The 53,685-nt window shown below is 65.4% G+C and carries 56 protein-coding genes and 3 pseudogenes; 34 read left to right on the forward strand and 25 right to left on the reverse strand.

Translation table 11 applies throughout. The features are described from left to right. Positions 1–94: 94 nt before the first annotated feature. Positions 95–508: pseudogene (locus tag F3H32_RS13445) on the forward strand (TrbI/VirB10 family protein); the annotation flags it as partial. Between the two features lie 2 nt (positions 509–510). Beyond that, a pseudogene (locus tag F3H32_RS13450) lies at positions 511–648 on the forward strand (DUF2274 domain-containing protein); the annotation flags it as partial. A gap of 316 nt (positions 649–964) precedes the next feature. Here F3H32_RS13450 and F3H32_RS13455 read toward each other — a convergent pair. From F3H32_RS13455 to F3H32_RS13470, 4 genes are read right to left on the reverse strand one after another with little or no spacing between them, the layout of a single operon-like run. Beyond that, entirely contained in the window at positions 965–2,089 is a 1,125-nt protein-coding gene (locus F3H32_RS13455; RefSeq protein ID WP_094463107.1) for an ABC transporter permease, read from the reverse strand. 1 nt (position 2,090) lies between these two features. Further along, positions 2,091–4,820, reverse strand: a complete 2,730-nt coding sequence (gene rbbA / locus F3H32_RS13460) for a ribosome-associated ATPase/putative transporter RbbA (RefSeq protein WP_149766308.1) — start codon at positions 4,818–4,820, stop codon at positions 2,091–2,093. After that, positions 4,817–5,845, reverse strand: coding sequence for an HlyD family secretion protein (locus tag F3H32_RS13465; RefSeq protein WP_094463105.1), 1,029 nt, complete (start codon positions 5,843–5,845; stop codon positions 4,817–4,819). The genes rbbA and F3H32_RS13465 overlap by 4 nt, the downstream gene beginning before the upstream one ends. Beyond that, entirely contained in the window at positions 5,842–6,489 is a 648-nt protein-coding gene (locus tag F3H32_RS13470) for a TetR/AcrR family transcriptional regulator (RefSeq protein WP_149766309.1), read from the reverse strand. The genes F3H32_RS13465 and F3H32_RS13470 overlap by 4 nt, the downstream gene beginning before the upstream one ends. A 172-nt stretch (positions 6,490–6,661) precedes the next feature. Between F3H32_RS13470 and F3H32_RS13475 the strand changes: the two genes are divergently transcribed. Next, positions 6,662–7,069 carry a hypothetical protein gene (locus F3H32_RS13475; protein WP_149766310.1) on the forward strand — a complete coding sequence of 136 codons (408 nt, stop codon included), beginning with the start codon at positions 6,662–6,664 and terminating at the stop codon, positions 7,067–7,069. 281 nt (positions 7,070–7,350) lie between these two features. Beyond that, a complete protein-coding gene (locus tag F3H32_RS17745; RefSeq protein WP_181820410.1) occupies positions 7,351–7,506 on the forward strand; it encodes a hypothetical protein in 156 nt (51 codons plus the stop codon). Positions 7,507–7,687: 181 nt separating this feature from the next. On the opposite strand, the gene F3H32_RS13480 is transcribed toward F3H32_RS17745, so the two are convergent. The 5 genes from F3H32_RS13480 to F3H32_RS13500 form a co-directional block, all read right to left on the reverse strand. Then, the gene (locus tag F3H32_RS13480; protein ID WP_149766311.1) at positions 7,688–8,047 is read right to left on the reverse strand and encodes a hypothetical protein; all 360 of its coding nucleotides are present in this window, start codon (positions 8,045–8,047) and stop codon (positions 7,688–7,690) included. Positions 8,048–8,130: 83 nt separating this feature from the next. Continuing rightward, a complete protein-coding gene (locus tag F3H32_RS13485; RefSeq protein WP_149766312.1) occupies positions 8,131–9,906 on the reverse strand; it encodes a PHA/PHB synthase family protein in 1,776 nt (591 codons plus the stop codon). 96 nt (positions 9,907–10,002) lie between these two features. Beyond that, positions 10,003–10,995, reverse strand: coding sequence for an alpha/beta hydrolase (locus F3H32_RS13490; protein ID WP_223191454.1), 993 nt, complete (start codon positions 10,993–10,995; stop codon positions 10,003–10,005). Positions 10,996–11,297: 302 nt separating this feature from the next. Beyond that, positions 11,298–12,656 carry an ATP-binding protein gene (locus F3H32_RS13495; protein WP_149766314.1) on the reverse strand — a complete coding sequence of 453 codons (1,359 nt, stop codon included), beginning with the start codon at positions 12,654–12,656 and terminating at the stop codon, positions 11,298–11,300. Continuing rightward, positions 12,653–13,312: a response regulator transcription factor gene (locus tag F3H32_RS13500; protein WP_149766342.1), complete on the reverse strand. Its 660-nt coding sequence runs from the start codon at positions 13,310–13,312 to the stop codon at positions 12,653–12,655. Before F3H32_RS13500 ends, F3H32_RS13495 begins: the two co-directional genes overlap by 4 nt. A 141-nt stretch (positions 13,313–13,453) precedes the next feature. On the opposite strand from F3H32_RS13500, the gene F3H32_RS13505 reads away from it, so the two are divergent. The 8 genes from F3H32_RS13505 (at position 13,454) to F3H32_RS13540 (ending at position 19,680) form a co-directional block, all read left to right on the forward strand. After that, positions 13,454–13,768 carry a PepSY domain-containing protein gene (locus F3H32_RS13505; RefSeq protein WP_036760167.1) on the forward strand — a complete coding sequence of 105 codons (315 nt, stop codon included), beginning with the start codon at positions 13,454–13,456 and terminating at the stop codon, positions 13,766–13,768. Then, positions 13,761–14,393, forward strand: a complete 633-nt coding sequence (locus F3H32_RS13510; protein ID WP_036760146.1) for a cytochrome b/b6 domain-containing protein — start codon at positions 13,761–13,763, stop codon at positions 14,391–14,393. The genes F3H32_RS13505 and F3H32_RS13510 overlap by 8 nt, the downstream gene beginning before the upstream one ends. A gap of 189 nt (positions 14,394–14,582) precedes the next feature. Then, a complete protein-coding gene (locus F3H32_RS13515) occupies positions 14,583–14,885 on the forward strand; it encodes a PepSY domain-containing protein (protein ID WP_036760147.1) in 303 nt (100 codons plus the stop codon). Positions 14,886–14,996: 111 nt separating this feature from the next. Continuing rightward, on the forward strand, positions 14,997–15,377 hold the full coding sequence (locus tag F3H32_RS13520) for a PepSY domain-containing protein (RefSeq protein ID WP_036760168.1): 381 nt from the start codon (positions 14,997–14,999) through the stop codon (positions 15,375–15,377). A gap of 26 nt (positions 15,378–15,403) precedes the next feature. After that, the gene (locus F3H32_RS13525) at positions 15,404–15,874 is read left to right on the forward strand and encodes a DUF2271 domain-containing protein (RefSeq protein WP_036760148.1); all 471 of its coding nucleotides are present in this window, start codon (positions 15,404–15,406) and stop codon (positions 15,872–15,874) included. A 9-nt stretch (positions 15,875–15,883) separates the two neighbouring features. Next, positions 15,884–18,091, forward strand: coding sequence for a PepSY domain-containing protein (locus F3H32_RS13530; RefSeq protein ID WP_149766315.1), 2,208 nt, complete (start codon positions 15,884–15,886; stop codon positions 18,089–18,091). Continuing rightward, positions 18,072–19,064 (forward strand): FAD:protein FMN transferase, encoded by a 993-nt coding sequence (locus F3H32_RS13535; RefSeq protein WP_036760150.1) that lies wholly within the window; start codon positions 18,072–18,074, stop codon positions 19,062–19,064. Before F3H32_RS13530 ends, F3H32_RS13535 begins: the two co-directional genes overlap by 20 nt. Before the next feature lie 142 nt (positions 19,065–19,206). Beyond that, complete coding sequence (locus F3H32_RS13540; protein WP_149766316.1) at positions 19,207–19,680, forward strand: hypothetical protein; 474 nt, start codon at positions 19,207–19,209, stop codon at positions 19,678–19,680. Between the two features lie 33 nt (positions 19,681–19,713). Here the strand turns inward: F3H32_RS13540 and F3H32_RS13545 are convergent, their stop codons facing one another. Next, positions 19,714–20,619 (reverse strand): LysR family transcriptional regulator, encoded by a 906-nt coding sequence (locus tag F3H32_RS13545; protein ID WP_036760152.1) that lies wholly within the window; start codon positions 20,617–20,619, stop codon positions 19,714–19,716. A gap of 108 nt (positions 20,620–20,727) precedes the next feature. Between F3H32_RS13545 and F3H32_RS13550 the strand changes: the two genes are divergently transcribed. The 3 genes from F3H32_RS13550 to F3H32_RS13560 all read left to right on the forward strand — a co-directional run bounded on the left by F3H32_RS13550 (position 20,728) and on the right by F3H32_RS13560 (position 23,649). Continuing rightward, positions 20,728–20,946, forward strand: a complete 219-nt coding sequence (locus F3H32_RS13550) for a heavy-metal-associated domain-containing protein (protein WP_028714023.1) — start codon at positions 20,728–20,730, stop codon at positions 20,944–20,946. Positions 20,947–21,010: 64 nt separating this feature from the next. Then, positions 21,011–22,930 (forward strand): heavy metal translocating P-type ATPase, encoded by a 1,920-nt coding sequence (locus F3H32_RS13555; RefSeq protein ID WP_036760153.1) that lies wholly within the window; start codon positions 21,011–21,013, stop codon positions 22,928–22,930. A 68-nt stretch (positions 22,931–22,998) separates the two neighbouring features. Next, on the forward strand, positions 22,999–23,649 hold the full coding sequence (locus F3H32_RS13560; protein ID WP_223191455.1) for a DUF924 family protein: 651 nt from the start codon (positions 22,999–23,001) through the stop codon (positions 23,647–23,649). 15 nt (positions 23,650–23,664) lie between these two features. On the opposite strand, the gene F3H32_RS13565 is transcribed toward F3H32_RS13560, so the two are convergent. From F3H32_RS13565 to F3H32_RS13610, 10 genes are all read right to left on the reverse strand, one after another. Further along, positions 23,665–25,605: a heavy metal translocating P-type ATPase gene (locus F3H32_RS13565; protein ID WP_036760170.1), complete on the reverse strand. Its 1,941-nt coding sequence runs from the start codon at positions 25,603–25,605 to the stop codon at positions 23,665–23,667. A gap of 61 nt (positions 25,606–25,666) precedes the next feature. After that, complete coding sequence (locus F3H32_RS13570) at positions 25,667–26,047, reverse strand: hypothetical protein (protein ID WP_149766318.1); 381 nt, start codon at positions 26,045–26,047, stop codon at positions 25,667–25,669. Positions 26,048–26,143: 96 nt separating this feature from the next. Then, positions 26,144–26,626, reverse strand: coding sequence for a cytochrome b (locus tag F3H32_RS13575; protein ID WP_149766319.1), 483 nt, complete (start codon positions 26,624–26,626; stop codon positions 26,144–26,146). A 76-nt stretch (positions 26,627–26,702) separates the two neighbouring features. Beyond that, positions 26,703–27,395, reverse strand: coding sequence for an ABC transporter ATP-binding protein (locus tag F3H32_RS13580; RefSeq protein ID WP_147427916.1), 693 nt, complete (start codon positions 27,393–27,395; stop codon positions 26,703–26,705). A 1-nt stretch (position 27,396) separates the two neighbouring features. After that, positions 27,397–28,530 (reverse strand): ABC transporter permease, encoded by a 1,134-nt coding sequence (locus F3H32_RS13585; protein WP_147427917.1) that lies wholly within the window; start codon positions 28,528–28,530, stop codon positions 27,397–27,399. Next, a complete protein-coding gene (locus F3H32_RS13590; protein WP_149766320.1) occupies positions 28,527–29,672 on the reverse strand; it encodes an efflux RND transporter periplasmic adaptor subunit in 1,146 nt (381 codons plus the stop codon). The genes F3H32_RS13585 and F3H32_RS13590 overlap by 4 nt, the downstream gene beginning before the upstream one ends. Before the next feature lie 3 nt (positions 29,673–29,675). Continuing rightward, entirely contained in the window at positions 29,676–30,236 is a 561-nt protein-coding gene (locus tag F3H32_RS13595) for a TetR/AcrR family transcriptional regulator (RefSeq protein WP_223191456.1), read from the reverse strand. Between the two features lie 233 nt (positions 30,237–30,469). Further along, entirely contained in the window at positions 30,470–30,634 is a 165-nt protein-coding gene (locus F3H32_RS13600; RefSeq protein WP_316702590.1) for a biotin carboxylase N-terminal domain-containing protein, read from the reverse strand. A 4-nt stretch (positions 30,635–30,638) separates the two neighbouring features. Beyond that, positions 30,639–30,854 carry a biotin/lipoyl-binding carrier protein gene (locus tag F3H32_RS13605; RefSeq protein WP_149766343.1) on the reverse strand — a complete coding sequence of 72 codons (216 nt, stop codon included), beginning with the start codon at positions 30,852–30,854 and terminating at the stop codon, positions 30,639–30,641. A 123-nt stretch (positions 30,855–30,977) separates the two neighbouring features. Next, entirely contained in the window at positions 30,978–31,190 is a 213-nt protein-coding gene (locus F3H32_RS13610; RefSeq protein WP_149766321.1) for a hypothetical protein, read from the reverse strand. Positions 31,191–31,348: 158 nt separating this feature from the next. On the opposite strand from F3H32_RS13610, the gene F3H32_RS13615 reads away from it, so the two are divergent. The 3 genes from F3H32_RS13615 (at position 31,349) to F3H32_RS13625 (ending at position 34,088) form a co-directional block, all read left to right on the forward strand. Beyond that, positions 31,349–32,224, forward strand: a complete 876-nt coding sequence (locus F3H32_RS13615; RefSeq protein ID WP_149766322.1) for a TrmB family transcriptional regulator — start codon at positions 31,349–31,351, stop codon at positions 32,222–32,224. 130 nt (positions 32,225–32,354) lie between these two features. Further along, the gene (locus F3H32_RS13620; protein WP_149766323.1) at positions 32,355–33,218 is read left to right on the forward strand and encodes an HpcH/HpaI aldolase/citrate lyase family protein; all 864 of its coding nucleotides are present in this window, start codon (positions 32,355–32,357) and stop codon (positions 33,216–33,218) included. A 36-nt stretch (positions 33,219–33,254) separates the two neighbouring features. After that, positions 33,255–34,088, forward strand: a complete 834-nt coding sequence (locus tag F3H32_RS13625; protein WP_149766324.1) for an FAS1-like dehydratase domain-containing protein — start codon at positions 33,255–33,257, stop codon at positions 34,086–34,088. A 736-nt stretch (positions 34,089–34,824) separates the two neighbouring features. Here F3H32_RS13625 and F3H32_RS13630 read toward each other — a convergent pair. Continuing rightward, positions 34,825–35,019 (reverse strand): hypothetical protein, encoded by a 195-nt coding sequence (locus F3H32_RS13630; RefSeq protein ID WP_149766325.1) that lies wholly within the window; start codon positions 35,017–35,019, stop codon positions 34,825–34,827. A gap of 116 nt (positions 35,020–35,135) precedes the next feature. On the opposite strand from F3H32_RS13630, the gene F3H32_RS13635 reads away from it, so the two are divergent. The 12 genes and pseudogenes from F3H32_RS13635 (at position 35,136) to F3H32_RS13690 (ending at position 48,531) form a co-directional block, all read left to right on the forward strand. Beyond that, positions 35,136–36,002 carry a branched-chain amino acid ABC transporter permease gene (locus F3H32_RS13635; RefSeq protein ID WP_149766326.1) on the forward strand — a complete coding sequence of 289 codons (867 nt, stop codon included), beginning with the start codon at positions 35,136–35,138 and terminating at the stop codon, positions 36,000–36,002. After that, positions 35,999–37,000 carry a branched-chain amino acid ABC transporter permease gene (locus F3H32_RS13640; RefSeq protein ID WP_149766327.1) on the forward strand — a complete coding sequence of 334 codons (1,002 nt, stop codon included), beginning with the start codon at positions 35,999–36,001 and terminating at the stop codon, positions 36,998–37,000. The genes F3H32_RS13635 and F3H32_RS13640 overlap by 4 nt, the downstream gene beginning before the upstream one ends. After that, positions 36,997–37,749, forward strand: a complete 753-nt coding sequence (locus F3H32_RS13645; RefSeq protein WP_115754993.1) for an ABC transporter ATP-binding protein — start codon at positions 36,997–36,999, stop codon at positions 37,747–37,749. The genes F3H32_RS13640 and F3H32_RS13645 overlap by 4 nt, the downstream gene beginning before the upstream one ends. After that, positions 37,746–38,453 (forward strand): ABC transporter ATP-binding protein, encoded by a 708-nt coding sequence (locus F3H32_RS13650; protein WP_149766328.1) that lies wholly within the window; start codon positions 37,746–37,748, stop codon positions 38,451–38,453. The genes F3H32_RS13645 and F3H32_RS13650 overlap by 4 nt, the downstream gene beginning before the upstream one ends. Before the next feature lie 84 nt (positions 38,454–38,537). Continuing rightward, complete coding sequence (locus F3H32_RS13655; protein ID WP_149766329.1) at positions 38,538–40,655, forward strand: acetate--CoA ligase family protein; 2,118 nt, start codon at positions 38,538–38,540, stop codon at positions 40,653–40,655. After that, positions 40,652–41,416 (forward strand): GntR family transcriptional regulator, encoded by a 765-nt coding sequence (locus F3H32_RS13660; protein WP_149766330.1) that lies wholly within the window; start codon positions 40,652–40,654, stop codon positions 41,414–41,416. Before F3H32_RS13655 ends, F3H32_RS13660 begins: the two co-directional genes overlap by 4 nt. A 101-nt stretch (positions 41,417–41,517) precedes the next feature. Beyond that, on the forward strand, positions 41,518–42,720 hold the full coding sequence (locus F3H32_RS13665) for an ABC transporter substrate-binding protein (RefSeq protein WP_149766331.1): 1,203 nt from the start codon (positions 41,518–41,520) through the stop codon (positions 42,718–42,720). 38 nt (positions 42,721–42,758) lie between these two features. Further along, entirely contained in the window at positions 42,759–43,961 is a 1,203-nt protein-coding gene (locus tag F3H32_RS13670; protein ID WP_149766332.1) for an MFS transporter, read from the forward strand. Between the two features lie 24 nt (positions 43,962–43,985). Beyond that, positions 43,986–44,804, forward strand: coding sequence for an enoyl-CoA hydratase/isomerase family protein (locus tag F3H32_RS13675; RefSeq protein ID WP_149766333.1), 819 nt, complete (start codon positions 43,986–43,988; stop codon positions 44,802–44,804). Between the two features lie 22 nt (positions 44,805–44,826). After that, the gene (gene acuI / locus F3H32_RS13680) at positions 44,827–45,813 is read left to right on the forward strand and encodes an acrylyl-CoA reductase (NADPH) (RefSeq protein ID WP_149766334.1); all 987 of its coding nucleotides are present in this window, start codon (positions 44,827–44,829) and stop codon (positions 45,811–45,813) included. Between the two features lie 132 nt (positions 45,814–45,945). Then, a pseudogene (locus F3H32_RS13685) lies at positions 45,946–47,169 on the forward strand (NADH:flavin oxidoreductase/NADH oxidase). A gap of 216 nt (positions 47,170–47,385) precedes the next feature. Next, entirely contained in the window at positions 47,386–48,531 is a 1,146-nt protein-coding gene (locus tag F3H32_RS13690) for a CaiB/BaiF CoA transferase family protein (RefSeq protein ID WP_149766335.1), read from the forward strand. A gap of 132 nt (positions 48,532–48,663) precedes the next feature. Here F3H32_RS13690 and F3H32_RS13695 read toward each other — a convergent pair whose 3' ends face one another. The 4 genes from F3H32_RS13695 to F3H32_RS13710 all read right to left on the reverse strand — a co-directional run bounded on the left by F3H32_RS13695 (position 48,664) and on the right by F3H32_RS13710 (position 51,097). Next, complete coding sequence (locus F3H32_RS13695; RefSeq protein ID WP_149766336.1) at positions 48,664–49,353, reverse strand: hypothetical protein; 690 nt, start codon at positions 49,351–49,353, stop codon at positions 48,664–48,666. A gap of 208 nt (positions 49,354–49,561) precedes the next feature. Then, positions 49,562–50,002, reverse strand: a complete 441-nt coding sequence (locus F3H32_RS13700) for a CBS domain-containing protein (RefSeq protein ID WP_149766337.1) — start codon at positions 50,000–50,002, stop codon at positions 49,562–49,564. A 188-nt stretch (positions 50,003–50,190) separates the two neighbouring features. Then, positions 50,191–50,637, reverse strand: a complete 447-nt coding sequence (locus F3H32_RS13705) for a DUF6522 family protein (protein ID WP_149766338.1) — start codon at positions 50,635–50,637, stop codon at positions 50,191–50,193. Positions 50,638–50,659: 22 nt separating this feature from the next. Beyond that, the gene (locus F3H32_RS13710; RefSeq protein WP_115754980.1) at positions 50,660–51,097 is read right to left on the reverse strand and encodes an RrF2 family transcriptional regulator; all 438 of its coding nucleotides are present in this window, start codon (positions 51,095–51,097) and stop codon (positions 50,660–50,662) included. Positions 51,098–51,239: 142 nt separating this feature from the next. On the opposite strand from F3H32_RS13710, the gene F3H32_RS17750 reads away from it, so the two are divergent. From F3H32_RS17750 to F3H32_RS13730, 4 genes are all read left to right on the forward strand, one after another. Continuing rightward, a complete protein-coding gene (locus F3H32_RS17750; protein WP_188128668.1) occupies positions 51,240–51,383 on the forward strand; it encodes a hypothetical protein in 144 nt (47 codons plus the stop codon). A gap of 70 nt (positions 51,384–51,453) precedes the next feature. Then, a complete protein-coding gene (locus F3H32_RS13720; protein ID WP_149766339.1) occupies positions 51,454–51,684 on the forward strand; it encodes a hexameric tyrosine-coordinated heme protein in 231 nt (76 codons plus the stop codon). Between the two features lie 19 nt (positions 51,685–51,703). Beyond that, positions 51,704–52,042 carry a carboxymuconolactone decarboxylase family protein gene (locus tag F3H32_RS13725; RefSeq protein ID WP_149766340.1) on the forward strand — a complete coding sequence of 113 codons (339 nt, stop codon included), beginning with the start codon at positions 51,704–51,706 and terminating at the stop codon, positions 52,040–52,042. A 162-nt stretch (positions 52,043–52,204) separates the two neighbouring features. After that, the coding region (locus F3H32_RS13730) for a cytochrome c oxidase subunit I (RefSeq protein WP_149766341.1) at positions 52,205–53,685 on the forward strand (1,481 nt) is incomplete at its 3' end.

Below are 53,685 nucleotides of genomic sequence, written 5' to 3' on the forward strand. Positions count from 1 at the left end.
GGAGGCTACACCGCATCGGGCCAGCTACCCGTGCTGACCAAGCGGGGTCATTATTGGGCGCCGAAAGGGGGTCAAAGTTGCGTGCCGATTGACAACGCGGATCATCGGCCAGTATGATGACGGCGTGACCTTCGGCCAGCGCAGGGTGCTCTTGGTGTGGAATCGCCTGATTCTGCCGGGCGGCGGTTCCATTGTCCTTGAGCGCCTGCCGGGCGCGGACGCCAGCGGCTACGCCGGCCTTGAGGATGGTGTCGATTATCATTGGTGGGATCTGATGAAGGCCGCAGGGCTGTCCACGCTGCTCGCGGTCGGCACGGAGCTGGCGACGAGCGACGAGAACCGGCTTATCCGCGCCATCCGCGACGGCGCGCAGGATACCGTCAATCAGGCGGGCCAGCAGATCGTCCAGCGCCAGTTGCAGGTTGCCCCGACGCTCACGATCCGGCCGGGCTTCCCGGTCAGGATCATCGTCACCCGCGACCTCGTATTTAAGCCGACAGGAGGTTGACCATGACCAAGTTGAAACTCGGCCCGCTCCCCGACGACAAGCCCGTCAAGATCACCGTGGAACTGCCCGCACCGCTTCACCGCGATCTTGTTGCCTATGCCGAGGTGCTGGCCCGCGAAACGAGCCAGCCCGCCGCCGAAGCTCGATGACATCACGTTGCCTGACCACGTCTTCCGTCATGCTGGCACCCTGCCATGCCTAGGAACGTCGAGGCCGGCGCTGCGGCTACCATAAACGGCCAAACCAGTCATCAAAACGCCGTCCGGAACTCAAGGCCGAAGATGCCGTCCCTCATAAGCCATGGCGGCAAAGATTGCGTCATTGCGCTGATATCGGACATAAGCCCCGAGCGTGGTTCCAAAAGGTCGTCCTCGAAGTCGCTTACATGGCGGGCCACCCCAGACACCTTCATGCCGAACGCACCGGCCGCGAACATGGGCATAAAAAACCTCAAGCTCACCCCGTCACGTTCATTGAGCGGCGAAACAGCACCAGACTGGCCGCGAAGAAGGCGGCGCCGAGACTGATCATCAGCGCAAGCTGCATCCAGACCGCCGCCAATCCGGCACCACGGAAGGCAACCGCCTTAGCGAAGGCGAGGAAGTGGCGCGAAGGCAGCAGCATGGTCAGGCGCCGCACGGCGTCGGGCTGGCTCTCGATGGCGCTGAAGCCGCCTGACAGCATGATGATGGGGATGATGGTCATCACGATCAGGAGCGCAAACTGCGCCATGGAACGCGCCAGCGTGCCAAGCAGCATTCCGATCGCCGCCGCTGCCCACAGATAGACCGCCGCCCCCATGACCAGAAGTGGCATCGACCCCGCCACCGGCACGCCGAGGATGCCCTGCACCACCACCAGCAGCGAGCCGACAAAGGCCACCAATACGATAAGCATAACCGCCAGCACCTTGGACAGTGCCACCTCGACCGGCGAGAGCGGCATCACCATCAGATGCTCGATGGTGCCGTGCTCACGCTCGCGTAGCATTGCGGCGCCGGTCAGAACGATGGTCAGCAACGACAGCTGATTGAGCAGCGATGAAAGCGTCTTGAACCAGACCGGATTGCCGTTTGGGTTGAAGGCGCGGCGCAGTTCAAGATCCAGATCAGGTACGGGCGCGTCGGATCGGCCGGTCAGAAAGACGCGCGATTCGTCAGCTACGATATTGCGAAGGTAATCGCTGCCAAGCTGCGCCTGCGAGACGGCGGTTGCGTCCGCCAGCAACTGCGCCACCGGCGCGCGGCCAGCGATGGCGTCAGAACCGAAATCGGGCGGGAAATTCAGCGTGAACATCACGTCGCCCCGGTCCATCGCCGCCGCCGCCTGATTGGCGGTCATGTAGAGGGGGGGCTGGAACCAGGGCGGCATCAGGGCACTGGCAATCTGGCGGCTGAGTGGCGAGTTATCCTCGTCAACAATGGCAATGGAGGCATTGTGCACGGTGTCGCCCGCGCCACGCGCCTCCATCATCACAGCGAAAAAGAACGACCACAGGATCAGCCCCACCATGACCGGATCGCCGAGAGTGCTCTTGATCTCTTTGCCGATTAGCCAGAAGATGTTGAGGATGGCGCGCATCTTACCGCTCCTGTTTGCGCAGCAACAGGATGGCGATGGCGGTGAACGCTGGTCCGAACAGCGCCAGTCGCCACAGCGCATCGCCCAGGTCGGCAAGGCCCATACCCTTGGTGAAGCTGCCGACACTGACCATCATGTACCATGTGGTCGGCCATAGGTAACCAATGGTCTGTGCCGGCCCTTCAAGCGAAGAGACTGGCACCATCATGCCGGAGAACTGCATCGTTGGCATGACCGACAGAACTGCGGCAGCGAAGGCTGCCGTCACCTGTGTGGCCGCGATCATCGAGATCATCAGTCCCCAGCCGGTCGCCGCCAGCGCATAGACCAGCGTGGCCAGGACCAGCACCATTGGACTGCCTTTCAGCGGCACCCCCAGCACCACCACCACGAGCACAGTCAGAATGGCAAAGTTCATCAGCGTGATACCGACATAGACCAGTTGCTTGCCGATCAGGAACTCGGCCCTCCCGGTCGGCGTGACATAGAAATTGGTGATGGTGCCGATTTCCTTTTCCCGTGCCACGCTGACCGCCATCAGGATCGCCGGAAACAGCAAGAGCAGCATCGGTGGGATGGTCGGGCCGATGGCCGGCAAGCTCTCCATCGCCGAATTGTAGCGAAAGCGCGGCTCCATCTGCACGGCTGGCGTCACCAAGGCCGGGCCTGTCGGCAAGGTCGCTGCTGCCATCTGGTTGGCGCCGGTCACATAGCTTTCCACGGTGCCCGCGCGACTGGTGTCGGTGCCGTCGATGGTGGCGGCAATGCTGGTCCCATGGCCTGCGCGCAGGTCGGCACCGAAATCCGGTGGAATCTCGACCGCCAGTGTCAGCTCGCCGCTGGCAAGGCGCTCGCGCAGCGCGTCCACGTCGTGCAGATCGGCATGGCGGATGAACCAGCCCGAATCCTCGAAGGCTGACAGCCAGGCGCGACTTTCCGGGCTGCGGTCATGGTCCAGCACCGCGAAGGGGATGTTGCGCACGTCCTGCGAGATGCCGAAGGACATGATCAACAGCAGCACCGCCGAGCCGAGGAAGGCAAAGACCAGCCGCACCGGGTCGCGTCGCACCTGCATTGCCTCGCGCGCGGTATAGGCCAGCATCCGGCTGAGGCTGAAGCCGGTGGCATCGACAGGCGGGGCCGGCTCGCTTGCCAGCCCCTCGGCCACCGGCGCCTCGGGCGGGATGGCAGCGGAAATATAGTGGATGAAGGCCTGTTCCAGATCGGCTGTGCCGCTTTGTGCGACGATGCCCTGCGGCGTGTCAGTGATGAGGACACGGCCGGCATGCATCAGCGACATGCGGTCACAACGCAGCGCCTCATCCATGAAATGGGTCGAAATGAAAATCGTCACCCGATCCTTGCGCGACAGCTCCATCAGCAATTGCCAGAAATCATCGCGGGCCTGCGGATCCACGCCCGAGGTCGGCTCGTCCAGGATCAGGATTTCCGGCGAATGGATGACGGCAACCGCCAGCGACAGCCGTTGCCGCAAGCCCAGCGGCAAGCCGCCCGCAGGCTGGTCAAGGTAATCCGTCAGACCGAAGCGGGCGACCAGATCATCAATGCGGGTGCGCGCCAGTTCGCGGGGCAGATGGAACAGTCGCGCGTGCAGGACCAGGTTCTCGTGCACGCTGAGTTCGCCATAAAGCGAAAACGCCTGTGTCATGAAACCGACGCGGGCGCGGGCATCCATGCCCTGCTCGGCGATGGGGCGGCCGAAGATCCAGGCCTCGCCCTCGCTGGGTGGCAAGAGGCCGGTCAGCATCTTCATGGTCGTGGTCTTGCCGCAGCCGTTCGAGCCGAGAAAGCCGAAAATCTCGCCGCGTGGAATGTCGAAGCTGACGTTGTCGACAGCGGTGAAATCGCCGAAACGTCGGGTCAGGCCCCGCGCCTTGATAGCGATGTCTCCATCCGGTGAGGGAGAGGGTGTCGCGGGCGAGATCACCGGCGTATCTGCTGCGCCGTCATCCGGCCCGCCCGTGCGCCGCAGCAGGCTGACATAGGCATCCCCAACCGATACGGTGCCGGTCCGCCCCATCAGCGCCTGTGGCGAGCCTTCTGCCAGAACATGACCGTCGTTCATCGCCACCAGGTGATCGAAAAGCGCCGCTTCCTCCATATAGGCGGTCGAGACCAGCACGCTCATTTGCGGACGGTCCCTGCGAATGGCTTCGATCAGATCCCAGAACTGGCGGCGCGACAGCGGATCGACGCCGGTTGTCGGCTCGTCCAGCAACAGGAAGTCCGGGTCATGGATCAGCGCCGCGCAAAGCCCTGTCTTCTGCTTCATCCCCCCTGAGAGTTTGCCGGCGGGTCGCTCGAGAAAAGGAAACAGCCCGGTCGCCCGCGTCAGGCGCGCGATCCTTGCCGACCGATCGGCCCGGCCGAGGCCGAACAGCTTGCCGAAGAACTCCAGATTCTCGCGCACCGAAAGATCGTGGTAGAGGTTCTTGCCCAAGCCCTGCGGCATGAAGGCCAATCGGTTGCCGACCGCGTTGCGGTGGCGCGCGCTGCCCATGGCGCCACCAAGGCAGGTGATGCCGCCCTCCTGAAGGCGCTTGGCGCCAGCAACGAGCCCCATCAGCGTCGATTTGCCGACCCCGTCGGGGCCGATCAGCCCGACCATCCGCCCGGCGGGCAGGTCAAGCGAGACATCCGCAAGCGCCAGCACCTTGCCATAGCGATGCGTAACACCCTCCAGCCGGGCGACGGGTTCGGGCGTTGTCATGGCGTGTCTGCGCCGGCTGTCGCGGGCAGGTCGATCAACGGTGGCGTCAGGCCGACGGGCCAGCTTGGCAGGTGGCCATCCGGATCGGCCAACCGCACCCAGACCACGCCGCGCACGCCGGTCTTGACCTGATCTGCGCGCGCCTCGACCAGTTCAGGCGGCACCCGCACCCGGATACGAAACATCAGGTTTTCGCGCTCGGTCAGGGTCTCGACCTGTTTGGGGGTGAACTGGGCCTGCGGCGAGACGAACATCACCTGCGCCGGCATCGCGCGATCAGGCATGATGTCGGCCACGATCCGCGCCTCGTCACCGATTACCACCCTTGGTGCGTCAGCAGCGGGCAGGAAAAATTCCATATAGACATCTTCGAGACTGGCCAGCGTCAGGATATTGCCGCCGGCGCCGATGATCTCGCCCGGCTGGGCCAGCCGGTAAAGCACCCGTCCCGCTCCCTCAGCATGCAGCGTGGCATCTGCGATCCTGGCCGCGATCTCGTCGCGGGCTGCGGCCTCGGCATCGACACTGCGTTCCCGTGAACGAAGCGTTGCATGGGCCGCCGCAAGTCCGGCTTCGGCGACACTGACCTCGGTGCGCTTGATGTCCAGATTGGCTTGCGAGGTAATATCGCGGCTGGCCAACCGCTCGGTGCGGGTCGCCTCGCTCTCTGCCAGCGCCAGCCGCGCCTCGGCCTCGTCCACTTGAGCTGAGGCTACCCCGACGGCGGCATGGGCGCTCTCCACGGCTGCCTCGGCGCGGGCCAGTTGTGCGCGCAGTTCTGCCGTATCCATCACCACCAGCACGTCGCCTTTGCTGACCCGGTCTCCCTCGCGCACGCGGATTTCCGCGATGCGCCCCGCCAGTCGCGGCGAAATGTCGATCAGATCGGCCTCGATGCGGCCGTTGCCGCGCGAAAATCCATCCGGTGGCAGGTCGGAGGGTTTCAACAGCACCGTCCAAGCGCCAAAGCCCATCAGCCCGGCCAGCGCAATGGCGAGGATGATCATGGAAACACGGCGGGTCATGATGTGACCTCGTTGCAGTCGTCGGCGTTACCGGTCGGTGGGTTGGCGCTACCCAGGACGCCCGTGCGATAGATTACGAAAACTCGCAACGCATCGGCGCGCATCCGGGTCACGTCGCCATGCAACAAAAGCTGCACGACAAGACCCTGGATCATGCCCAAATAAAGCGTGGCTGCGGCCTCGATATCCAGCTCCCGGCTCAGCGCGCCTTCTGCCACGCCCGCCGACAGGATGCGGTGCAGCCGCGTGGCGTAGTTTTCAAGCAGCACGCGCGCCATCCGCTTCGCCGCCGTATCACTGTTGCGCTGAAGCTGACCGAAGATCATCCGCGGCACACCGGGATGTTCGGCGATGAAGTCGACATGGCCCAGAAACATTGCCTCGAGGGCGGCCATGGGTTCGGCCTGCGCGCCCGCCAGCCGATCGATGCGCGCCAGCAGCCGGTCGGCCACCCACTCCATCGTCCCCAGCCAGAGCGCTTCCTTGTTCGGGAAGTGCTTGAACAGCGCCCCCTGCGTCATGCGCATATGTGCGGCAACCTCGGTGGTGGTGATGGTTTCCGGATTGGCGTGCGCTGCCAGTTCCACGACCGCCTCGACCGCCTCGGCGCGGCGCTGCTCGGCGGGCAGATATTTTGCACGCATGATATGCCCTCGGATAAGCGTGTTTGATGAAAAGTATGTGTTCACTTCCTATGAGTTTGTAGATGACTCGTCAATGGGAAAATCTGGTGAAATAACCATTCGCCATCCAGGATTCGCATGATAAATGAATAGAAGTAATTGATCGCTTGATTCTTGAATGTGGAGATGCGCGATGCCGGCGAGAGTCAAATTCGAGGGTGGGGATCAATCGGAGACCTCACAATGTTACGTCACACCAAATGCCCTCATCCTCATCGCCGCTTTAAGCCTGACGGTTGTGGCACACCCCGCGCAGGCCGAGGTCATGAGTGCCGCCGAGATTGCGGAGCAGATCGTCGATAAGGATCTGGTCGCGCGGCGCATGGGGGCCAGGGTCCATTTGCGCTATGATGTCAGCGGCACAGTCACGATCCGCGCCCCATTCTTTTCCGGAACGGGTAGTTGGGAGCGCGATGGCGATCGGCTGTGCATGACCGTGAGGGGCGGGCCAAATCCCGGAACCTCATGCCATAGCTTTGAGAACCTCGGTGGTGGGCGGTTTCGCAACTCTGACGGCATGGTGTTGCAGTTGAACAACTGAACCCACGTTTCGGACGACAGGAAGAACCAACGGCCAGCAGGATATAAAGTATGATACGCAACTGGATATTCGGCGGTCTCGCCATCGTCTTCGGGTTAGCTACTGTTGCAGAAGGCGGCAGCGTTCTGCTTGGTAGCAGATCTGCAACCGCAGCAACCGGCAATTTTGTACCGCTCGTGCTGTAGGTTAATTTCTTGTCTGGTTTTTTCTATGATCTAGCCGGGACGGGCATAGTTATGGCCCGGCCTAGTGGGTTGTTTCTTGCTCGTGGACTGGCTGTAGTGCTGCTGGTGCTGTTTGGCTATTTCATTTTCTACGTCCTGCTGGGCGGTGCATGGGAGACGCGAACACTGGGCGCAATGATCCTGCGCCTGAGTTTCTGGGCCGCCGTCGCCTTGCTGGTCAAACCGCGGTCGAAAGCTGCTCGAACAGCCTGACCCTGCGGAAATCGACATCGACAACATGCTGGATGGAGCGTCTCAGCCTGCTGATCAAGCTGCACTTCATGAGCGGCGCTCTGTCATTGATTTGCAATCCTCATGGCCTGCATCATGGACCACCTGAGATGCGCATAGGACCGAGTCATACCCCCGGCCGTCGGACTGCCAACATTACAACTCAGGAACCCGGCAACGCGCGTTGCACGACCGCAGCTTGCCATTCCTGGATCGCCTTTTGCAGGCCTTGAGCATAGGCAGTCTGCGCCGCAACCAGTGGTGCCCCCATGGCCAGGACCCCGCTCATGCTGGCTCCAGCCAACTGCATGAAAATATCTGTCGGCAAGCTGAAGGAAGTTTCGGGTTCGCATTGCTGCGAGACTCGGCCGACCTCTGCCCTGGTCTTTGCGATGACATCCTCGTGATAGCGGCATGCGGCCTCAAGCCCGCGATGGCGGAAATCTTGTGACAGGTTCAGAATACGAAGCATCAGCTCTAAATTTGCCTTATTCAGGTTAAGAGGGTGCATATCGATCTCCATTGCAGACTCCTTACGGTGGGATAGGGGCTTTGCCTGTTGCCTGACGCCCGCTTTGATCTGTCGCTTTTCCTGAACCACTGCGATCATCTCTCCAGCACGTAGGTGCCGGGAGCATCCCCCAGCGGCGCAAGGCCAGCTTTTGTGGCCCCCATCGACGGCGGGGCGACCTGCTCCTCGGACGAGCGCGTGGCAAGCCAATCGCCCCAAGCCGGCCACCATGAGCCTTGTTGCACCGGGATTTCCTCGCGCCACTTGTCGGGATCGGTAAAGCGCTGGCCATGTTTGCGCGTCGCGATCTGGAAGCTGCGATTGGCGCGCCCCGGCTCGCTGACTACACCGGCATTGTGGCCGCCGCTGGTCAGGGCAAAGGTGACGTCGGCGCCACCGATCAGTCGATGGACCTTGTAAACGGTTTTCCACGGCGCCACGTGGTCGCGCACCGTGCCTACGGCAAAGACCGGCAGGTGGATGTCGCTCGGGACCGCCGGAATGCCGTCGACCAAATAGCGCCCGTCGGCAAAGTCGTTATCCAGATAGAGCTTGCGCAGATATTCGCTGTGCATCCGCGCCGGCATGCGTGTGGTATCGCTGTTCCAGGCCATCAGGTCAAACAGTTCTCGCCGTTCGCCCAGCAGATACTCCTTCGTTCGTCGTGACCAGATCAAATCCTGTGAATTGAGCAACTGGAACGCGCCCGCCATCTGCCAGCCGTCCAGATAGCCTTTATCGGCCATGATCGATTCAAGAAAAGCAAGCTGGCTTTCGCCGATGAACAGTGACAATTCGCCCGGCTCGCGGAAGTCGATTTCAGCCGCCAAGAGGGACATGCTGCGCAGCCGCTCATCTCCGTCACGCGCCATGGCGGCCGCGGCAATAGCCAGCAGCGTGCCGCCAAGGCAATAGCCGACCGCGTTCACCTGGCGCTCAGGCACGATGGCGCCCACCACATCCAGTGCCGCCATCACCCCAAGTTGGCGATAATCCTCCATCCCCAGATCGCGATCATCCGATCCGGGATTTCGCCACGAGACCATGAAAACGGTATGCCCCTGATCGACCAGCCAACGCACCATCGAATTATGTGGTGACAGGTCGAGGATATAGTATTTCATGATCCACGATGGCACGATCAGCACCGGCGCGGCGTATACCCTGGGGGTGGCGGGCGCATATTGGATTAGTTCGATCAGATGGTTTCGGAAGACGACCTTGCCCGGCGTCACCCCCACATTCTTGCCGACAATGAAATCCTCGCTGCCCGCGGGTGGCGCGTCGGCAAGGATCCGTCCCAGATCCTCCAACCAGTTCATCGAGCCCCGCCACAGATTGGCGCCACCGGTCTCGGCGGTCTTTTGCAGCACCTCGGGGTTGGTCCAGAAAAAATTGACCGGCGACAACATGTCCAACCATTGCCGGGCGGCAAAGGACACCATGTCCTCATGCTGGCCCGAGACGCCCCGCACCCCGGACGTGACGGATTGCCACCATTCCTGTTGCAGCAGGAAGCCCTGATGGATGACGTTGAAGGGCCATTTTTGCCAGGCGTCGCCTTCGAAACGGCGGTCCTGTTCCAAGGGCTCAACGCAGTTGGGACAGTTGGGGTTGGCGGCCGAACGCAAGACATAGTTTAGAAACCGCCGGTGCCCGTCGAAGGCTTCTTCAAGCAATTTTCGCCGCTTGCCCGGCGAGATTGCCAGATGAAGCGCCCAGTCATGCCAGGCGAGTTGCGCGGCGGCGGGCGACAGCCCGCGGGTGGCGCGAGCAAGTGTCATATGCGCCAGCTGATCGAGCGGGTCGGTACCATGTGACTCACTATCGCCTGCTCTTGCGGTGGCGACTGCCTCAGGCGAATCAGTCATGATCGCACTCCACCTTTATAGAAGTAAACTATTACTTGCTTTTTGAAGTAAGGGCAACCACCTCGCAAAGCCGGTCTGTTCAGGTGATCGTAGACATCAGTTTTCCGGGATCCCTCCGGCGATCAGGATGAAGGGACTCGCCGCAGCCGCCCCGGTCCGCTCCATAACAAATGCGCCAGCATCCGATATCGCCTGACCTGGTCGTTGACGCATGCCTGGATAGAGCGCGGCAAGCATTGCATATCGGCTGTGTCCCTGAGCATCCGGAGGTCGGATATCGCCAACATCAATGAGGGCGACGCCAGACGATACGGTGGCAGCGGTAACCCGTGGATCCCCTACATTCAACGCCCCAACCCGCGGTTTTCCGGCGTTCAGCCTTGCCGAGATCTGTAACGCTCGATCGTCGGGGGCGACGAGTACAGTCAAGGGTGGATCCAGTGGTCCTATTACGCTGAGTTGCGCCCGAAATACGTCGACATCAATATCCGGTGCGGCCAGAACGACCTGTAGCCGGCGAAGAATGGGATCATCCCCAGTCAATCGCAACTGGCGAAGTGCCTCCATTACCAACCACCCGCCCATTGAGTGACCCAACACGGTGATCTGGCCGATCCGTCTGTCTCGAGCTAGCGTTGCCAGCAGTCCTGTCAGGTGATCACGCGAGTAGGTTGCGGCCTCACGATCGGCGGCATATCCCATCATGGCCGCATTTGATGGCCAAGAGAACAGAATAGCCGCACCCTCTCCGCCGCTGTCATGGGTAATCTGCGCCAGGCGAAACAGGCCCTCCTGAAAACTGGTGTTGTAGCCATGCACGAAAACCCTCACGTCTGCACGTTCCGGTCCAGATGCAACGTCATCGATGAGGGCCGACAGCGGCATGTCCTGTCTGGCGGCGACGGTCATGGCGACCAGTGGATCCGGATGCCGCCCCGGCCATTCGATGTTGCCGGCCTTGTGCGTGGGCGGGATCGAGATGGAAAAGCGTGCCGCCGAGAAGGTCGTGGCTCGCGCATCACTGAAACCAGATGCAGGATCGTCGGGGGATTCCTGTCGCAACCGGTTGGTTGCTGCATACAGGGTCACGACATCTGCTCCCGGCAGACTTGGACCCGGCACAAGGACACTCTCACCTGGTCGAGATGCGCACCCAGCGCCCAGCCAAGGTGTCACGAGAAGGACCAGCAGGAGGATCCGAACACGCATAATGTATCACGGCACCTTTCGTGAGGTCAAAAATCATATCGACACATAATAGAAGTAATCACTCACTAGTATCAACCCTCCAGGCAACCTCATTCTCAACTCACCAAGGCACCTCAGTCATGTTAGGCAAGCATCCAGCCGGGCCGCGAACGGCCGGCCAAAGGTCGGTCCGATGGTTGCGACTATCGGGCGCTGGCAGCTTCGCTCAGCGTCCGTGAAGCTATCGGCAGAACCACGATCGCCTCAAAGCCGGATGAGCTTCCCGGCCTCGGCGATTGCAAGGTGAGCTTTGACGAAATCCGGTCCGCAATGCCAGCGACGATGGCAAGGCCAAGCCCGCTGCCTTCCGTTTTGGCTGCCCCCCTCTCGAAACGACGGGTCAGCCGGCCAAGCGCCTCGGCGGGCACGACGGGGCCGTCATTGGCGACGCGGAACGTGCCGTCCTCACTGAGGCTGACCTCGATCGGTTTGTCGGATGCGCCGTGCCGCAGGGCGTTCTCAATGAGGTTGCGGCCGATGATGCCAAACGCATCGGGGTCGAGGTCGGACATTACCGGGTGCTCCGGCAGGGCGAGCGCGATCCGGTTCGGTGCTGTCCTCTCGATATCGTCCACGACCAGACGGGCAGTGATGCGAAGATCGGATAGGTGATCGAGCCGTAACCGCCCGCCTTCTGCTCGGGCCAGTTGCAGAAGCCGTTCCGCGATCCGGGCCAGCCGCTTCAGAGAAGCCTCGACCTCGGCGGCCCTGTGGCCGGCACCGGTATCTTTCGTTTCTACCTGTATCCGCTGGGCCTGCGCGATTGCGCCTGCCAGCGGTGTTCGCAATTCATGCGCTGCGTTGGCGGCGAAGGTGCGTTCGGCCTCGAATGTGGATTTGAGTTGCGCCAGAAGCACATTGATCGCCGCCCCCACCGGGGCGGCCTCGACGGGAAGATCGTCGCAGGCGACGGGGGCGAGGTCGCGCGGCGAACGCGCGGCCAGCCGGTCGCGGTAGCGGCGCAACGGGGCCAGACCCGAGCGGACAGTCAATACGATCGCCAACAGTGCGGCAGGGATGAATACCAGCAACGGCAACCCCAGGCCCGCCCAGACATCGCGTGCCGCCGCCGCGCGATGGGCAAGCGGCTCGGCGACCGTGAGGCGGATCGTGCCTTGCAGGGCGTCCTCGCCATACAGGCGATGGGTTGCGGTCGTGCGAAAGCCCGGCCCGTCCCATTCAGGGAAGATGGCGGGATCGGCCTCATGCGATTGCAGAAGAATTCGCCCTTCGTCATCGCGCACGATATAGGTGAGGAATTCGTCGTGGTCGCGCAGGTCGGCAAGGTGTTGTGTCACACCTTCCTCCTCACGTCCGACGATCTCGACAGCGGCCAGCGGCAGCAGGCGCTGCGCCGCCTCCTGTAGCGACGAGTCGAAGATCCTGTCCATCTCGTGCCGCAGCATGACCGCCGTGACGGCGGCGGCCGCGATCCACAGAAGCGTCAGAAGGATACCCAGCGACACCCCCAACCGCATCTGAAGGCTGCGTGGCATCGTCATGGCGAACCTAGCCGGTAGCCCAACCCGCGCTCGGTCTCGATCACCTCGGCGCCCAGCTTCTTGCGCAGCCGGCTGACATGGACCTCGATGGTGTTGCTTTCCACCTCCGTATCGAAGGCATAAAGCTTTTCCTCAAGCTGTGCCTTGGACAGAAGATGCCCCGGGCGGGTGAGGAACGCCTCGAACAGTGCCCATTCACGTGCGGTGAGCTGCACCGGCCGGCCGTCGCGGCGGATGCTGCGCGAGGCAAGGTCGACGGCAAGCGTGCCGTGGACGATGATCGGGTTGGGATTGCCGCTATAGCGCCGCGCGACCGAGCCGATGCGCGCGGAAAGCTCGGCCAGATCGAAGGGCTTCACCAGATAATCGTCGGCGCCGGCGTTCAAGCCTTCGATCCGGTCCGAAATCTGGTCCAGCGCTGTCAGGATGATCACCGGCGTCACGTCGCCGCTGGTGCGCAGCGACCGAAGGAAGGTGATGCCGCGTCCGTCGGGCAGCATGAGGTCCAGCAATACAAGATCATAGCCGGTGCCGGCCATCGCATCGCCGGCCGCGTCCAGGCGCGTGACCCAATCCACCGACTGGCCACCCGCAGCGATCTGGTCCCGCACGGCGGCACCCAGAACGGTATCATCCTCGATCAGCAGGATCCGCATGATCTTCCTACTCATTTGCCTCTGGCCATTATGGCGACCCGGGCTGACGCAAAGCTGATGGCGGGACGCCCCGGGCTTCAGCATCCCGTCAGGTTCGCGGCGCAGAATGTCATCCAGTGGCCGTTATACGGAGTGTGGTCCATGAAGAGATCGCTGACAATTCTGACCTTTCTCGTGGTCCTTCCGTCCGGGGCTGCACTTGCCGGCGACGACTGTGCCGTGCCGCTGGCAGACTGGCAGCCAAGAAGCGCGGTGGTGCGGCTCGCGGAAGAAAACGGATGGGTGGTGCGGCGCATAAAAATCGACGACGGCTGCTACGAGATAAAAGGCACAGACCGGGAAGGACGCCGCATCGAGGTGACGGTCGATCCCGGCACGCTTCAGGTGATCGAGATCGAATACAAGGACGGAGATGATCGGCGCTCCCGTGAGGGCAGAGAGCACAAACATGACTGAGATGATGAAGGGTGACGCCATTCAGGACGTCGCCGATACTACGCGCACGGTGCTGGTCTGGGATCCGTTGGTGCGCAGCTCTCACTGGGGTCTGGTTGCCGCCTTTGCAGTGGCATGGCTTGCGGCGGACGAGGTGCAGCCGCTTCACGAGGCGGCCGGTTACGCGGTGGCGGCGTTGCTTGCCCTCCGCCTGATCTGGGGTTTCGTTGGCAGCCGCCATGCCCGTTTCACGCAATTCGTGCGTGGCCCCGCCGCGACGCTGGCCTATCTCGGGGACATGCTGCACGGGCGCGAGCGACGCCATCTCGGGCACAACCCGGCTGGCGCCGCGATGATCGTGGCACTCATGGTCACGCTTTCCGGCACCGCGCTGAGCGGCTGGCTGCTCGAACAATCGATCGAGGAAGCCCGGGCCGTGACGGTTGCGGGCGAGCACGGAAACCGGGAAGTCAGAGGGGACAAGACCTTGAAGGAGGTGCATGAAATGCTGGCCAACATGGCTTTGGTTCTCGTGGCCTTGCATGTTGGGGGTGTGGCCGTCACCTCATGGCGCCATCGGGAGAACCTGCCCCGTGCCATGGTCACGGGCCGAAAGCGCCCTCCCGGCACAAATGACGTGACCTGATCGTTACGCATTCCCGCTGCTGTTCGGGCCCCGCCTGTTTGGCGGGGCCTGTTTGTTTTGTGTAATCGCTGCGGTTCGTCGCGGCAGGCTGACGAGAAGCTGACGCAGGTTTTCCGCGGCGATCAGGATCACGTCAGCCGCCCCCTCCAGATTGGTTTCATCAGGCAACCAAGGCTGAGGAGCATAGCCATGAAAACCATCCTGACCGCCACCGCATTGGCGCTCGCGATCCCCGCCGGGGCCGCGTTCGCTGGTGAGAAATGCAACGTGCCGACCGAGAACATGCAATCGTGGGACGCTCTCATTCAAGTGACCGACGAGTTCGGTTGGACCATCTCGAAAATGGAACTCGACGACGGCTGCTACGAACTGAACGTCATCGACCAGGGCGGCAACAGCCTGAAGATGACCGTCGATCCCGGAACGCTCGAGGTGATCGACGGCAAGGTCAAACGCTGGAGCGACGGCACCAAGCCCGAGAAGCGCAACTGATGGCCGCAAGGGTCCACCTCATCATTGAGGTGGACCTCTTTCCACACGGGCGTTCGCCTCGGCCATAGCCGGGAAAGTGCCCCCGAGATGATCGTAAAGGACATTCGAACCATGAAAACTCTATTGATCGCCGTAGCCGCTCTCGCGGTATTGCCTGCGGCGGGGGCGATGGCAGGTGACGACTGCCATGTGGGGCACGGGGCCTGGCAACCACGCGAAGCGGTAATGCAGGCGGCAACCGGCCTCGGTTGGCATGTTGAGAAGATCGAGGCGGACGACGGCTGCTGGGAGGTCAAGGGACGCGATGCCCAGGGCCGTCGCATCAAGGCCAAACTGGATCCCGCGACGTTGCAGGTCGTCAAATTGCGCCACAGGGATGGCCAGCAGATCCCCGAGCGGGATCGCGGCAATGCACCCACCGTCGCTCCGTCGGCACCCCCCTCCAATCCGCTGTTCCAGAACGGCACCCCGCCCGTTGTGCGGGTGAACTGATATATCAGGCAGAAGAGAGCAGAGTCGTGAAATCCATCCTTGCAGCACTCGCGCTGACTTCGACCTTGGTGGCGCCCAGCCTTGCCATGGCCCGGCCGGTTACCCTCACCACCACCCTGAACACGTACGGTGGCGATGGTGCCTATCTCGTCCTCTACGTCACGGATGCGCAGGGGGCGTATGCCGGAACCCTGTGGATGGCCGGCGGCAAGTCGAAGTATTACGAACATCTCAGCGACTGGTATCGCGCCACCGGCGGCGACCTGGCGCAGGTCGACGGCATCACCGGCGCCAGTGTCGGCGCAGGCCGGTCACTCGAAATCACCCTCGACCTTGCCGATGCGCTGTTCGATGCGGGCTATACGCTGCATGTCGACGCCGCCGTCGAGGACATGCGCGACAGCCCGAAGGACATCGCCGTGCCGCTGACGACGGCAGGAGCGGGAAAGCCTGCGCCCGGCCGCAGGTATGTCGCCAGCCTCCGCTACGACATGTGAGGCAACGCCATGATCCGCACGCTGCATCGCTGGCCGGGTCTGCTGGCCCTCATTCTCGTCATGGCCCTTGCGTTGAGCGGCGCGGCGCTCTCGGTCTTTCCCGCGGCCGAGCGGCTTTCCACGCCGCAGGCCGAGGCCGGGCTGACCGTCGCCGATCTCGCAGGACGTATCCTGGCTGCCTATCCGGGGGTGGAGCAGATCCGGCGCGCGCCGTCGGGCCGGATCACCGCGTTCTGGTTCGACGACGGCACGCCCGGCGCGGCGGTAATCGACCCGGCGACCGGCAAGGGCATCGCCAGCGCCGATCCCGATCCGGTCAAACGCTGGTTGACCAACCTTCACCGTTCGCTGTTCCTGGGCGATGCCGGTCGTATCGCCATGGCCATTGGCGCCGTGGCGATGCTGATCCTGTCGGTCTCCGGCGCGATGCTGGTCGCGCGGCGCATGGGCGGCTGGCGGCGCTGGTTCGCCCCTTTGCGCGGGCCGGCGTCGAGCCGCATCCATACCGGGATCGCCCGCGTGGCGGTCGCGGGGCTGGTTTTGTCCTCAGCGACTGCACTGTGGATGGCCGCCTCGACCTTCGATCTTCTGCCGGATGGAGCCGCACCGCCGACCTTTCCGACTGAGGTCAGCGGAAGCACTGGGGTCTCGCTTGCTGCGATGGAGCCGCTCTCCGTGATTGCTGTCACGGAGTTGCGCGAGCTGAGCTTTCCCTATCCTGGCGACGCCACGGACGCCTTCACTCTGAAGACGGATCGCGGCACCGGCTATCTCGATCAGGGGACGGGTGAGCTTCTGGCCTGGGCCGAGCTGACGATGTGGGAACAGATATCTGAAACCATCTACATGCTGCATACCGGGCAGGGGGCCGCATCTCTCGGCCTCGTGCTGGGTGTGCTGGCGCTCGGCGTGCCGGCAATGGGGGTGAGTGGTCTTGTGCTCTGGTTCGCGGGGCGGCGGTCAAGACCGCGTCTCCATGGCAATCATCCTGCAAACGGCGCTGCGACCATCTTGCTGGTGGGCTCGGACGGCGGCAGCACCTGGGGTTTCGCTGCGACGCTCCAACATGCGCTGACCACGGCGGGCCAGCATGTTCATGTCGCGCCAATGTCCGGTTTCGAGCCGGCGCGCTATCCGCAGGCCGAACGGTTCGTCATTCTCGCCGCCACCTGGGGCGAGGGACAGGCTCCCGCCACGGCGAAGGGGTTCATTGAACGCCTCGCGGCGCTGGAATCTGTCCCTGAGGCCCCGCTTGCCGTGCTTGGTTTCGGCGATCGCAGCTTTCCCGCGTTCTGCGCGTTCGCCGATGAAGTCGGGAGTCGGGCTGCTGCCAAAGGCTGGGCGCAATTGATGCCCTTCGACACGGTCGATCGCCAGTCGCCGCAGGATTTCGCCCGCTGGGGCCGCGCCCTGGGGGCGGCGCTGGGGATCGAGCTTACGCTCGAACATGTGCCAACCCCGCCCGTGACGGGGCGGCTCACCCTGATCTCGCGCCGTGATTACGGGGCGGAGGTGCAGGCGCCGACCACGATCCTGCGCTTTGCCCTACCCGAGGCGACGTTTTTGCAACGGCTGACAGGTCGGGGGTTTGGCCGGTTTCAGGCCGGTGATCTCCTCGGCGTTCTGCCCGAGGGTGCGGATCTGCCGCGCTTCTACTCGCTGGCCTCCGGACGGCGCGACGGGTTCGTCGAGATCGTGGTGCGCAAGCATCCCGGCGGCCTCTGCTCGGGTCAGCTTCTGGCGCTGAAGCCGGGCCAGGCGATCCGCGCCTTCGTCCGGCACAATCCGGCTTTCCATGCCGCAGCAGGACGCTCGCCGCTGATCCTGATCGGCGCCGGCACTGGCATCGGCCCGCTTGCGGGCTTCATCCGGGGCAACAGCCGCAAGCGGCCCATCCATCTGGCCTTCGGGATGCGCCACCCCGACAGCGATTTCCTGTATCGCGACGATCTGGCCGGCTGGCAGGTCGATGGCCGTCTGGCGCGATTGACCACCGCGAACTCGCGCGGGGCAAAGCCGCGCCATGTCCAGGACGCGCTGCGGGCCGAGAGCGCTGAACTGATCCGGCTGGTACACGAAGGCGCGCGCATCATGGTCTGCGGCGGGCGCGACATGGCCTCGGGCGTGGCCGAGGCGCTGACCGACATCCTCGCGCCGACGGGTCTTACCCCGCTCGCGCTGAAAGCGGAGGGGCGCTATGCCGAAGATATCTACTGACCCGGGCCGCCACGCGCTGAACGGCCCGACCATGGGCACTCGCTGGTCGGCGCGTTTCCACGCCGATGCCGGGCTGGACCCCGCCCCGGTGCAGGCTGCCCTGCAAGCGACCGTGGCGGAGGTTGATGCCGCAATGTCGACATGGCAACCCGACAGCGACCTGATGCGCCTGAACCGGGCGCCCACTGGCGCCTGGGTGGCCGTTCCTGCCGGCTTGGCCGAGGTGCTGAACCTCGGGCTGCGGATCTGTGCGGCATCGGGCGGTGCGTTCGATATCGGCATGGGCGATGCGGTGCGCGCCTGGGGTTTTGGCCCCGAGGAAGCCAGCGCTGAAGCCATCCGCTGGGCCATGGTAACCACGCGCCCGCCCGCGCATGAGGTGCTGGAGATCGACCGCGCGGCCGGGTTGGTCAGGAAACATGCACCCATCACGCTCGACCTGAACGGCATCGCCAAGGGCTACGGCGTCGACAGGTTGGCCGAAATGTTACGGGGCTTCGGCATCACCGGGTTCCTTGTTGGCATCGACGGCGAGATGCGAGCCTCCGGGCTGCGGCCCGACGGCATGCCCTGGACCGTCGCCGTCGAGGCGCCCGATCCCGAACGCCGCGCGCCCCATTCGGTCCTGATGCTGCAAGATGCTGCCGTCGCCACCTCGGGCGATTACCGGCATCATGTCACCGTTCAGGGCCAGCGCCTGTCGCATACGATGGACCCGGCGACGGGCGGCCCGCTGCGGTCGTCGCCGGCCTCGGTCACGGTCGTCACGGGCAGCTGTGCCGAGGCTGATGCCTGGGCAACCGCGCTGATGGTGCTGGGTCCGCAGGCTGGCGGCGAACTCGCCGCACACCTTTCCCTCGATGCGCTGTTTCTGATGCGCGAGGCAGACGGCATCCGGCCCCATGCCGTCGGGGCGCTGTTCGACAGCCCGATGGTATCGGCGGCAGGCCGAGAGGGCCTGGTTCGTGCCTGAGGTCTGTCCATTCGTGCAATAGGTCTTTGCAGGTTTCGTCAATTCTCGTGCGAAAACGGACAGCCTATGTCTATCCCAAGCCCGGCGGCGTCTGTCGATGCCCGCCGCGGCCAGAACCACTTGGCAGATACAGGAGATCACTATGCGGACTGTAAAATCTTTCACCACCGTCGCTGTCGCTCTCGCCCTCGCGCTGGGGTCAGCTGGCATTGCCGCCGCGCAATCCCAGGGACATGACAGCCATGGCGCGGGGGCTATCGAGATCACGCTGAACGATGGCGCCAAATGGCAGGGCGATCAGAACATGATCACCGGCATGACCGCGATTCACGGAACCATGGCCGCGAACCTGGATGCGATCCACAACGGCACCCTGCCTGCCGATGCCGCGAATGGGGTCGCTGCCGATGTCCAGAAGCAGGTTGATTTCATGGTCGAGAACTGTGTGCTGGAACCCGAGGTAGACGAGCAGTTCCATATCGTCCTTGGTGAGGTGATGACCGGCATCTCGGCATTGGAGGCCGGCGAGGTCGAGACTGGCGCGGTGACGATCGTTCAGGCGTTGAACGCCTATGGCGAGCATTTCGAGCATCCGGGCTGGCAGATGATCGACTGACGCCATGGGCGCAGGCATGGGCCGGCGCGGGCGTCACGCCTGCGCCGGCCTTGTCTTGCACGGGCAGCGCCCCTCCAGCAGGTCGGCATCGGCCGTCAGGGCCGTCGCCATGAAGTCCAGAAACAGGCGGATGCGCGCGGTCTGGCGCAGATCCTCGTGAATCAGCAACCACAGGTCCAGCATGAAGTCCTCGGGCAGCGCGGCGGCGCGGATCAGGCTGGGGTCGCAATCAGCGATCACGCAAGGCAAGGCAGCGAGTCCGATCCCCGCCTTCGCACCGGCATGGGCGGCGATGATCGAGTTTGTCCGGTAAACCTGTCGCGCATCCGGCCACCAGCGGGCCAGATTGCGGCTGAGCGGGCCATGCGCAGAGCCGTATCCGATCCAGTCACCCTCGGCAGGATCGCCCAGCGGCCGGTCCGCCGCGGTATAGGCGGCAAAGGCCAACCGCCCGACCCGCCGCCCGATCAGCGTCTCCTGTCCCGGATTGCCGATGCGCAGGGCCACGTCCGCCTCGCGCCGGGTCAGGTCCAGCACCCTATCCGCCACCACCACCTCGATCTCGATCTCGGGCCATTCGGCGCGGAAGGCGGCGACATGGCGGGGCAGCACACCCACCGCCAGCAGGTCGGTCGTGGTGATGCGGATCGTCCCAGTGGGCCGCTGGTCCTGTCCGGTAACCTTCAGCGCCAGCGCGGTGATTTCTTCCTCGATGCGGATGACGGAATCGCGCATCTCCTCGCCAGCCTGGGTCAGAGCATAGCCGCCGGGCAGCCGGTCGAACAGCCGCACCCGCAACCGCGCCTCGAACGCGCCGATGCGGCGAAAGACGGTGGAATGGGTAACGCCAAGGCTGCGCGCCGCTCCTGAAAGCGACCCCGCCCGCGCCACGGCCAAAAACAACCGCAGATCGTCCCAATCCTGCGCCTGTGCATTCATGCAATGATCCCTTGTCGAAATTGCCACTCCTGATCCTGAAAGAACAGCATATCTTGAGGTCACAAGCAATGACCGCCCCACCGGACGGCGACATGAAAGGAACCAGCCATGACCAAGACCATCCTGCGCAGCGACGAATTTTCCTGCCCCTCCTGCGTCACCAAGATCGAAAAGGCGCTGGCGGCAACTCCCGGCGTGACCGCCGCCAAGGTGCATTTCAACACCGGCCGCATCGAGGTCGAGCATGACCCCGCATCCGCCCCGGTCGAGGCCCTTGTCTCGGTGGTGAAATCCACCGGCTACGAGGCCCGCCCCGCCGCATTCTGACCGATCCCTTCCAGTCCGGCCGTGCCTGCCCGCGCGGCCGGGCCTTCACATCATGAGGCCCCGCATGTTGACCCCTATCCTGACAATCCTTCGCCAGCCGGCCAGCCGCAGGAAGTGGCTGACCATCATCAGCGGCAGCCTGATCGTGCTGGGCCTGATCGCCCTTTACGGGTTCGGCCTGCGCGGGCTCTGGGCGGCATCCATGCTGGCGGCGGCCTTTGTCGCCGGCTCTGACATCGCCTGGCGGGCGTTCCACGCGCTGCGCATTCGCCATTTCTCGATTGAACTGCTGGTGACCGTTGCGGCTATCGGCGCGCTGTTCATCGGCGAATATTGGGAATCCGCCGCCGTTACGTTCCTGTTCAGCTTCGGCGCCTGGCTTGAGGCGCGGACGCTCCGCCAGACCCGTGGCGCGCTGGCCGATCTGCTGAAGGCCGCGCCCGAGATCGCCACCGTGATCCGCGACGGCCAGCCGGTCGAGATCGCCGCCAGTGCTGTCCAGCCGAATGAGGTCGTGCTGGTGCGCGCCGGAAACCGCATCCCCGTCGATGGCGAGGTGATCGACGGCAACGCCGCCGTGTCCGAGGCCGCCATCACCGGCGAGCCGATCCCGGCCGAGAAAGCCCCCGGCTCCCACGTCCATGCCGGCACCATCGCGGAAAATGGAGTGCTGCGCATCCGCGCCACCGGCATCGGCGCCGATACCACGCTGGCCCGGATCATCCGCCGCGTCGAAGAGGCGCAGGAGGAACGCGCCCCCAGCCAGCGCATGATCGAGCGTTTCGCGCAATGGTATACGCCCGGCATCATGGTGCTGGCGCTGGGTGCCTGGGCGGTGACGCAGGACATTCGCCTCGCGCTGACGCTGCTGGTCGTGGCCTGCCCCGGCGCGCTGGTGATCTCGACGCCGGTCTCCATCGTCGCCGGTATCGGGCGGGCGGCGCGGTCGGGGATCCTGATCAAGGGCGGGCAGCATCTGGAAAGCGCGGGCCGCATCGACATGCTGGCGCTGGACAAGACCGGGACGCTCACCGAGGGCCGCCCGAGTCTGGTCGAGGTGCTGCCGCTGGCGGGTATGGACCGCGCCGAGTTGCTGCACTGGACCGCCATCGCCGAATCCGGCTCGGATCACCCCTTGGGTCGGCCCGTCGTGGCCGCTGGTCGTGCCGAGGGTGACATTCCCGCGCCGGAAGCGGTCGAGGAAGTGGCCGGCATGGGCCTTGTGGTGAACCACGCGGGCCGGCAGGTCGCGGCCGGCAACCGGCGGCTGTTCGACAGGCTGGGCATCGCGTTCGACCCCGAGGCCGAGACCGCGCTGTCCGGGGTTTTGGGGCGCGGGCGCACGCCGATCATCGTGGCGCTGGACGGGCGCATCGCGGGCATCTTTGGCCTGTCCGACCAGCCCCGCCCCTCGGCCAAGGGCGCAATTGCCCGGCTGCGCGACATCGGGGTCGGGCGCATCGCCATGCTGACCGGCGACCAGCCGCAGGCCGCCCACGCCATCGCTGCGGAAATCGGCATCGACGAGGTTCATGCCGGGCTGCTGCCCGAGGACAAGCTTGACCTGATCCGCCGCTTTCAGGCCGAGGGCCGCCATGTCGCCATGATCGGCGACGGCATTAACGACGCCCCAGCGCTGGCTGCCGCTGATACCTCGATCGCCATGGGGGCCGCGGGCTCGGACGTGGCGATCGAGACCGCCGACATTGCGCTGATGGCCGACGATCTGGAGAAACTGCCCGAGGCGATGGCGATTTCCCGCGCGACGCTGAGCAATATGCGCCAGAACCTCGTCATTGCGCTGCTGACCGTGGCCGGGCTGCTGTTTGGCGTGTTCAGCGGCGATGTGCATATGGCCGAGGGCATGCTGATCCACCAGCTTTCGGTGCTGGTGGTGATCGCCAACGCCATGCGCCTGCTGCGCGTCCCGCGCGGTCCCGGCGGACGCCGGCCTGCGCAGGCAGCGGTGCCCGCGACCGCCTAGGCGCTTGTGCCTCATCGACAATTCCGCTCCCGTGTCCATGGCGCGGGGGCGTTTTCATGGGGGATGACATGACCGATAGCAATGATGCCAGACAGATCGGCGAGGTTCTGGATTTCTGGTTCCCCGAGGGCCGCGCGCTGGATATCGACCCTGACCGCCATGCCGAGCTGTGGCGCTGGCGGATGCATGGCGGCGCGGACGGTGCGATTGCGGCGCGCTTTGGCCCGCTGACCGAACGCGGCGCGGCGAGGGCGCTGGATCATTGGGCCGGGACGCCCAGGGGCCGGCTGGCGCTGATCGTGGTGCTGGACCAGTTCCCGCGCTCGCTGTGGCGGGGCAGCAAGCGGGCCTGGGCGCAAGACCCGGCGGCCCTGGCGCAGGCGCTGGAAGGGTTGGAAAAAGGAGACTGGGCGGCACTTGGCCTGCCGTGGTTCCAGATCGCCTTCACCCAGCCTTTGGGCCATGCCGAGGGGCCGGACCATCTGGCCCGCATCGACCGGCTGATCGCCCTGCGCCGCGACATCGCCGCCCGTGCGCCGACGCCGTTGCGGCCGCTCTATGCCTCGCTCGTCGATCAAGCGGGGCAGGTGCGCCGCATCATCGCCAGCTTTGGCCGCCACCCGCACCGCAACGCCATCCTTGGTCGCAGATCGACGCCCGAGGAGGAAGCATATCTGGAAAAGGGCGCGTTTCCGCATCTGCGCGCCTTTCGGGGGTGAGCGCATCCCCACGGGTCAGGTGGGCTGCGCGACACCCGTCAGCGCCTGTCCGGCAACAGACGCCTTCAGCCGGCGGATCGGGTCCGACAGCAACCGCAGCCCGTTCAGCACCACCAGCACGGTGCCGCCTTCATGACCAATCACCACCAGCGGCAACGGCAGATCGAAGAACAGCCCGCCGATGACCAGAACCACCATGGCGCCGATGGCGAAGGTCAGGTTCTGCCGGATCACCCTTGACGTTCGGCGCGACAGGCGGTGCGCGTCCGCAAGCCGCTCCATATCCTCGGACAGCAGCGCCACATCGGCGGCCTGAAGCGCCACCTCGGACCCGGCCGCGCCCATGGCGATGCCGACATCGGCGCGGGCCAGCGCCGCGGCGTCGTTCACGCCATCGCCGACAAAGGCGATGCGGCCGGTTGCGGCCAGTTCGCCGACTTCACGCACCTTGTCCTGCGGCAGCATCCCGGCATGGATCTCGTCCGGTTCCAGCCCAAGGCTAGCGCCGATGCGCAGCGCCACCGGCCTGCGATCCCCGGTCATCATGACGATGCGGCGGACACCACTGTCGCGCAGGGCCGCGATCGCCCCGGCGGAACTGGCCCGTGCCTCATCCGCCACGCTGACGGCGCCCAGCACGGTGGCGCCGCGACCCAGATAGACGACCGTATTGGTGCCATCCGCCAGCGGCTGCAACGCGGGGTGATCCGTTGCGGCCTTCATGTCCTCGGCAAGATAGGCATTGCCCGCCCAAATCGGGCCAAGTGCATCGGACCCTTCGATGCCGATGCCTGGCCGGGCGTTCACATCGGCCACCTGCGCCGGATCAAGCCCGCGGCTGGCGACCTCACGGCGGATCGCGGCCGCGATATGATGCTCGGAATGCGCCTCCAGCCCCGCCAGCAGCGACAGGAACCCGGCCTCGTCGCCATCCAGCGCGACGATTTCCGTCACCTCGGCGCGGCCGGTGGTCAGGGTGCCGGTCTTGTCGAAGGCGAAGATATCGACCTCGGCCAGCGTCTCCAGCGCGCCGCCGCCCTTAAACAGAACACCGCCCCGCGCCGCCGCCGAAAGGGCCGACAGGATCGCGGCGGGGACGGAAATGACGATGGCGCAGGGGCTGGCGGCGACCAGCAGCGTGGCGGCGCGGTAAAGCGCCAGTTCCCAGTCGCCGCCCAGCCACCAGAACGTGGCAAAGGCGATCACCGCACCCGCCAGCACCGCGACCGTGTAGCGCTGGCCGAACCATTCGCTGAACCGTTCGGAGGGCGCGCGGGCGGCCTGTGCCTCGGTCACCAGACGGATCATGCGGGCGATGGTGCTGTCGCTGACGCTGCGCGTGACCTCGACCTCCAGCACGCCGTCGAGGTTGATCGTGGCCTCGAACACCTGCGCACCGGCCTCTTTCGACACGGGCATGGATTCGCCGGTGATATTGGCCTCGTCGATGCCGCCGCGCCCGGTGACGACCACGCCATCACTGGGCACCCGGGCGCCGGGGCGCAGCACCACTACATCGCCGACGGTCAGCACCTCGGCGGGAACTTCCTCGACATCGCCGCCCGCGGTCTTGCGCAAGGCGGTCTCGGGGCGCAGCGCCATCAAGGCCTCGATGGCGCGGCGGGCCCGGCCAAGCGCGCGTTCCTCCAGCGTGGTCGAGATGCTGAACAGCGTCAGCAGCACCGCACCCTCGAACGGGGCGCCGACGATTGCGGCGGCGATTGCCGCGACGATCATCAACAGGTCGATGTCAAGCACGCGCGCGCGCCACAGCTCCGACAGCGCGCGCCAGCCGGTCGGCAGGCCGCCAGCCAGATAGACCAGCACCAGTCCCGGCAGCTCCAGAGCGTCGAAAGCTCCGCTTGGTAGCCACCTGCCGGCCGCCGCCATTGCCATGCCGAGCACGGTAACGAGCGAAAGGGTCAGTGACAGGTCAATAGTTGGAAATCGCTTCATGTCAGGTTCCTGGCTGGCGAGGTCGCGGCTGGCAGCCGCCATCGCTGGCTGGGTGAGTGGATCAATCGGATGGCTTATGGCACCGAAATGCAAAGGCCGCGACGGCTATCCAGATGGCGCTGCGCAGGATCATCGCGCCCATGGTGCGTGCCTCCCATGCGCCGCCGGCACCGACATGCCACAGGAAGGCGGCGAAGACGGCCACCGTGGCCGTGGCGATGGCCAGCGACAGCAGCGGCGCCCACCCTGCGCCGCGCAACAGGCCGATCCCGGCCAGGACATAGGCAAATCCCGCGACGAAGTTGAACCACAGCACGAATGGCACCACTGCGCCCATATCGACGCCGCCGAACAGCGCCCTGCCGCCCGAAACGATGGTCAGCAGGCCGAAGATCACCGCGACGGCGGCGGCAACGGTCTGGCTGCGCGGTCTTCTCGTCATGTCTGCCTCCGGAGTTCGGGGTTTGGGGAGCGGCCGGGCGGGCGTGGCCCGGCCTGCCATGGGTTGCGGGTTGCGGCGCGCGGAACGGACCCCGCCTCAGGTCCGGCCAAACATGCGCCGCAGCACATCGGTCTTGAGCCAGAAATGATGGTAAAGTGCGGCGAGGATATGCAGGAGGACCAGCGGAACCAGCGCCAGCCGCGCGATGGAATGGGCTTCGCCGATCGCCTCGACGCCGGAAATCCACGCCGCCATTCCCGAAAGCGCCATCAGGATCAGCAGGAGGTTGAGAGCCGCATGCATGCCCGTGGCCAGAACTTTCAGGGCCGGGTGCTCGCCTTCCGGCAGGCCGGGGACGCCGCGCCGACGGCGCAGCACCAGCCGCCACAGAACGAGAACGAGGATCAGCGCGCCGGCAATGGCATGGGGATTGATTGTCGGCTGGTTCGGGAGCGTGCCCTCCATCCGCCCGTCCCATACCTTGACGATGCCGTCATGCATGAGGATCTGGAAAAAAACGAGGGCAGCAATCGTCCAGTGCAGGGCGATCTGGGTTCTGGAATAGGATGTCGGCTGCATCTTGGTTATACCTTTTCAAGGGCGAGGATCGGCGTGCGGGGTCTTGTGGTCATGTCTGCCTCCTGAATCCTGCCCGTCATGTGCTGACCAGATGGCCGTCGCGCAGGTGGATCAGGCGGTCGAAACGGTCGAAGATCTTTTCGTCATGGGTGACGGTCACGATGCAGGCTTCCTGCTCGACCGCGAGCTTGCGCATGAGGTCCATCACCAGCCCGGCGCGGGCGCCGTCGAGGGCTGCGGTGGGTTCGTCGGCAAGGATGATGCGGGGGCGGTTGGCCAGCGCGCGGGCGATCGCCACACGCTGGGCCTCGCCACCCGACAGCAGCGCCGGCTTGACCGTGGCGCGATGGCCGACTTCCAGATAGTCCAGCAGTTCGCGCGCCCGTGTCCGGCCTTCCTCGGCGGGCAGACCGGCAAGATCGAGCACGACCGCGACATTTTCCTGCGCCGTCAGGAAGGGCAGTAGGTTGTGACTCTGAAAGATGAAGCCGATCTTGTCGAGCCTGAGACGCCTCAGGTCGCGCCGCAGCCATTTGCCGTCGAAGACCGGCTCGCCGTCCAGCACCACCCGTCCCGCCGATGGGGCGAGGATGCAGCCAATGATGTTGAGCAGCGTCGTCTTGCCCGAACCTGACGGCCCGAGCAGCGCGATCACCTCGCCGGCGCGCACGGTGAGATCAACCGAGCGCAGGGCATCGACGCGGGTTTCGCCCTCGCCGAAATGCTTGGCGACGCCCGAAACCTCGATGAGGATGTCGCCGAGCGCCATGTCAGCTCCCGAGCGCGGTGGCCGGATCGACCTTCATCGCCGCCCGCACGCCGAGCGCCGAGGAGAGCAGGCAGACCGCAGCGATGATGCCGGCCAGCACCACGGCGTTGAACGGCTCCAGCACCACGCGGCGGGGGAAGTAGTCCTTGACGGTCAGGATCAATATCAGGCCGATCGCCCAGCCCGAGGCGCCGAGGATCAGCGCCTGCTGCACGATCAGCGCGACGATGGTGCGGTCGGGCGCGCCGATCAGCTTCAGCGTGGCGATCTGCTTCAGCTTCTCCATCGTCATCGTGTAGATGATGAGCGCGATCACCACGGCGCTGACGGACAGAAGGATGCCGAGGAACAGCCCGATCTGGCGGCGCGCCTTGTCGACCACGGAGGCCAGCAGCAATTCCTCCTGTTCTCCTTGCGTCATCGCGGCAAGGTGCTTCCACTGGCGCACGGTCGCGGTCAGCAGGCCCACGTCGGCGCCCGGTGCCATGCGGGCGATGACCGCGGCGACGGAGGCGGACTTGACGGAGACAGCCCCGCGCGCGGCCTGTACCCGCTGGGCGGCCGGGTCGAGTTCGGTCTGAAGCGCCATCGCGTCGGCAAGGGTGACATAGACCGCCGGATCGCCGCCCGAGTTCATCGCGCCTTCCACCAGCCCGACCACGGTGAAGCGGTCGCGCCCGAGCCGGATGGTCTCCCCCGGCGAAAGGCCGGTCTTGCGGTCGGCCACCATCTCGAAATGACTGGCGCCAATGCCGCGCCCCTCGGCGATTGCCCGCGGCCCGCCCGGGCGACCCGGCTCGTAGCCGACAACATAGAGCCGCAGGGTGCGCCCGCCATGCGGCGCCTCGACGTTCTGGTAGTTGACCGCGCCGGCCTCGGCCACGCCGGGCATCCGCGCCACCGCATCGCGCGTATCGGCGGGAATGCTGGAGGCTTCGGCGAAGGGGCCCTTGGTTCCGGCCTCCACCACCCAGACATCCGCGGCGGGCGCCTTCACCACTGCCAGCGCGTCCGAGACGAGGCCGTTGTAGATGCCGATCATCGCCAGCACGACCGTCATCAGCAGCCCGAGCCCGAAACAGGTCAGCACGAAGCGGAACAGCCCGTGGCGGATGTCCTTGAGCGCGAGGTTCATGGCGCCTCCCCAATGCGCGCGCGCCGGCCCTCGGCCGCGCCCTTCGGCACCCGGGCGACGATCATGGCTCCTTCGGGCAGGCCGCCGATGACCTCGACCCGACCGCGATTGTCGCGGGCGCCGAAGGTCAGTTCCGCGCGGGTCAGGCGTCCGTCCACAACCGTCCAGACCGTGCCGCGATGCCCGTCGAAGCCGGTGATCGCCAGTTCGGGTACCATCAGCGCGGTCGCGCGGGTGCCGGTCAGGATGCGCACCTCGGCCTGTTCACCGAGAAACATCTCCGCGGGACAGTCGGCGCAGGTCAGCCAGACGCGGCGTTCCTCGTTCACCCGGTCGCTTTCGATGCCGATGCGGGCAATGGTGCCGTGAAACTCGGCCGCGGGCTGCGAGCGCAGGCGGATCGTGCCGGGCTGGCCAAGGGCAAGCTGGCCGGCGCGTTCCTCGTCGACATAGGCCTGAATCCAGACGGTCGCGGGGTCGATCAGGGTCAGGACAGGATCGCCGGCCTTGACCACGGTTCCCGCCTCGGCATGGCGGGCAACGACCAGCGCATTATAGGGCGCGATCAGGCGGTGATGGGCCAGCAGGGTTTCCTCCTGCCGCAGGGCTGCCGCCGCATCCATGCCCTGGGCCCGGATCACCGCGACATCGGCCTCGGCTACCGCCAGATCGGCGCGGGCCACATCATCGTCGCGCTGCGCCTCCTCGGCGCGCTGGACCGAGGCGACATCGCGCTGCGCCAACCCCTGCTGGCGGCGGTTCGCCGCTTCGCGCTCGGCCAGAACGGCACGGGCGCGCACCACGGCTGCGGTGGCCTTGGCAAGATTGGCCTCATTGGCCGTCACCGCTGCGTCCGCGCGGGCGACACGCGCCTCCTGCTCGGCCGAGTGAAGGACGGCGAGTTCCTGCCCCTTGGTGACGCTGTCCCCTGCATCGGCGGCCAGCGAGGTCAGGGCGGCGCCCACCTCGAAGCCGACGCGGCTGAGGATGCGCGCCTCGACGGTGCCGAGCCCGTAGATGCGAAGGTCCACATCATGTTCGGACTGAACGACCACCACCGTCAGCGGGCGTTCGGTGAAGAACAGAAAGCCGGCAGCGACAGCCGCCGCCAGAAGAAGACTCGACAGCCAAATGCGCCGCATCGTCTATTCTCCTTCCGCAGCCAAAAGCCGGCACTGTGCGTCGAACAGGCGCAGCCCCTCGGCTCGCAAGTCGAAATCGCGAGTGCCGAGCGCCCAGCGGATCGCCACGCCCTGCACGAGCGACGTCAGCAGCGCCGCCGCATCGTTTGCGGCGATGTCGCCGCGCAACGCGCCGGTTTTCTGGCCGGCCCCGACCTCCATCGCCAGAAGGCTGTGGAAGGTCGTGAGCCTGCCGTGAAAGGTGGCGCGCAGCTTTGCGTTGGTGACGTTCAGTTCGCGCGAGAACAGCAGCATCGGCAGCGCGGGGGTCGCGTCGATCTGCGCGAATTGCGCGGAAATCAGGGCGCGCAACCTGACGACCGGCGTGTCTCCGAGGCACAATGCATCCTCCCACGCCGTTGCCAGCCCCTCGGCTACATGCTCGGCAACGGCCTGCCAGAGTGCCGCCTTGGTCGGGAAGTGCCGGAACAGCGCGGCCTGCGTGACGCCGATCTGCGACGCGACCGCCCCCGTCGTCACCCGGTCCGGCCCGATCCGGTCGGCCAGGTCGAGCACGGTGGCCACGATCTCGGCCTTGCGAAGCTCCGCTGGCTTTCGCACGGGGCACCTCGTTAGTTAGTGAGTGGTCACAAACATATTTAGGCTGCCTCATGCGATGCGTCAATCACTGGGCATCATTTTCTGCATGCATTGATTGCCGCGACACCGGGAACTAGGTGCGCAAGAGGGAGGCCGGCCTATCTCTGCCCCCGACGCCGCGAATACGGAAGACAACACGTAAGTTCGTCTAACGGAAGCTAAGCCGCAGCTCTGAAAAGTGCAGAACCATCTGGTTCAAGTTGTTTAATTAGGCCGGCATCCGCCTCGGAATGGATGGCGACGGTCTCGATCCCCAGCTTGCGGGCCGAGCGGATGACCCGGCGGGCGATTTCGCCGCGATTGGCGACAAGCAGCCTGCGCATCGGCTCAGGCCTCGATCCGGGCGACGACCGTGCCCTCGGTCACGGTGGCGCCTTCCTCGAACAGGATCTCGCGCAGGGTGCCGGGCTCGGGCGCCGAAACGGGGATCTCCATCTTCATGGATTCCAGGATCATGATGGCATCGCCTTCGTCGAGCCTGTCGCCCGGCTTTGCCTCGATCTTCCAGATATTGCCCGTGATCTCGGTCTTGATGTCGATCATCGTCACGTCGGTCTCCTCCTTCGCTCTGCCGCGAGAGTGCTGTGGTCGGAGGGGATGTTAACACGGCGATATAGTAGTTGTAATAACAACTACGCAAATTGGGCACCGAGGGCAGGGCGCCTGTCAGACCGGGTCGGGCAGCCCCTCCCGATGCCCGGCGCGGGCGGCAGCGGGGACCGCGCCGTCCTTAAGCAGCAGGGCCATGGCCCGGCGGCGGGCCAGGTCGCCCTGCGGGTTCATGCCGGCCTTGTGCAACTGGCGCTTGGCCTCGTGCAGCCGGGCGGCGAAGCTCGGGATGGAGACCAGGATTTCCAGGGTCGTCATTAGTTGTTTCATTTGCTACTCCTATCTGCGGGCGACATAGCGCGGGGCAGGGGCGGCTGCAATTGCAGCATCGGAATGCCGCAGTTGCATTGTCGTCAAACCGGCCGGTGGCTGGCAGGCGCGCGCCGATCCCGCTAGGGTCGGGGCAGAACGAGAGAGCGAGGTGAACCGTGACGGCACGTGTGGCAGCAGTAAGCACCGCCCCGGCGGATGTGATTTCCGACCTGCGCAAGCTGGGGCTGACGGAATACGAGGCGCGGGTCTATTTCCAGTTGCTCTGCGACAGCCCGGCGACCGCCTATGAGATCGCTAAGACTGCCAACCTGCCGCGACCCAATACCTACAACGCGCTGGAAAGCCTGGTGCAGCGCGGCGCGGTCCTGCCGGTCAGCGAGGCCCCGGCCCGCTATGTCGCCGCCCCGCCCGACCAGTTCCTGGATGCGGTGGCGCGGCGCACCAGCACGCTTTGCGCCGCCATCACCGCGCGCCTGGAAGAGGTCGCCCGCCCGGTCGAGGACCAATATGTCTGGACCCTGCGCGGCGATGCCCAGGTGCATGACAAGATCGCGGCGCTGATCGATTCCAGCCGCGAATCGCTGATGGTCAAGGCGAGCGACGAAATCCTGCGCCGGCATACCGACAGCCTGCGCGCCGCCGCCGCGCGCGGGGTCGAGATGCTGATGGTGCTGTTTGCCACCGATGTCAGCGAGTTCCGCTTTGGCCCCAATTGCAAGGTCTATCGCCACGAAGGCAACGGGGTGCGGATGGGCAAGACCGACAACCTGTTCACCATCGCCGCCGACCATGTCGAAATGGTGACGGCGCAGATCCTGGAAGAGGTGGTGGCGGTGCATACCCGCAACGAGCCGATCGTGACCATGGCCGAATCGCTGGTCCGGCACGATTTCTACATGGCCGAGATCTTTCTGCGCTTCGGCGACCAGATCGACGCCGCCTTCGGCCCCTATCTGCGCGACCTGCGGCTGGCCTGCTTTACCCCGGCCCAGGCCGAATCCTTTCGGCTCAAGACCGGGATTCGGGACTGATGGAATTGCGCCATAAAGGTGGTTGCTAAAGCAACTACTACCTTCTAGTCTCCGTTCCCGAACCAGGACGCGGCGCGTCCTTTGGCAGCCGCGCCCCCGCTGGTGCGGCGCGGCAAGGAGGGGAACAGAGATGCCGGAACCGCAATTCCGTCCGCGGCGCAGCGCGCTTTACATGCCCGGCGCCAATGCGCGGGCGCTGGAAAAGGCCCGCGAGATCGCGGCCGATGCGCTGATCTTCGACCTGGAGGATTCCGTCGCCCCCGAGGCCAAGGCCGAGGCCCGCGCCTTGGTGGCCGACGCAGTCGCGGCGGGCGGCTTTGGCCGGCGCGAGCGGGTGATCCGCATCAATGCGCTGGACGGACCCTGGGGGCGCGACGACCTGCACGCCGCCCTTGCCGCGGGGCCCGATGCGATCCTGGTGCCCAAGGTTTCCTCGCCCCAGATGCTGGTCGCGGTGCAGGCACTGCTGGGCACGGCCCCGGTGGCGCTGTGGGCGATGCTTGAGACGCCGGCGGCGATGCTGGCGGCCGGGCCGATCTGCCGGGTCCGGGCCGAGGGGGCGGCGAACCTGGCCGCGGTGGTGATGGGCACCAACGACCTGGCCAAGGACACGCGGGCGCGGCTGCTGCCGGGCAGGGCGGCCTATATGCCCTGGCTCGCCACCTGCCTGGCCGCGGCGCGCGCGGGCGGCATCGACATCCTGGACGGGGTGTTCAACGATCTCGACGATGCCGAGGGCTTTGCCGCCGAATGCCGGCAGGGCCGCGACATGGGTTTCGACGGCAAGACGCTGATCCACCCGCGGCAGGTCGAGCCCTGCAACGCCGCCTTCAGCCCCGACGCGCAGGAACTCGACTGGGCGCGCGCCATCGCCGGCCTGTTCGAGCTGCCGGAAAATCGCGGGCTGGGCGTGGTGCGCTTTCGCGGCCGGATGGTGGAACGGCTGCACGCCGAGATGGCCCGGCGCACCGTGGCGCTGGCCGAGGCCGGCTGACCGGACAACGCAAGGCAACCCAAGGGAGAGAGGATCATGGACCAGATCAATATCGCCGCCTGGAAGGGCCGGACCGAAACCGCCGAGGCACGGGCCGACGCCTGGCCCGTCCAGGGGTTGCAGGCGCTGCTGGACGCGCCGCCGCCGGACGAAGGCGCCACGCTGCCGCCCCTGGCGCATTGGTGCTATTTCACCCCCATGGTGCCGCAGGCGCGGATCGGCAGCGACGGCCATCCGCAGCGCGGCGATTTCCTGCCGCCGGTTGCCTTGCCCCGGCGGATGTGGGCGGGCAGCGATATGACCTTTGCGCGCCCGGTGCCGCTGGGCGCGCGGCTGCGCAAGACCGCCGAGATCGCCGACGTCACGGAAAAGCAGGGCAAGACCGGCACCATGGTCTTCGTGAAGGTCCGCAACCTTTACGCGCTTGCCCAGGACGGCGCGGCCTGCCTCGAGGAAATGCAAACCCTGGTCTATCGCGACGACCCGGCCCCCGATGCACCCAAGCCCGCGCCCCGGCCCGCACCCGGCGGCGCGGAATGGAGCCAGCCGGCCTGCCCCGACGAGGCGATGGTGTTCCGCTTTTCCGCCGTCACCTTCAACGCGCATCGCATCCATTACGACCATCCCTATGCCACCGGGACCGAGGGCTATGAGGGCCTGGTCGTGCAGGGCCAGTTGCTGGCCACGCTGATGCTGCGCGCCATGCCGGCCCGGCCACTCGCCGCCTTTTCCTTCCGCGCGGTGCAGCCCGTTTTCGTCGGTGAAAACATTCGGGCCGAGGGACAATTCTGTGATGACGGCACGGCGCAACTCTGGATCGCTGACAAGGAGGGCAAGCTGCGAATGTCCGGCGAGGCTCGTCTTGTGTAACGTTCGGGGCATCGCAAAAATCAGAATCGCGAATTTTTGAGACGCTGCGGCCACCGGACTGGGCTGTGACAACTCCTATGCGGGGACCCGGCCGGCATGCCCGCAGCATGGCCCGCTGTAGACACTGGTCGCCGCTCGCGGATGCCGGATCGGCGCGGAGTCCGGCCGGGCCGGTGCTTCCAGGGGCGCGGGTCTCCATGGAACTTCTGACGAGACGGGCGCCCCAGCGATCGCGCTGGTGGTGGCCAGGATGGTGCCGACCATCCTGTTCGCGCGGGCGGCCAGCGGCTTGCTCGAAGGCATTGTATGCCTTCGGTGAAGGGCCTCCGCTCTGATTGAGCAAATGGTCGTAAGGCATCGCCCTATGGGTCGCCGCAGCAGCCGCAGAACACCAGACCTGAGGGCAGCGACTTCGGTCGGTGCGCCGCGTTAAGCCGGTTGTTGCGATGTGCCTGCGCATCGCCCGGTGACGTTGAGGTATTTCTCGGCGACCTCCACCTGCCGGTCTCACCGTATCCCAGAGGGTTTGCTTGGCGATGCGGAACTCGGGCACCTCGGTGATCATCCATTCCGATGCCGGGTGCATGCGCGAGACCCGCTTGCCGGTGCGGGGATCCTCGACCCGGCGCGTGCGGTTCCAGACGATACGGCCCATAGATATCGTTGTTAACAGCTCGTTGCCGCGCCGACGCGGCGCGAGCCCTATGGCCTGCCGGGCTTGGCAGGCCTTCGTCGTTCAGGTCTTGCGCCGATGCCGACGGCGAAGTCGCGGAAGAGGCGGCGGACGACCGTCGGCTTTGCGCGGCTCGATCTCGCGGTCGCCGCGGATAAGCTTGCCGCGGGTATTGAGTTGCTTCAGCGCCATGTAGCCGAAGGAGATGCCACCACCGGATTTGCCCACCCCGACCCGGCCGCGATGGGCTTTCGCCACCAGACCTTCCGGGAAGGCGCGTGGCGCTGCTTAATGTCGATTTTAAGATTGTTGACATTAAGATGATGCCGCCCCATCCTTCGAATCAGCGAAGCATTCGGAGGGAGGAGCCGGAGATGCTTGCACTATCGCTGGTCCTGAACGGTATCGTTCTGGGCTCGGTACTGCTCTTGTTCAGCCTTGGGCTGACTTTGATCTACGGCGTTGGCCGGATCGTGAATTTCGCCCACGGCGCCTTGTTCAGCGCCGGGGCCATGGCGGGGGTCTGGCTGGTCGCCTCGGGCGTTCCCTTCGGCGTGGCGCTGGTCGTCGCGCCGGTGGCGGTGGGGCTGATCGGCGTGCTGATCGACTGGGCGATCCTGGCACGAATCCGCGACCGTCCGATGGTGGACAGCCTGCTTCTGACCTTTGGCCTGGCGCTGCTCATCACCGGCATTCTTTACGAACTTGGCGGCCGCAACGTGCAGATCATGCCGGTCCCGCAAGTGCTGGGCGGCCTGATCTCGCTGGGGGGCATCAGCCTGCCGGCCTATCGGGTCTTCGTCTCGGTGCTGGCCATCGCGCTGACGGTCGCGCTGATCCTGTTCCTGAAGAACTCGAAATGGGGGCTGCGGGTGCGCGCGGCCAATGACGACCCCGAGATGGGCGCCTGCATCGGCATCGACCGCGAACGGCTGATGCATTCGGTGGTGGGCGTCAGCGCCGCCCTGGCCGCGGCGTCGGGGGTCGCGGCGGCGCCGATTTTCACCGCCCATGCGGTGGTCGGCGACAAGATCCTGATCCTGGCCTTCATGACGGTCATCCTGGGCGGTCTGGGCAGCCTGCGGGGCGCGGTGGTCGCAGCCTATGCGGTCGGCCTGATCCTGGTCTTTGGCGAGGGCTATTTCGGCGGCCAGTTGGCGCTGATGCTGCTGTTCATCGTGGTCATGGCAATGCTCATCAACTGGCCGCGCGGATTTTTCGGCGAGGGGAGAACCGAATGATCGCAACAACCCTATCGGAGCGGCGCGTCCGCAGCCGGGGCAGCCTGATCGGGCTGGCCGTCATCGCGGCCGCGGGGCTTTTCCTGCCCTTCGCGACAGCGGACCAGCCTTTCTTGCTGATGCTGGCGTCCCATGCGCTGATCGCCGCGATCCTGGCGCTCAGCCTCGACATGCTGACCGGCAATACCGGGCTTTTGTCCTTCGGACATGCGGCATGGTACGGGTTCGGAGCCTATGTCGCGGGGCTGCTGTCGAAAAGCGTCAGTTCGGACATCGCCGTGCTGGTCCTGCTGACGCTGGCCGCGACGCTGCTGGTTTCGGGGGCTATCGGCGCTATCCTGGTGCGCCAGGTCGGCAAGACCTTCGCCATCCTGACCTTGGCGCTAAGCCAGATCATGTTCGCGCTCGTCTTCGTCTTTTCCGACATCACGGGGGGCGAGGACGGCTTGCAGGGCATCCCGATCGCAACCTTCTTCGGGGCGCAGATCGTCAGCCCGACGGTTTGGTACGCGATCCTGCTGGGCGCGTTGCTGCTGGCGCTGGCCGGGGCCTTGCATATCCGGCGCGCGCCGCTGGGGCGGGCCTGGCTGGCCATCCGCGAGAACAGCGAGCGGGCGCGGTTCATCGGCATGAACGTCGCCCTGCTCAAGCTGATTTCCTATATGATCTCGGCCTCGCTTGCGTCCCTGGCCGGGGTGCTGTTCGTGCTGTTCAATGGCGCGACCTCGCCCGACCTGCTGCACTGGCTCGAATCCGGCAAGGTGCTGATGTATGTCGTCCTGGGCGGTGTCGGAACCCTGTTCGGGCCGGTCATCGGCGCGGTGGTCTTCACCCTGGCCGAGCATTACGTCAGCAGCTTCACCGATGCATGGCTGATCTATTTCGGCGCGCTTTTCGTGCTGATCGTCATCGTTGCGCCGGGCGGGCTGTTCGGCGGCGCGGCCCGGCTCGCGACGCGCCTGTCGGCACGCAAGCCGGGGCGGAGGGCCGCGCAATGATCCTGGAAGTCAACGAACTGACCAAGCATTTCGGCGGGCTGAAGGCGGTGAACGGGGTCAACCTGCGGGTGAAGCAGGGTTCGATCCACTCGATCATCGGTCCCAACGGCGCCGGCAAGACCACGCTGTTCAACCTCATCACCGGGTCGATCCCGCCGATGTCCGGCACCGTCCTGTTCGACGGCCAGGACATCACCGGCTGGCCGCCCGAGCGGCTGGCGCGCGGCGGTGTCGCGCGGACCTTCCAGCGCACCAGCATCTTCATGGACCTGCCGGTGCTGGAAAACGTCGCGCTGGCGATCCGTTCGCGCGAAGGGCGCTCGGCCTCGCTGTGGCAGTCCCATCAGCACGAGGACGAGGCCGCCGACGAGGCGCGGGACATCCTTGCCAGCGTCGGCCTGCGCGGGCGCGAGGATGCCAAGGCCGGGATGCTGTCGCATGGCTATCAGCGCGCGCTGGACATCGCCATCGGCCTGGCGCTGAAGCCCCGGCTGATCCTGATGGACGAGCCGCTGGCCGGCATGTCGCGCGGCGACCGCGAAACCATCGCCGCGCTGATCACCATGCTGCGCGAGACCATGGGCCTGACCATCATCGTGGTCGAGCATGACGTGGGCATGGTCATGCGCCTGTCGGACCGCATCACCGTCATGCAGCACGGCACCGTCATCGCCGATGCCCCGCCCGACGAGATCCGCGGCAACGAGGCCGTCCGCCAAGCCTATCTGCACGGGAGTTTCGCACAATGAACGCGGTGCTTCGTTACGAAAACCTCTCGGCCTTCTACGGCGCCAGCCAGATCCTGCACGGGCTAAGCTTCGAGGTGCCGGCCGCCTCGGTCGTGTGCCTGCTGGGCCTGAACGGCATGGGCAAGACCACGACGCTGCGCGCGACCATGGGGCTGGTGGACCGGACCGAGGGGCGGATCATGCTGAACGGCCGCGAGCTGGCGGGCCCGACCTTCCGCCGCGCCCAGATGGGGGTGACGCTGGTGCCCGAGGATCGCAAGGTGTTTGCCAACCTGACGGTCGAGGAAAACCTGGAAGTCGCCCGCCGTCCCACCGGGTCCGGCCAGGACTTCACCATCGCCGAGGCGGTCAAGATCTTTCCGCGCCTGGGTGAACGGATGGACCAGAAGGCGGGCACGATGAGCGGGGGCGAGCAGCAGATGCTGGTCGTGGCCCGCGCCATGCTTGCGAACCCGGCCTATATGATGCTGGACGAACCGACCGAGGGCCTGTCGCCCAGCTATGTCGGCGCCATCGCGCAATCCATCGAAGAGGCGCGCAACCGCGGCATCGGCGTCATCCTGGTCGAGCAGAGCATCCCGCTGGCCCTGTCGGTCGGCGATGCCTTCCATGTCGTCGAGAACGGCCAGATCACCCGCAGCTTGGCCCGCGACGAGGCGCTGGCGGACCGAGAGGGGCTGGAGCGCATGCTGACGGTCGAATGACCCGCCGGTGCAGCCTGCAAGGGATGGAAAATGGCGCGACCCTGGGACGCGCGGGGCCTTCACAGATCAATATTCAGGAATGAGATGAGAACCGAAATCGAATCCAAGGAAATGCTGGCGCGCTATGGCATCGAGACCACGCTGCCGGAACTGGCGATCTCGCCGGACGATGCCCATGCCATCGTCTCGCGCATCGGCGCCCCCTGCGCGCTGAAGGTGGTCTCGCCCGACATCGTCCATAAGGTCGATGCCGGCGGCGTCCGCCTGTCGGTGACTGCGGAAGGGGCGGCGGATGCCTGGCGCTCGATCATGGATGCCTGCCGCGCCTCGCATCCATCGGCGCGCATCGAGGGCGTGCTGGTCGAGGAGATGGTGCCGGCCGGGATCGAGGTTTTCATCGGCGGGCGGATCGACCCGGATTACGGGCCGGTGGTGCTGTTCGGCGCTGGGGGCAGCGGCGTCGAACAGCGCAGCAAGCCGGTTGCTGCGCTGGCGCCGCTGGCCGAGGCACAGGCCCGGACCATGATCGACGCGGCCTTTCCTGCCCCCTTCGCCGGCGACGATGCCGCCGGACGCGCCGCGCTGACCCGATGCCTGCTGGCGGTTGCCGGTCCGGAAGGCATGTTGCTGAACGAGGAGATCGCCGAACTCGACATCAACCCGATCATCCTGTCCGGCGCGCGCGCCGTGGCGGTCGATGCGGTCGCCGGCGGCGTGCGTCCCGCAGCCACTCCGCGCGGCCAGGCGGAAACCGCTGCCGCCCTTGACGCTCGCCGTGCCAAGCTGGCGGGGATGGGCGCGCTGTTCAATCCCAAGGCCATTGCGTTCATCGGCGCCTCGACCTCGGCCGACAAGCTGGGCCATCACATGATCCGCAACCTGGTGGATTTCGGCTTTACCGGCCCGATCTATCCGATCCACCCCAGCGCCGACGAGATCTGCGGCCTCAAGGCCTATCCGACGATCACCGATGCGCCGGATGGGATCGACCGTGCGCTGGTCGCCGTCGCCAGCCATCGCGTGCCCGAGGTGCTGGCCGAATGCCGCGCCAAGGGGGTGAAGCTGGTGCAGGTGCTGACGGCGGGCTTCGCCGAGTTTTCCAGCGACAGCGCCGATCTGGAGCGCCGGATGCTGGAGCAGGTGGCAGACGGGGCGATGCGCATGGTCGGACCGAACTGCATCGGCACATTCTCGGCCCGCTCGCGCATGGCGATCGGGGCGGCGCGCTATAACCCGGCCGAGGGCGGGGGCATCACCTTCTTTTCCCAAAGCGGCACCTTTGCCGGCGACGTGGTGCGCCGCGCGCAGGTCTGGGGCCTGCCGCTGGGGCGGGCGCTGTCCTGCGGCAACTGTTCGGACCTGGACATGGTCGATCTGCTGTTGCAGGCCGAGCAGGATCCCGAGACCGAGATCATCGCCTTCTATATGGAATCGCTGCGCGATCCGGGGCTGTTCTTCCGCGCGGCTGCCGCAATGGAAAAGCCCGTGGTGATCCTGCGCGGCGCGCAGACCGAGCAGGGCCAGGTCGCGGCCTCCAGCCATACGGCGGCGATGGCGACGGACAGCCTGCTGTGGGATGCGGCGCTGGCGCAGTCGGGGGTGATCCAGGTGTCGAATGTCGACGACCTGATGGATACGCTGCTGGCGCTGAGCGCGCATGGCAAGGGTCAGGGCGAACGGTTGGCGATCTTCGGCTCGGGCGGGGGGGTCAGCGTCACCGCCTCGGACGCGGCGGCGCGGGCGGGGCTGACCGTTCCTGCGCTGGATCCGGCGACCGAGGAAGGGCTGCGGCGCTTTGGCATTCCCGGCACCAGCGTGGCCAACCCCATCGACATCCCGGTCTGGGGCCTGCGCGACGGCGACCGCTATATCTTCGAGGAGATCATCAACCTGCTCAAGGACTCGCCGGTCATCGACCGGGTGGTGGTCTTCGTCGAGATGGGCTGGGTGCTCGACTTCATGGAAAGCGACGAGGCGGGGCTGGTCGCGCTGGAACGGATCTGCGATTCGATCACCCGCGCGCGACCCAATGGCGCGGCCATGTCGCTGGCATTGCGCAGTTCGGGGGATCAATATCAGGACGATTTCGTCCGCGACCAGCGCCGGAAGTTCCTGAAGCAGGGGGTCTCGGTATATCAATCGACATCGCGGGCCGTTCGTGCTCAGGCAAGGCTCATTCACGGTAAGAGGGTGTTGAATTGATCAACCGCGCTTCCAGCAATCCGCGAACCCCGATTTTCGGCACCCATGTCGATCTGGACAGAACTTTTCGGACCGATGCGGCCGATGCCGATGGCATGCAGACCCTGCCCGAACAGCTTACCGCCCGGATCATGGCGCTGATCATCAACGGCGAGTTCGAGCCGGGGCAGCGGTTGCAGGAAAGCGCCTTGGCCGAACGGTTCGAGGTCAGCCGCGGTCCGATCCGGGAGGCGCTGCGGATGCTGGAGCGTGAGGGGATGGTGACCATGGCCTCGCGCCGCGGCGCCAGCGTCACCCGGCTGACCGCTGAGCGGCTGCGCGACATCTTCAACGTGCGTGCGGCGCTTATGGGCATATGCGCCGAGGAACTGGCCGACCGGCGGGACCCGGAAATCCAGTGGATCATGGACGAGGGGACCCGCCGCCTGTTGGCGGCCAACAAGGCCGGTGACGAGGAAGAGTTCATCGCCATCGTCTATCAACTCAGCATGTATATCTCGGATGCGGCCGGCAACGAGATCGCGCGCTCGATCCTGTTCTCGCTGGGCCGCCAGACGCTGCCCCTGACGCGGCGCCTGTTCCAGACCGAAACCGAACGCCTGACCTGGGCCGGGAACTGGCAGGCGATCAGCGAGGCGATACGCGCGGGCGATCCCGTCCGGGCGCGTCAGGCGGTGCGCAAGCTGCTGGCCGATATCAGAACGGGGGTTCTGGCCGTGCACGAGCGTCTCGAAGAGGAGCGCCGTTCCGCCCAGTCATAATCAACGGGTTCACAAAGCGGGAACGGACCCGGTCGTCGGTGCCTCGGGGGAGGGGGCGCCGGGTGGTTGCTCATGCCCGCATCGCAAGAGTGGAGGAGAGAATGAGAAAGTTTCGTCTCAGCAATATGGCGGCATGCGCGCTTGCGGCCTGCGCCGCATGGCCGGCAGGCCCGGCGGCGGCCGAGGTCGCCATCGGGGTCCTGGTGCCCACGACCGGGGTGCTGGCGCCCCTGGGCAACGACATGCGCAACGGCTTTCTGCTGGCCGCGAAGGGCGCCACCGTCAAGGGCGAGCCGGTCAGGCTGATCGTCGAGGACACCGGCGCCAATCCCGCCAATGGGTTGCGCAAGGCGCAAAAGCTGGTGCTGGAGGACGAGGTCCCGCTGCTGCTGGGCATGGCGAGCAGCGCGGTCACGCTGGGCATCAACGCGCAGGCGCCGCGGCTGAACGTGCCTATCGTTACAACCAATGCCCAGGCGGTGCCTGTCACCGGCGAGCAGTGCAGCCGCTTCATGTTCCGCACCGTGCCCCATGACGGCAATACCGCCAAGGCCAGCGCAGCGATGTTCGCCGAGCGTCCCGACCTGATCGAACGGAAATGGTTCGTGGTCTATCACGACTATGCCTATGGCCTGTCCAACAAGGCCGAGTTTTCGCATATCCCCGGCATCCAGATCGCCGGAGAGGCCGGCCGCCCGATGGGGACGGCGGACTGGTCCAGCGCCATCTCGCAGATCCAGGCCAGCGATGCCGACGGCATCTATCTGGCGCTGGCGGTGGGCGACGACCTGGCCGCCTTTGTCAACCAGGCGCGCGGCTATGGGCTGGACATGCCGATCATGACCCCGGCGGGCATCCCCGACACGATGCTTCAGGCGCTTGGCAAGAACGGCGTCGGCATGATCGCCAACGGGCTGACCGCATCGTGGATGCAAGAGGACGAGAACCCGCAGATCGCGGAACTGGTCAAGGCCTATCACGACGAATACGGCATCGTGCCGGGCTATCAGGCCATTCAGGCCTATGCGGGCATGCAGTTCGTGCTGGCCGCGCTGGAGGCCGCGGACGAGATCTCGACCGATGCCATCATCGCTGCGCTTGAGAACACCGCGGCCGAAACCGTGGTGGGCCCCATCGACATCCGCGCCGAGGATCATCAGGGCATGCAGGGCACCTTCGTCGCCGAGGCGGTCGCGCTGGACCCGCCGCGGCACGGCGCGTCCATCGGCTGGAAACCCGTCACGCAGATGAGCTGGGACCAGATCAACCTGCTTCCCGAAGAAACCGGGTGCAAGGGTTTCTGACCCCACCCCCCGCCACGCTTTGACAGGAAAGAGCAGCCATGGCCGGAAAGCCGCTATCCATCGGTTTGATCCTGTTCTGCCAGGTCTCGGCCATGACGCTGTGGTTCTCGGCCACGGCGGCGGCGACGGCGCTGGTGGCCGATGGCACCCTGTCGGGCCAGCAGGCGGGCCTGTTGACCGGCGCGGTGCAGCTTGGCTTCGTCGCTGGGACCCTGCTTAGCGCGCTGACCGGCATGGCCGACCGCTTCGATCCCCGGCGGCTGTTCGCCGCCTCGGCCATCGGCGGGGCGGCGGCCAATGCGCTTTTGCTGGTCACGGGCTTCGACGGAGCGGGGACCGTGGTGCTGCGCTTTGTCACCGGCATGGCGCTGGCCGGGGTCTATCCCGTGGGCATGAAGATGGCCGCGGGCTGGACGCAGAAGGGCATAGGGCTGATGATCGGCGTGCTGGTGGGCGCGCTGACGCTGGGATCGTCGCTGCCGCACCTGTTCAACGCGGTGGTCGGGCTGGACTGGCGCACCACGATCGCCATCTCCAGCCTTTGCGCGGCCAGCGCGGCGGGGGCGATCCTGTTCTCGGGTCTTGGCCCGCATCTGCGAAGCGCCGCCCGCTTTCGCCTGTCCGAGGCCCGGCAGGCCGTGCTGCGCAAGCCGGTGCTGCTGGCGAATGCCGGATATCTTGGCCATATGTGGGAACTTTACGCCATGTGGGCCTGGATCGGCGTGTTCCTGGAATGGGCGCTGGCGCAGGCGGAAAGCCCGCTGGCGGCGCAATCGGGGCTTATCACCTTCGCGGTGATCGCGACGGGGGCCATCGGCTGCGTGGTGGCCGGGATGCTGGCCGACCGCTTGGGCCGCACCACCGTCACCATGGCGGCCATGGCGATCAGCGGCGCCTGCGCCCTGTTGATCGGCCTGACCCCGGCGGTGGGCGCCTTTGCCGTCATTGCCGTCGCGCTGATCTGGGGCGTCAGCGTGGTCGCCGATTCGGCGCAGTTCTCGGCCAGCGTCGCGGAACTGTCCGAGCCCGAACTGGTCGGCACCATGCTGACGCTTCAGACCTGCATGGGCTTTCTGCTGACCTTCATCATCATCCAGGCCATGCCGCTGATCGTCGCGGCCAGCGGCTGGCGCTACGCCTTTGCCACGCTGGCCATCGGCCCATGGCTGGGCGTGCTGGCCATGTGGCGGCTGCGTCGGCTGCCCGAGGCCACACTGCTGGCCAAGGCCGGCGTTGAATAGAAATCTTCAGCAACGGAGGTCCCGATGGAATGGGATACGCTTCTTTACGACCAGCCCGAGCCGGGCATCGCCGTCGTCACCTTCAACCGGCCGGAACGTGCCAATGCCATGAACCAGCACATGCTGGCCGAGCTGGACGAACTGTGCGCGCTGATCTCGCGCGATGACAGCATCCGGGCGGTTATCGTCACCGGCGCGGGCAAGGCGTTCTCGTCCGGCTTCGATCTCAAGGCCCAGGCCGAGGCGACGCCGCAGGGCGTGCGGGAATGGGAGCCGGTGCTGGAGGCCGATTTCCGCGGCATCATGTCCTTTTGGAACCTGGCGGTCCCGACCATCGCGGCGGTGAACGGCGCGGCGCTTGCCGGCGGCTTCGAACTGATGATGGGATGCGACCTGGCGCTTTCCACGGAAAGCGCGGTCTTCGGCGAGCCGGAGCTGAAATTCGGCGCCGGCATCGTCGCCATGCTGCTGCCCTGGCACGTGCCGCCCAAGATCGCCAAGGGCGTGATCTTCACCGGCGAGGATTCGATCTCGGCGTCCCAGGCGCTGGACTGGGGCCTGATCAACCGCATCGTGCCGGCCGAGGATCTGCTGGCGGAGGCCGTGGCGCTGGCCCGGCGGATATCGCGGCTGGACGCGATGGCGATGCGGCGGACCAAGCAGGCGATGCACCGCAGCTATGAGCTGATGGGGATGCAGGCGGCGCTGCGCGCCTCGCTGGATATCGACATTCTGCTGGAAGGCGAGGGGACGGATCTGAAGCGCGGCTTTCTCAAGGTGCTGCGCGATGAAGGATTGGGCAAGGCACTGGCGTGGCGCGAGGCGCGCTTTGCCGAAACGTGACATCAGGGGAAAGGAAGAAATCATGTTCGACGCAATCCTGATCGACAAGGACGAAAGCGGATATTCGGCCAGGCTGGCGCAGTTGGACGACGATGCGCTGCCCGAAGGCGACCTGACGGTCGAGATCGAATGGTCCACGATGAATTACAAGGATGCGCTGGCGCTGACCGGGAAAAGCCCGGTCGTGCGCCGCTTTCCCATGGTGCCCGGCATCGACTTTGCCGGCACCGTGATCCAGTCGGGCAGCGATGCGTTCAGGCCGGGCGACAAGGTGGTCTATACCGGCTTCGGCCTGGGCGAGACGCAATGGGGTGGCTATGCGCAAAAGATGCGGGTGTCTTCAGAGCGGACGCTGAAACTGCCCGAGGGTCTGGACGCAAGGCAGGCGATGGTGATCGGCACGGCCGGATTCACCGCGATGCTATCCGTTCTCGCTCTTGAACGGCATGGCGTGACACCGGGCGACGGCGACATTCTGGTGACTGGGGCGACGGGTGGCGTCGGCAGTTTTGCCGTGAAGCTGCTGGCCGGCCGGGGCTACCGGGTCATCGCGGCAACCGGCAAGGCCAGCGCAGGTGAATATCTGACGGGTCTGGGCGCCGCCGAAATCCTTGATCGGGCCGAGCTTTCGGCGCCGGGCAAGCCGCTGGGCCGTGAACGCTGGATCGGCGCAATCGATGCCGTGGGCGGGCATACCCTGGCCAATGTCTGTGCGGGCACGAAATATGGCGGTGTCGTTGCCGCCTGCGGCCTGGCCGAAAGCATGGACTTTCCCGCCAGCGTCGCCCCGTTCATCCTGCGTGGGGTGACGCTGGTCGGGATCGACAGCGGGTTCTGCCCGATGGATCTGCGCGTCCGGGCCTGGCAGGCGCTGGCGAAGGAAGTCGATGCCGACACGTTCGCCCAGGTTGCGAGCCAGATCGGTCTTGCAGAAGTGCTAGACCGCGCGCCGGACCTGCTGGCCGGAAAAATTCAAGGACGCCTTATCGTCAAGATCCAGGAAAGCTGACGCCAGCCACCGACAGGTCGCCGGACGTTCTCAACGGTCGCGGCTTTTGCCCGCGCGGATGATCTGCCGTCCGCGCGGCTGAATACGGATGCCGCGACATTCTCCAAAGAACCCAAGTTGCGAGAAGGTGCGATGAGACCGCAAGACATCACAAGGGAAGTGAGAAACGAGGGCGCGCCGCTTCTTTTTTCCCCCCTGACCCTCAGGGGCGTTACCGCGCGCAACCGGCTCATGCTGGCGCCGATGAACCAGCACCGGGCCAAAGACGGTTTTGCAGATGACGGGTTGCTGGTCCACCTTGGCAAATTTGCCTTGGGTGGGTTCGGTATCGTGATGACGGAAGCCTCTGCCGTCTTGGAAACCGGCCGGATCGGACCGGCAGATCTGGGGATTTGGTCTGACGATCACATCCCAGGACTGAAGCGCGTGACGACCTATCTGCGCAGCCGCGGCGCGCTAAGTGCCATGCAGATCTGCCACGGCGGCAGGAAAGGGGCCATTCAACGTCCCTGGCACGGTTTCGGACCACTTGACCAGACCGACATGGCGCGGGGGGATAATCCGTGGCCCTTGGTAAGCGCCACGGCAGAGGCCGTAGGTCCCGGTCATGCGACACCGAAAGCCTTGGATCGGGAAGGCATTGACAAGGTTGTCGCGGCCTTTGCCGATGCCGCGTCCAGGGCGGACAAGGCCGGCTTCGACATTCTCGAAATCCATGGCGGACATGGCTACCTGATCGCCAGCTTCCTGACCCCGGTGGTCAATCGGCGCACGGATGAATATGGCGGAAATCTGGCTGACAGGATGCGCTTCGCGCTTGAGGTCGCCACCGCTGTCCGGCGGCGCTGGCCAAGCTCCAAGCCGCTCTTTTTCCGCATGTAGAGTATTGACGGTCATCCCCAGGGATGGACCCTGGCCGATTCTGTCGTATTGGCGCGCGCTCTCAAGTCGATCGGGGTCGACTTGATTGATTGCTCGTCGGGCGGATTGCGCGTATCCACGGCCATCGAGAATGCGCTTCGCTACCCAGGCTATCAGGTCGAATATTCATCGGCCATCCGGCGTGACGCTGATGTGGCGACGGGGGCCGTCGGCCTGATTCTGGACGGCCCGCAAGCCGAAGCGATCCTTGCGGCGGGTCAGGCCGATCTAATCATCGTCGGCCGACAGGCGCTCTACGATCCTTTCTTTGCCCATCACGCGGCGCAGGCCCTTGGCTACGACCCGGATTTCGAAGACTGGGATGTCTCTGCCGGCTGGTGGCTCGCGAAAAGACGCAAAGGACTGGAGGCCATCGGCCTTTCCGGTTCAGGCGATGCCGCCTTGGCCCGCGCGATAAGGCGTGATCTTGAATAGCCCCGTGTTTTCTGGGACAGGGCGGACAGTTGCGGCTGTCAACAGCGGGCAAAATTCTAGCCGCTGTGTGGTTCATCGGTGCGGCCGCATGCGCGCGGGTTGCATCCTACCGTTTATCCATGCGACCTTCCCGCCGGAACGTGCCGCCGAGGCGCTAAGCTTCTGGCCTCGCGCCGCGCCAATGGCAGGATCGTCGTCCATTAAGGAGGCTTTTCCGTGACAGCTCCGCTTTCCGGTTTGCGTATCATCGAGCTTGCGGGCATCGGCCCAGGCCCATTCGCGGCAATGATGCTGGCCGATCATGGTGCCGAGGTGATCCGTGTCGAGCGGCCGGGTGGGGTGCAGGCCGGCCCCGAAATCTCGCCTTACCGCGACATCCTGTTGCGTTCCCGCAAAAGGATCGGGTTAGATCTTAAAACCCCAGAAGCCCGGACAGTGCTTTTCGACCTGATTCAGAAAGCTGATGGTCTTATCGAAGGCTATCGTCCCGGCGTAATGGAGCGGCTTGGTCTTGAGCCCGCCCGGCTACTGGAACTGAATCCCAAGCTGGTCATTGGGCGGATGACGGGCTGGGGCCAGACCGGGCCGATGGCGCAAATGGCCGGCCATGACCTGAACTATATCGCGCTTTCCGGCGCGCTGCATGGAGTCGGCCGCAAAGGTGATAAGCCGGTAATACCGCTTAATCTATTTGGCGATTTCGGGGGCGGCGGGATGCTTCTGGCTTTCGGGATGCTTGCAGCATTGACCCACGCCAGGGCAACGGGACAAGGTCAAGTGGTCGATGCCGCGATGACCGAAGGCGTCGGCCTTCTGATGGCGATGCTTCAGACCTTCCGCCAGGTTGGGATTTGGCGTGACGAGCGTGGCGTGAACCTGTTGGATGGTGGCGCGCATTTTTACGACACCTATGAGACGGCGGATGGTAAATATATTGCTGTCGCCGCGATTGAGCCGAAATTCTATCGGAAATTGCTTGAAATCGCCGGGCTTGCCGATGATCCGGCCTTTGGCGATCAGATGAATGCCGATGACTGGGACAGCCTGCGGGCGCGGCTGACGGAAGTATTCCTTGGCCGGACACGCAAGGAATGGGATACCGTTTTCATGGGCACCGACGCCTGTTATGCACCCGTTCTGTCGATGGAGGAGGCGACACGCCATCCGCAGGCGCAAGCCCGAGGCAGTTTCGTCGCGGCCGACGGCGTGATCCAACCTGCGCCTGCGCCGCGCTATTCGCACAGTGATACGGTGCCGCCTCGAATGTGGAGCGCTGCGACGGATACGACTGAACTATTGGAAAGCCTCGGCTATGAACAGGACCGGATCAATGCGCTTTCGGTCGCGAAGGTGATTGACTAGCGCATCGGTTTTTCAGGGGGGCAGAGCGATTTGCGCATGATGCCCCCAGAAGCATTTGAAGCTGATACACAAGGTCGGGCGCTGTAATTGGACGCTGTGTGACGCCAGGGGAGTGCAGAAGCTCGGCGATGTTCAATCCCCGGTACTTTTTCGCGGCACGCAATGGGGCTCGCGGTTCCGGCTGAGACCACCGCCCCAGTTCCAGCGGTTGACGAGACGCCACTCGATCCGTTCGCATTCGCCACCACCTTCGGCCGCCGAGGGCGCCTGGCGCCCGTCGCCCTCTTGGGGGTCGGGTGCAGGCTCGGGGGAAGGAAGGCTGACGTCGAACAGAAAGACCGTCAGCATTTCGGCATCCGGCGCGGCTCCCGCGTTTTCCGTGGGAATGCGGCGCAGGGTGAACTTGGCGTCCTCTGGCCCGACCTGGCCGGTCAGGACCATGTGAAAGCCCTCCATCTCGGTCACGGACAGGACGCGGCCCGCCGCCGTGATCTCGGTCGGCCCGGCCTCCGAAAGACTAAGCCACACGCCCTTCCTGTCCGAAGCAACGGTCACGCTCAGATCAAGGCTGCCGCCGTCGTCCAGCGCTGCCGTGGTGCTGAACAGGATCCGGTCCTCACCCGCGGCGGAAAACCGCACCTCGGCGTCACCCCAGGCGCGGTGGATGCGGTGGCCGCCGTCAGCGGGGAACGCCTCGACCGTCATGCGCCCGGTATAGGGCGCGCCGATGGTCGCCGGAAACGGGCCGGGTTCGCCGAGGGCTGGTGTGACGGCCAGCACTCCGGCCAACAGCCCACTGATCGAGAAGCGGGTTCGTTTCATTGCTTCGTTTTTATCTTGGTTTCTCACTTCAAGACGTCCGGCAAGCCACCGGCCTTGGCCCCGGCGTGCTGATTGGCGTCTGTCCGCCGGTCGGGTCGCGCGGATCAAGGTTCATTTGGCTGTCTCGATGATGGTTCTGGCACGGGCCAGCGTTCAGCACCGGCTAAGAGCCAGTTGCGGCACCCGACGCCGATCAGGCGCAGGGCGCTTAGCGATAGCCGATATTCATGACATAATCGTGCAGCAGGTTTTCCTCCTCCTGGACTTCTTGCAGCAGCGTTTGAAGAACGTCGCGCGCATTCAGCACGCCAAGCGGGTGGCGGTTTGCATCGACGACCGGAATGTTCTTGAAGCCGCGGGTCTTCATGACGTCCCAGACATCCTGCAACCACCCGTCCGGGGTCACGATGGTGACGTCGCGCGTCATCGCCTGGACGATAGGTGCGGTGCAACTGGCGCCGGCACAGCGACCCGTCTGACGGACCACGTCGGTCTTGGTCAGGACGCCTGCCAGGCGGCCGGCAGCATCGCAGACCAGCAGCATGTCGCAGCCCTCGCCAAGCCGCCTTGCCGCTTGCAGAAGTGCCGCGCTCACATCGATCGATTGCAGATGCCGGCGCGCGGTAGGCAGAAATTTCTGGATAAGCACGTGAACCCCTTCCTAAGCCATCAGCGCGACGCGCAGCCTAGAGGCGATGCCGAACACGGATCGCCGCCACGGTGACGAACCGCGCGCCGGAACGAACGTAGTCCTGGACCAGGACCTGGAGCCCAAGCGCCGCATGGTGATGCGCCGCGGCCGCCTCAGACGCGGTCCCTGGTCCGAGCGGTCGACGATCACGGCGCCTCTCCTTGTAGGGATGTTCGGCGCGGCGGGTCGATGCTGATCGCGATCGGATCGCTGGCGGGGAAGGTCCCTTGCAGCGCCAGGTCGAGAAGCGTCTCGGTATGGGCTTGTCCCGGATCCTGCCCGCTCGCCGGCGGCTCATGATCCGCGCCGGCCGCCGGCATTCGGCTTTCGGGGCCGGGTGGTGCGGCGAAATCCAGCGCGCCGCAGGTCAGAATCCTGCCGCTTTCGTCTGCGGTGATGCGGATGCGGCGGCTGGACGAGAAGAAGATCAGCCGCACCGTGCCGGCATCCTTGCCCTCGCCGCGCTCGAACCGGCTGGTGATCGTGCCGTCGCGCATGCCCTGCCGCAAATCATCGGCGCTGATCCCGAATGCCTTGGCCAGAACATCCGCGTCGATCCTGGCGCCGTCTTGCTGCAATTCGATCCCAGGCATCGCCCCCCTCTCTTTCCCCGCCTCACTCGGCGGCCGCCACGCGCCCTCCCGAACCGGCTCCGGGCCAGGCGCAATCCTCAAGCGTCGTGCGGTCCAGCTCGGCCATGAACGCCTCGCGCGCTGCGGAAAGCTGGGGCCGCAGGCGGCAGCGGGGCCGCAGGACGCATTCGCCGCCATCGGCGCGGAAACATTCCACGATGGCGAACTTGCGCTCCAGATGGCGCACCACCTGTCCCAGCGTGATCTCATGCGCCGGGCGCATCAGCCGCAGCCCGCCGGACCGGCCACGTTCGGAGCGCACGAAACCGCCAAGCCCCAGGTCGCTGACCACCTTGGCCAGGTGATGCTGCGAGATGGCGAAGTCCCTGGCGATCTGCCCGGTCGAGATCGGCTTTTCCGGCGCCCCCGCCAGACGCATCAGCACCCGCAATCCGTAGTCGGTAAAGGTCGCAAGACGCATCGGCTCTCCTAATTGGTATTGACAATGCCGATTATGTGAGAGGATATTCGGTATTGCAAGTGCCGAATATAGGGCGCCGCGCATCCTCCTGACCCGCGCCGCCCGACTCACCGTCAGACAGCCCCGGCTTATGGAGACAGCCATGTCCCAGGCGACATTCGCATTGCATGACCGGACGGCCGGCAAGATCGCCGCGCGGCTTTCCGGCGCGGCCGGCGTGTTCCGCCCCAGGGGCTGCGGCCAGTTCAAGGAGGTGATCCGATGCTTAGACAGATCTGCATTCTGACCACATTGGCGCTGCTGCCGCCTGCCAGCCTTGCCCAGACCAGACCGTCCAGCCTGCCACGGGCGCGGCGGTGGCAGGGACATGGCTGCCGAGCTTGCAGGTCGATACGCCGCAGCAGGGCTTCGACCTGGCCATCGTCATGGCGCGGCGGGCGGTCAAGACGACCCAGCCCGATGTGGCGGTGCTGAAGGCGCAGCGACCGCGCTATGCCGGGGATGCGGCCAGCCTGATCGACGTCTCGGCCGTGGCGGCGGCCTGGTTCGCGACCATCGCCGCGGCCAACGACTATTGGCGCGAATGAACCTGAAGGGAGGACGACCATGGCCGACATCTCCATGCCCAAGGCAAGCGCCGCGCTTGCGGCAAGGCGGCACGCACTGGCGCCGGGGCCCGACGATGCCTTTCTGGCGCTGTCCAAAGCCGTCTTTGCCGACGGCGCGCTGGACAAGCGCACCAAGCAGTTGATCGCCGTCGCCGTGGCCCATGTCACGCAATGTCCCTGGTGCATCGAGGGCCATGTGCGGGGTGCGAAGCGCGCCGGCGCCACCAACGAACAGATCATGGAGGCGATCTGGGTCGCGGCCGAGATGCGCGCCGGCGCGGCCTATGGCCATGCCAACAAGGCGCTTGCGGTTCTGGACGAGATCGATGGCGAGTGAAGCCTGCCCATATCCTGCGGCCGTCCCCTGGAGATCATGGCAGCGGGTCGATGCCACCCTTTGCCTTGCCGATAGCCGCGGGTCCGGCCAGGTCGCCCCGCCGCCGCGCCCGACCATCCGCGTATCCGCAGACCGGAGCCAGCACAGATAAAGGACAGGACCATGTCAGCCCAGATCAGCGACAGCATCGAAGAAAGGCGGGGCTTCTTCACCCGCTGGTTCATGTCGACGAACCACAAGGATATCGGCATCCTCTACCTGTTCACGGCGGGCCTGGCCGGGCTGATCTCGGTCACATTCACCGTCTACATGCGGATGGAATTGCAGCATCCGGGCGTGCAATACATGTGCCAGGAGGGCATGCGGCTGATCGCCGACGCATCAGCGGAATGCACGCCGAACGGGCATCTGTGGAACGTCGTCGTGACCTATCACGGTATCCTGATGATGTTCTTCGTGGTGATCCCGGCGCTGTTCGGCGGTTTCGGCAACTATTTCATGCCGCTGCATATCGGTGCGCCGGACATGGCCTTTCCGCGGCTGAACAATCTCAGCTATTGGCTCTATGTCTGCGGGGTCTCGCTTGCCATCGCCTCGCTGCTGTCGCCGGGCGGCAATGACCAGCCCGGCGCGGGCGTGGGCTGGGTGCTCTATCCGCCGCTCTCCACGACCGAGGCCGGCTATGCGATGGACCTGGCGATCTTTTCCGTCCACGTCTCGGGCGCCAGCTCGATCCTGGGCGCGATCAACATCATCACCACCTTCCTCAACATGCGCGCGCCGGGGATGACGCTCTTCAAGGTGCCGCTGTTTGCCTGGGCGGTCTTCATCACCGCCTGGATGATCCTTTTGTCGCTGCCGGTGCTGGCCGGGGGCATCACCATGCTGCTGACGGATCGCAACTTTGGCACACAGTTCTTCGACGCGGCCGGCGGCGGCGACCCGGTGCTGTATCAGCACATCCTGTGGTTCTTTGGCCATCCCGAGGTCTACATGCTGATCCTGCCGGGTTTTGGCATCATCAGCCACGTCATCTCGACCTTCGCCAAGAAGCCGATCTTCGGCTACCTGCCGATGGTTCTGGCCATGGCCGCAATTGCCTTTCTTGGCTTCGTCGTCTGGGCGCACCACATGTATACCGCGGGCATGTCGCTGACCCAACAGACCTATTTCCAGATGGCCACCATGACCATCGCGGTGCCCACCGGCATCAAGGTGTTCTCGTGGATCGCCACCATGTGGGGTGGCTCGATCGAATTCAAGACGCCGATGCTTTGGGCCTTTGGTTTTCTGTTCCTGTTCACCGTCGGCGGCGTGACCGGGGTCGTTATCGCCCAAGCCCCATTGGACCGGGTCTATCACGATACCTACTATATCGTGGCGCATTTCCACTATGTGATGAGCCTTGGCGCGGTCTTTGCGATCTTCGCCGGGGTCTATTACTGGATCGGCAAGATGTCGGGCCGGCAATACCCGGAATGGGCCGGCAAGCTGCATTTCTGGATGATGTTCATCGGCTCGAACCTGATCTTCTTCCCGCAGCACTTCCTGGGCCGCCAGGGCATGCCGCGCCGCTATATCGACTACCCGGTCGAGTTCGCCTATTGGAACAATATCTCGTCGCTTGGCGCCTATCTTTCCTT

The sequence above is a fragment of the Paracoccus thiocyanatus genome, assembly GCF_900156255.1.
GTDB classification, from domain to species: domain Bacteria; phylum Pseudomonadota; class Alphaproteobacteria; order Rhodobacterales; family Rhodobacteraceae; genus Paracoccus; species Paracoccus thiocyanatus.

Excerpts from the sequence above, each read along its gene's own strand:
- F3H32_RS13705 (WP_149766338.1), bottom strand. The coding sequence starts at position 50,637 with ATGCCTGGGATCGAATTGCAGCAAGACGGCGCCAGGATCGACGCGGAT.
- F3H32_RS13635 (WP_149766326.1), top strand. The coding sequence starts at position 35,136 with ATGCTTGCACTATCGCTGGTCCTGAACGGTATCGTTCTGGGCTCGGTA.
- F3H32_RS13530 (WP_149766315.1), top strand. The coding sequence starts at position 15,884 with ATGATCCGCACGCTGCATCGCTGGCCGGGTCTGCTGGCCCTCATTCTC.
- rbbA (WP_149766308.1), bottom strand. The coding sequence starts at position 4,820 with ATGACAACGCCCGAACCCGTCGCCCGGCTGGAGGGTGTTACGCATCGC.
- F3H32_RS13620 (WP_149766323.1), top strand. The coding sequence starts at position 32,355 with ATGCCGGAACCGCAATTCCGTCCGCGGCGCAGCGCGCTTTACATGCCC.
- F3H32_RS13605 (WP_149766343.1), bottom strand. The coding sequence starts at position 30,854 with ATGATCGACATCAAGACCGAGATCACGGGCAATATCTGGAAGATCGAG.
- F3H32_RS13580 (WP_147427916.1), bottom strand. The coding sequence starts at position 27,395 with ATGGCGCTCGGCGACATCCTCATCGAGGTTTCGGGCGTCGCCAAGCAT.
- F3H32_RS13710 (WP_115754980.1), bottom strand. The coding sequence starts at position 51,097 with ATGCGTCTTGCGACCTTTACCGACTACGGATTGCGGGTGCTGATGCGT.
- F3H32_RS13585 (WP_147427917.1), bottom strand. The coding sequence starts at position 28,530 with ATGAACCTCGCGCTCAAGGACATCCGCCACGGGCTGTTCCGCTTCGTG.
- F3H32_RS13520 (WP_036760168.1), top strand. The coding sequence starts at position 14,997 with ATGAAAACTCTATTGATCGCCGTAGCCGCTCTCGCGGTATTGCCTGCG.
- F3H32_RS13640 (WP_149766327.1), top strand. The coding sequence starts at position 35,999 with ATGATCGCAACAACCCTATCGGAGCGGCGCGTCCGCAGCCGGGGCAGC.
- F3H32_RS13610 (WP_149766321.1), bottom strand. The coding sequence starts at position 31,190 with ATGAAACAACTAATGACGACCCTGGAAATCCTGGTCTCCATCCCGAGC.
- F3H32_RS13655 (WP_149766329.1), top strand. The coding sequence starts at position 38,538 with ATGAGAACCGAAATCGAATCCAAGGAAATGCTGGCGCGCTATGGCATC.
- F3H32_RS13515 (WP_036760147.1), top strand. The coding sequence starts at position 14,583 with ATGAAAACCATCCTGACCGCCACCGCATTGGCGCTCGCGATCCCCGCC.
- F3H32_RS13455 (WP_094463107.1), bottom strand. The coding sequence starts at position 2,089 with ATGCGCGCCATCCTCAACATCTTCTGGCTAATCGGCAAAGAGATCAAG.
- F3H32_RS13565 (WP_036760170.1), bottom strand. The coding sequence starts at position 25,605 with ATGAAGCGATTTCCAACTATTGACCTGTCACTGACCCTTTCGCTCGTT.
- F3H32_RS13560 (WP_223191455.1), top strand. The coding sequence starts at position 22,999 with ATGACCGATAGCAATGATGCCAGACAGATCGGCGAGGTTCTGGATTTC.
- F3H32_RS13470 (WP_149766309.1), bottom strand. The coding sequence starts at position 6,489 with ATGCGTGCAAAATATCTGCCCGCCGAGCAGCGCCGCGCCGAGGCGGTC.
- F3H32_RS13485 (WP_149766312.1), bottom strand. The coding sequence starts at position 9,906 with ATGACTGATTCGCCTGAGGCAGTCGCCACCGCAAGAGCAGGCGATAGT.
- F3H32_RS13555 (WP_036760153.1), top strand. The coding sequence starts at position 21,011 with ATGTTGACCCCTATCCTGACAATCCTTCGCCAGCCGGCCAGCCGCAGG.
- F3H32_RS13480 (WP_149766311.1), bottom strand. The coding sequence starts at position 8,047 with ATGGAGATCGATATGCACCCTCTTAACCTGAATAAGGCAAATTTAGAG.
- F3H32_RS13570 (WP_149766318.1), bottom strand. The coding sequence starts at position 26,047 with ATGACGAGAAGACCGCGCAGCCAGACCGTTGCCGCCGCCGTCGCGGTG.
- F3H32_RS13510 (WP_036760146.1), top strand. The coding sequence starts at position 13,761 with ATGACTGAGATGATGAAGGGTGACGCCATTCAGGACGTCGCCGATACT.
- F3H32_RS13670 (WP_149766332.1), top strand. The coding sequence starts at position 42,759 with ATGGCCGGAAAGCCGCTATCCATCGGTTTGATCCTGTTCTGCCAGGTC.
- F3H32_RS13645 (WP_115754993.1), top strand. The coding sequence starts at position 36,997 with ATGATCCTGGAAGTCAACGAACTGACCAAGCATTTCGGCGGGCTGAAG.
- F3H32_RS17750 (WP_188128668.1), top strand. The coding sequence starts at position 51,240 with ATGTCCCAGGCGACATTCGCATTGCATGACCGGACGGCCGGCAAGATC.
- F3H32_RS13550 (WP_028714023.1), top strand. The coding sequence starts at position 20,728 with ATGACCAAGACCATCCTGCGCAGCGACGAATTTTCCTGCCCCTCCTGC.
- F3H32_RS13535 (WP_036760150.1), top strand. The coding sequence starts at position 18,072 with ATGCCGAAGATATCTACTGACCCGGGCCGCCACGCGCTGAACGGCCCG.
- acuI (WP_149766334.1), top strand. The coding sequence starts at position 44,827 with ATGTTCGACGCAATCCTGATCGACAAGGACGAAAGCGGATATTCGGCC.
- F3H32_RS13600 (WP_316702590.1), bottom strand. The coding sequence starts at position 30,634 with ATGCGCAGGCTGCTTGTCGCCAATCGCGGCGAAATCGCCCGCCGGGTC.
- F3H32_RS13675 (WP_149766333.1), top strand. The coding sequence starts at position 43,986 with ATGGAATGGGATACGCTTCTTTACGACCAGCCCGAGCCGGGCATCGCC.
- F3H32_RS13540 (WP_149766316.1), top strand. The coding sequence starts at position 19,207 with ATGCGGACTGTAAAATCTTTCACCACCGTCGCTGTCGCTCTCGCCCTC.
- F3H32_RS13495 (WP_149766314.1), bottom strand. The coding sequence starts at position 12,656 with ATGACGATGCCACGCAGCCTTCAGATGCGGTTGGGGGTGTCGCTGGGT.
- F3H32_RS13465 (WP_094463105.1), bottom strand. The coding sequence starts at position 5,845 with ATGACCCGCCGTGTTTCCATGATCATCCTCGCCATTGCGCTGGCCGGG.
- F3H32_RS13625 (WP_149766324.1), top strand. The coding sequence starts at position 33,255 with ATGGACCAGATCAATATCGCCGCCTGGAAGGGCCGGACCGAAACCGCC.
- F3H32_RS13665 (WP_149766331.1), top strand. The coding sequence starts at position 41,518 with ATGAGAAAGTTTCGTCTCAGCAATATGGCGGCATGCGCGCTTGCGGCC.
- F3H32_RS13500 (WP_149766342.1), bottom strand. The coding sequence starts at position 13,312 with ATGCGGATCCTGCTGATCGAGGATGATACCGTTCTGGGTGCCGCCGTG.
- F3H32_RS13650 (WP_149766328.1), top strand. The coding sequence starts at position 37,746 with ATGAACGCGGTGCTTCGTTACGAAAACCTCTCGGCCTTCTACGGCGCC.
- F3H32_RS13475 (WP_149766310.1), top strand. The coding sequence starts at position 6,662 with ATGCCGGCGAGAGTCAAATTCGAGGGTGGGGATCAATCGGAGACCTCA.
- F3H32_RS13545 (WP_036760152.1), bottom strand. The coding sequence starts at position 20,619 with ATGAATGCACAGGCGCAGGATTGGGACGATCTGCGGTTGTTTTTGGCC.
- F3H32_RS13575 (WP_149766319.1), bottom strand. The coding sequence starts at position 26,626 with ATGCAGCCGACATCCTATTCCAGAACCCAGATCGCCCTGCACTGGACG.
- F3H32_RS13725 (WP_149766340.1), top strand. The coding sequence starts at position 51,704 with ATGGCCGACATCTCCATGCCCAAGGCAAGCGCCGCGCTTGCGGCAAGG.
- F3H32_RS13695 (WP_149766336.1), bottom strand. The coding sequence starts at position 49,353 with ATGAAACGAACCCGCTTCTCGATCAGTGGGCTGTTGGCCGGAGTGCTG.
- F3H32_RS13505 (WP_036760167.1), top strand. The coding sequence starts at position 13,454 with ATGAAGAGATCGCTGACAATTCTGACCTTTCTCGTGGTCCTTCCGTCC.
- F3H32_RS13590 (WP_149766320.1), bottom strand. The coding sequence starts at position 29,672 with ATGCGGCGCATTTGGCTGTCGAGTCTTCTTCTGGCGGCGGCTGTCGCT.